The 57,671-nt window shown below is 32.5% G+C and carries 50 protein-coding genes, 1 rRNA gene and 2 other annotated features (1 of these 53 running past the window's edge); of the genes, 45 read left to right on the top strand and 6 right to left on the bottom strand.

The genetic code is table 11. The features are described from left to right. The first annotated feature begins 156 nt into the window (after positions 1-156). From rrf to dltD, 6 genes are all read left to right on the top strand, one after another. Positions 157-272 (top strand): 5S ribosomal RNA (gene rrf, locus CBF36_RS01195). Positions 273-705: 433 nt separating this feature from the next. Beyond that, a complete protein-coding gene (locus tag CBF36_RS01200; RefSeq protein ID WP_125955893.1) occupies positions 706-861 on the top strand; it encodes a teichoic acid D-Ala incorporation-associated protein DltX in 156 nt (51 codons plus the stop codon). 17 nt (positions 862-878) lie between these two features. Then, the gene (gene dltA / locus CBF36_RS01205; protein ID WP_125955894.1) at positions 879-2,390 is read left to right on the top strand and encodes a D-alanine--poly(phosphoribitol) ligase subunit DltA; all 1,512 of its coding nucleotides are present in this window, start codon (positions 879-881) and stop codon (positions 2,388-2,390) included. Continuing rightward, entirely contained in the window at positions 2,390-3,613 is a 1,224-nt protein-coding gene (gene dltB, locus CBF36_RS01210; protein WP_125955896.1) for a D-alanyl-lipoteichoic acid biosynthesis protein DltB, read from the top strand. Before dltA ends, dltB begins: the two co-directional genes overlap by 1 nt. Before the next feature lie 13 nt (positions 3,614-3,626). Continuing rightward, positions 3,627-3,863 carry a D-alanine--poly(phosphoribitol) ligase subunit DltC gene (dltC, locus tag CBF36_RS01215; protein WP_125955897.1) on the top strand — a complete coding sequence of 79 codons (237 nt, stop codon included), beginning with the start codon at positions 3,627-3,629 and terminating at the stop codon, positions 3,861-3,863. Next, positions 3,860-5,119, top strand: a complete 1,260-nt coding sequence (gene dltD, locus CBF36_RS01220; RefSeq protein ID WP_125955899.1) for a D-alanyl-lipoteichoic acid biosynthesis protein DltD — start codon at positions 3,860-3,862, stop codon at positions 5,117-5,119. Before dltC ends, dltD begins: the two co-directional genes overlap by 4 nt. 17 nt (positions 5,120-5,136) lie before the next feature. On the opposite strand, the gene CBF36_RS01225 is transcribed toward dltD, so the two are convergent. Next, positions 5,137-6,027, bottom strand: a complete 891-nt coding sequence (locus tag CBF36_RS01225) for a LysR family transcriptional regulator (protein ID WP_125955901.1) — start codon at positions 6,025-6,027, stop codon at positions 5,137-5,139. Between the two features lie 164 nt (positions 6,028-6,191). On the opposite strand from CBF36_RS01225, the gene CBF36_RS01230 reads away from it, so the two are divergent. The 6 genes from CBF36_RS01230 (at position 6,192) to CBF36_RS01255 (ending at position 12,619) form a co-directional block, all read left to right on the top strand. Next, complete coding sequence (locus CBF36_RS01230; protein ID WP_125955902.1) at positions 6,192-7,505, top strand: YeeE/YedE family protein; 1,314 nt, start codon at positions 6,192-6,194, stop codon at positions 7,503-7,505. A gap of 22 nt (positions 7,506-7,527) precedes the next feature. Beyond that, the gene (locus CBF36_RS01235; RefSeq protein WP_125955904.1) at positions 7,528-9,231 is read left to right on the top strand and encodes an FAD-dependent oxidoreductase; all 1,704 of its coding nucleotides are present in this window, start codon (positions 7,528-7,530) and stop codon (positions 9,229-9,231) included. A gap of 69 nt (positions 9,232-9,300) precedes the next feature. Continuing rightward, positions 9,301-10,086, top strand: a complete 786-nt coding sequence (locus CBF36_RS01240) for an ABC transporter permease (RefSeq protein WP_125955906.1) — start codon at positions 9,301-9,303, stop codon at positions 10,084-10,086. Next, on the top strand, positions 10,083-11,120 hold the full coding sequence (locus CBF36_RS01245; RefSeq protein WP_125955908.1) for a taurine ABC transporter substrate-binding protein: 1,038 nt from the start codon (positions 10,083-10,085) through the stop codon (positions 11,118-11,120). The genes CBF36_RS01240 and CBF36_RS01245 overlap by 4 nt, the downstream gene beginning before the upstream one ends. Positions 11,121-11,132: 12 nt before the next feature. Further along, a complete protein-coding gene (locus CBF36_RS01250; protein ID WP_125955910.1) occupies positions 11,133-11,909 on the top strand; it encodes an ABC transporter ATP-binding protein in 777 nt (258 codons plus the stop codon). Between the two features lie 98 nt (positions 11,910-12,007). Further along, positions 12,008-12,619 carry a lysozyme family protein gene (locus CBF36_RS01255; RefSeq protein ID WP_125955912.1) on the top strand — a complete coding sequence of 204 codons (612 nt, stop codon included), beginning with the start codon at positions 12,008-12,010 and terminating at the stop codon, positions 12,617-12,619. A gap of 25 nt (positions 12,620-12,644) precedes the next feature. Here the strand turns inward: CBF36_RS01255 and CBF36_RS01260 are convergent, their stop codons facing one another. Continuing rightward, the gene (locus CBF36_RS01260) at positions 12,645-13,310 is read right to left on the bottom strand and encodes a carbonic anhydrase family protein (protein WP_125955913.1); all 666 of its coding nucleotides are present in this window, start codon (positions 13,308-13,310) and stop codon (positions 12,645-12,647) included. Between the two features lie 232 nt (positions 13,311-13,542). Here CBF36_RS01260 and CBF36_RS01265 point away from each other — a divergent pair, with 232 nt between their 5' ends. From CBF36_RS01265 to nifJ, 5 genes are all read left to right on the top strand, one after another. Beyond that, positions 13,543-15,348 carry a glycerophosphoryl diester phosphodiesterase membrane domain-containing protein gene (locus tag CBF36_RS01265; protein WP_125955915.1) on the top strand — a complete coding sequence of 602 codons (1,806 nt, stop codon included), beginning with the start codon at positions 13,543-13,545 and terminating at the stop codon, positions 15,346-15,348. An 80-nt stretch (positions 15,349-15,428) separates the two neighbouring features. Then, positions 15,429-16,145: an HAD family hydrolase gene (locus CBF36_RS01270; protein WP_125955917.1), complete on the top strand. Its 717-nt coding sequence runs from the start codon at positions 15,429-15,431 to the stop codon at positions 16,143-16,145. Between the two features lie 4 nt (positions 16,146-16,149). Next, positions 16,150-16,734 carry a ribosome biogenesis GTP-binding protein YihA/YsxC gene (yihA, locus tag CBF36_RS01275; RefSeq protein WP_125955918.1) on the top strand — a complete coding sequence of 195 codons (585 nt, stop codon included), beginning with the start codon at positions 16,150-16,152 and terminating at the stop codon, positions 16,732-16,734. A 184-nt stretch (positions 16,735-16,918) separates the two neighbouring features. Then, complete coding sequence (locus CBF36_RS01280) at positions 16,919-17,365, top strand: flavodoxin (protein WP_125955920.1); 447 nt, start codon at positions 16,919-16,921, stop codon at positions 17,363-17,365. Positions 17,366-17,424: 59 nt separating this feature from the next. After that, on the top strand, positions 17,425-20,958 hold the full coding sequence (gene nifJ / locus CBF36_RS01285; protein ID WP_243637950.1) for a pyruvate:ferredoxin (flavodoxin) oxidoreductase: 3,534 nt from the start codon (positions 17,425-17,427) through the stop codon (positions 20,956-20,958). Between the two features lie 12 nt (positions 20,959-20,970). On the opposite strand, the gene CBF36_RS01290 is transcribed toward nifJ, so the two are convergent. Beyond that, positions 20,971-22,485: a helix-turn-helix domain-containing protein gene (locus tag CBF36_RS01290; RefSeq protein ID WP_125955922.1), complete on the bottom strand. Its 1,515-nt coding sequence runs from the start codon at positions 22,483-22,485 to the stop codon at positions 20,971-20,973. Between the two features lie 178 nt (positions 22,486-22,663). Between CBF36_RS01290 and CBF36_RS01295 the strand changes: the two genes are divergently transcribed. From CBF36_RS01295 to CBF36_RS01320, 6 genes are all read left to right on the top strand, one after another. After that, on the top strand, positions 22,664-25,504 hold the full coding sequence (locus CBF36_RS01295) for a MucBP domain-containing protein (RefSeq protein ID WP_125955924.1): 2,841 nt from the start codon (positions 22,664-22,666) through the stop codon (positions 25,502-25,504). Positions 25,505-25,603: 99 nt separating this feature from the next. Next, positions 25,604-26,287 carry a response regulator transcription factor gene (locus CBF36_RS01300; protein WP_125955925.1) on the top strand — a complete coding sequence of 228 codons (684 nt, stop codon included), beginning with the start codon at positions 25,604-25,606 and terminating at the stop codon, positions 26,285-26,287. Next, a complete protein-coding gene (locus CBF36_RS01305; protein ID WP_125955927.1) occupies positions 26,284-27,279 on the top strand; it encodes a sensor histidine kinase in 996 nt (331 codons plus the stop codon). The genes CBF36_RS01300 and CBF36_RS01305 overlap by 4 nt, the downstream gene beginning before the upstream one ends. A 108-nt stretch (positions 27,280-27,387) precedes the next feature. Next, a complete protein-coding gene (locus CBF36_RS01310) occupies positions 27,388-28,146 on the top strand; it encodes an ABC transporter ATP-binding protein (protein ID WP_125955929.1) in 759 nt (252 codons plus the stop codon). A 1-nt stretch (position 28,147) separates the two neighbouring features. Continuing rightward, a complete protein-coding gene (locus tag CBF36_RS01315) occupies positions 28,148-30,130 on the top strand; it encodes an FtsX-like permease family protein (protein ID WP_125955930.1) in 1,983 nt (660 codons plus the stop codon). Between the two features lie 164 nt (positions 30,131-30,294). Further along, complete coding sequence (locus CBF36_RS01320; protein WP_125955932.1) at positions 30,295-31,698, top strand: hypothetical protein; 1,404 nt, start codon at positions 30,295-30,297, stop codon at positions 31,696-31,698. A 42-nt stretch (positions 31,699-31,740) separates the two neighbouring features. Here the strand turns inward: CBF36_RS01320 and CBF36_RS01325 are convergent, their stop codons facing one another. Both CBF36_RS01325 and CBF36_RS01330 read right to left on the bottom strand, forming a co-directional pair. Further along, entirely contained in the window at positions 31,741-32,025 is a 285-nt protein-coding gene (locus CBF36_RS01325) for a hypothetical protein (RefSeq protein WP_125955934.1), read from the bottom strand. Between the two features lie 21 nt (positions 32,026-32,046). Next, positions 32,047-32,979, bottom strand: a complete 933-nt coding sequence (locus tag CBF36_RS01330) for a hypothetical protein (RefSeq protein ID WP_125955935.1) — start codon at positions 32,977-32,979, stop codon at positions 32,047-32,049. Between the two features lie 172 nt (positions 32,980-33,151). Between CBF36_RS01330 and CBF36_RS01335 the strand changes: the two genes are divergently transcribed. The 18 genes from CBF36_RS01335 (at position 33,152) to iolG (ending at position 54,128) form a co-directional block, all read left to right on the top strand. After that, entirely contained in the window at positions 33,152-33,715 is a 564-nt protein-coding gene (locus CBF36_RS01335; RefSeq protein ID WP_125955937.1) for a restriction endonuclease subunit S, read from the top strand. Between the two features lie 8 nt (positions 33,716-33,723). Further along, positions 33,724-35,313: a type I restriction-modification system subunit M gene (locus tag CBF36_RS01340; RefSeq protein ID WP_125955939.1), complete on the top strand. Its 1,590-nt coding sequence runs from the start codon at positions 33,724-33,726 to the stop codon at positions 35,311-35,313. A gap of 62 nt (positions 35,314-35,375) precedes the next feature. Next, positions 35,376-36,962 (top strand): hypothetical protein, encoded by a 1,587-nt coding sequence (locus CBF36_RS01345; RefSeq protein ID WP_125955940.1) that lies wholly within the window; start codon positions 35,376-35,378, stop codon positions 36,960-36,962. 19 nt (positions 36,963-36,981) lie between these two features. After that, positions 36,982-38,037 (top strand): DNA/RNA non-specific endonuclease, encoded by a 1,056-nt coding sequence (locus CBF36_RS01350; RefSeq protein WP_125955942.1) that lies wholly within the window; start codon positions 36,982-36,984, stop codon positions 38,035-38,037. Between the two features lie 117 nt (positions 38,038-38,154). Next, on the top strand, positions 38,155-39,453 hold the full coding sequence (locus tag CBF36_RS01355; RefSeq protein ID WP_125955944.1) for a hypothetical protein: 1,299 nt from the start codon (positions 38,155-38,157) through the stop codon (positions 39,451-39,453). Between the two features lie 242 nt (positions 39,454-39,695). Further along, positions 39,696-40,457, top strand: a complete 762-nt coding sequence (locus CBF36_RS01360) for a hypothetical protein (protein ID WP_125955946.1) — start codon at positions 39,696-39,698, stop codon at positions 40,455-40,457. A gap of 16 nt (positions 40,458-40,473) precedes the next feature. Continuing rightward, on the top strand, positions 40,474-41,376 hold the full coding sequence (locus CBF36_RS01365; RefSeq protein WP_125955947.1) for a zinc ribbon domain-containing protein: 903 nt from the start codon (positions 40,474-40,476) through the stop codon (positions 41,374-41,376). Beyond that, positions 41,376-42,281 (top strand): serine hydrolase, encoded by a 906-nt coding sequence (locus CBF36_RS01370; RefSeq protein ID WP_125955949.1) that lies wholly within the window; start codon positions 41,376-41,378, stop codon positions 42,279-42,281. Before CBF36_RS01365 ends, CBF36_RS01370 begins: the two co-directional genes overlap by 1 nt. A gap of 6 nt (positions 42,282-42,287) precedes the next feature. Next, positions 42,288-43,931 carry a zinc ribbon domain-containing protein gene (locus CBF36_RS01375; RefSeq protein WP_165865351.1) on the top strand — a complete coding sequence of 548 codons (1,644 nt, stop codon included), beginning with the start codon at positions 42,288-42,290 and terminating at the stop codon, positions 43,929-43,931. 68 nt (positions 43,932-43,999) lie between these two features. Continuing rightward, positions 44,000-44,695, top strand: coding sequence for a glucosamine-6-phosphate deaminase (locus tag CBF36_RS01380; protein ID WP_125955953.1), 696 nt, complete (start codon positions 44,000-44,002; stop codon positions 44,693-44,695). Between the two features lie 36 nt (positions 44,696-44,731). Next, positions 44,732-44,964: a binding site (T-box leader), on the top strand. Between the two features lie 378 nt (positions 44,965-45,342). Next, positions 45,343-45,984, top strand: coding sequence for an amino acid ABC transporter permease (locus CBF36_RS01385; protein ID WP_125955955.1), 642 nt, complete (start codon positions 45,343-45,345; stop codon positions 45,982-45,984). Positions 45,985-45,996: 12 nt separating this feature from the next. After that, complete coding sequence (locus tag CBF36_RS01390; protein WP_125955957.1) at positions 45,997-46,632, top strand: amino acid ABC transporter ATP-binding protein; 636 nt, start codon at positions 45,997-45,999, stop codon at positions 46,630-46,632. 15 nt (positions 46,633-46,647) lie between these two features. Then, positions 46,648-47,484 carry an amino acid ABC transporter substrate-binding protein gene (locus tag CBF36_RS01395; RefSeq protein ID WP_125955959.1) on the top strand — a complete coding sequence of 279 codons (837 nt, stop codon included), beginning with the start codon at positions 46,648-46,650 and terminating at the stop codon, positions 47,482-47,484. 315 nt (positions 47,485-47,799) lie between these two features. Beyond that, positions 47,800-48,053: a binding site (T-box leader), on the top strand. Positions 48,054-48,112: 59 nt separating this feature from the next. Continuing rightward, complete coding sequence (locus tag CBF36_RS01400; RefSeq protein WP_125955960.1) at positions 48,113-49,225, top strand: 5-methyltetrahydropteroyltriglutamate--homocysteine S-methyltransferase; 1,113 nt, start codon at positions 48,113-48,115, stop codon at positions 49,223-49,225. Positions 49,226-49,264: 39 nt separating this feature from the next. Continuing rightward, entirely contained in the window at positions 49,265-50,536 is a 1,272-nt protein-coding gene (locus tag CBF36_RS01405) for an O-acetylhomoserine aminocarboxypropyltransferase/cysteine synthase family protein (RefSeq protein ID WP_125955962.1), read from the top strand. A 17-nt stretch (positions 50,537-50,553) separates the two neighbouring features. Beyond that, on the top strand, positions 50,554-51,453 hold the full coding sequence (locus CBF36_RS01410) for a homoserine O-succinyltransferase (protein WP_125955964.1): 900 nt from the start codon (positions 50,554-50,556) through the stop codon (positions 51,451-51,453). A gap of 152 nt (positions 51,454-51,605) precedes the next feature. Next, positions 51,606-52,958, top strand: coding sequence for an APC family permease (locus CBF36_RS01415; protein ID WP_125955965.1), 1,353 nt, complete (start codon positions 51,606-51,608; stop codon positions 52,956-52,958). A gap of 150 nt (positions 52,959-53,108) precedes the next feature. Then, entirely contained in the window at positions 53,109-54,128 is a 1,020-nt protein-coding gene (gene iolG / locus CBF36_RS01420) for an inositol 2-dehydrogenase (RefSeq protein ID WP_125955967.1), read from the top strand. 57 nt (positions 54,129-54,185) lie between these two features. Here iolG and CBF36_RS01425 read toward each other — a convergent pair whose 3' ends face one another. Beyond that, positions 54,186-54,575 carry a tautomerase family protein gene (locus tag CBF36_RS01425; RefSeq protein WP_125955969.1) on the bottom strand — a complete coding sequence of 130 codons (390 nt, stop codon included), beginning with the start codon at positions 54,573-54,575 and terminating at the stop codon, positions 54,186-54,188. A gap of 262 nt (positions 54,576-54,837) precedes the next feature. Here CBF36_RS01425 and CBF36_RS01430 point away from each other — a divergent pair, with 262 nt between their 5' ends. The 4 genes in view from CBF36_RS01430 to CBF36_RS01445 are tightly spaced (at most 18 nt apart) and all read left to right on the top strand, a layout consistent with a single transcriptional unit that may run on beyond the window. Next, a complete protein-coding gene (locus tag CBF36_RS01430) occupies positions 54,838-55,704 on the top strand; it encodes a helix-turn-helix domain-containing protein (protein ID WP_125955970.1) in 867 nt (288 codons plus the stop codon). A 3-nt stretch (positions 55,705-55,707) separates the two neighbouring features. Beyond that, a complete protein-coding gene (locus CBF36_RS01435; RefSeq protein WP_125955972.1) occupies positions 55,708-56,637 on the top strand; it encodes an FAD:protein FMN transferase in 930 nt (309 codons plus the stop codon). An 18-nt stretch (positions 56,638-56,655) separates the two neighbouring features. Then, on the top strand, positions 56,656-57,264 hold the full coding sequence (locus CBF36_RS01440; RefSeq protein ID WP_125955974.1) for an NADPH-dependent FMN reductase: 609 nt from the start codon (positions 56,656-56,658) through the stop codon (positions 57,262-57,264). A gap of 13 nt (positions 57,265-57,277) precedes the next feature. Beyond that, on the top strand, positions 57,278-57,671 hold the start of the coding sequence (locus tag CBF36_RS01445; protein ID WP_125955975.1) for an NAD(P)H-dependent oxidoreductase. 806 nt of this gene lie beyond the right edge of the window; 394 of the gene's 1,200 nt are visible here — the first part of the coding sequence; the start codon lies at positions 57,278-57,280; its stop codon lies beyond the right edge, outside the window.

Genomic DNA, 57,671 nt, shown 5'->3' on the forward strand with positions numbered 1-57,671 from the left:
GTAGATAGGCTAGGAGTGGAAGTACAGTGATGTATGGAGCGGACTAGTACTAATCGGTCGAGGACTTAACCAAGATAGCGGTGGACAATTATATTGATACTAACTTAACATCCAGTTTTGAGTGAATCATCACTCTTTAATATAAATGCACTTATGTGCGGTGACGATGGCAAGAAGGATACACCTGTAACCATGCCGAACACAGAAGTTAAGCTTCTTAGCGCCGAGGGTAGTGAAGGGTTTCCCTTTGTGAGAGTAGGACGTTGCCGTGCTAAGTGTTTTTTATTTTTTAATATATGAATGTTATTATTTTGTTATATTATCAAGATAAGTTATATATTCTATTTTAAAGACTATTATAAGAGCTGTATAAATAATAAATAATCATTAATGGAAAAGGAGATGCATTTAAATATGTAATCTCCTTTTTTTTGTTATAAAATACATGCTTTATAATAATAATGTGAGAATAAAGTATGAAATCACACAAATTGTTATAAAATAGAATGAAAATATGATAAACTCATATATGAGGATTTTTTGAAGATTGAATTGTTGATATTGACGTATGGTACTAATTAACATAAACTAATCAAAGATTTATCAAAAAATAGGTCTTAAGACCTAGCTTAAATTCAATCATATGCTTGATATAGTTCAACTTAAATGATTGTAAAATAAGTTGAAGGTAAAGGAGTGCTATGTATGGAATTAAAAAAAATTAAAGTACCGGAAAACACAAAAAGATGGATGAGTTTTATCGGAAGAACACTTTTTTATGCAGCCGTAATACTTGTATTAATTTATTTGTATCAATATAGCCATGTGGGCGGGGGCTCTTTCATATATAATCAATTTTAAAAAGGAGCTAGTAAATAATGTTAAATGAAATTGTAGCAAAAATTAAAGATATTTCATTAAATAGTGAAGAAACTATCTTTTTTGAAGAAAGTGATCGTCAATATACCTATAAAGAGTTAGACGAGTTATCAGATTCTCTTGCTGGATTTTTAGAAGAAACTTATCCAGAAAAGACACCAATAATTGTATATGGTGCACAAGAAGCATTGATGGTTATTTCATTCTTAGCGTGTACAAAATCAGGACATTCATATGTTCCGATTGATGATCATACACCTAAAGAACGTGTCGCAATGATTGTTGAAGAAGCAAATGCGTCTTGTGTCCTAGCGTTGTCTGAATGGCCATTGCAAACACAAGAAGTATATAATAGAAAAGAAATTCTTTCTTTAATGAATGATAAAAAAGAATACTTAGCTAAACAAGTCGTATGTGAAGATGATGTGTATTATATTATTTTTACGTCTGGAACAACTGGTAAACCTAAAGGAGTACAAATCACTTATAACAATTTAATTAGTTTTACTAGTTGGATGTTAAGTGATTTTCATTTGAAAGAAAATCAACGATTCTTATGCCAAGCACCGTTTTCTTTTGATTTATCAGTGATGGATTTATATCCAGCATTATTAACTGCTGGCACACTTATCCCAATGCCAAAAACAATGATAGAAAACTTCCCATTATTATTTAAATCAATTCCGGAAATGGACTTGAATGTGTGGGTATCAACTCCTTCATTAATTGAAATGGTATTATTAAATCCAGAATTTACTTCAGAACACTTGCCAACATTAGAAAATTTTGAGTTTTGTGGTGAAGAATTGCCAAAAAATACGGCTCAAAAATTACTTGATCGTTTTCCACAAGCTAAAATTTATAATACTTATGGTCCAACAGAAACGACTGTTGCGATTACGAATATTATGATTACACAAGATATTTTGGATAAATATGAACGTGTACCGCTTGGAAAAGTGAAGAGTGATACAAAGATTTATATTTTAAATGATAAAGGTGAAAAATTGCCTGATGGAGAGATTGGTGAAATTGTTATTTCTGGTCCAAGTGTATCAGTAGGGTATTTCAATAATCCTGACAAAACAAATGAAGTATTTTTTGAGTTTGAAGGGGAAACTTCTTATCGAACAGGTGATGCTGGTTTAATTGAAGATGATTTATTGTTTTATAAAGGACGAATGGATTTTCAAATTAAGCTAAATGGTTATCGCATGGAGTTAGGTGATATTGACCATCATTTAATTACTCTTTCAGAAGTTCGTGCAGCATGCTCTGTGCCTAAATACAATAAGGCTGGTAAAGTCCAACAATTATTAGCATATGTTGTTTTAGAGTCAGCTGTTGAATCATCAGATGAAAAAGAATTGACTCAAAAATTAAAAGAAGATTTGAACAAAACTGTAATGGACTATATGGTCCCACATCGTTTTATCTTTGTTGAGAGTCTTCCCATGACACAAAACGGAAAAATTGACCGTAAACAATTAATAAATGAGGTGAATAGTTAATGAATCAGCTAACACAGTTGATCCCATACTTGACTCCTTATGAAAAACCTTTTTACTTTGTTATATTAGGTGTGCTGTTTATCCCATCGATTCTTTTATCACTAAATGGTAAAAGAATGATGTGGTATCAAAACTTTTTAACCATTTTCTTTTTATGGATTAGTTTTGGTGGCCCAAATTCAAAACAAGGATTAGCGTTAATTGCTTATATCATTTGGCAAACGTTACTAACGTCTATATACTTTAAGTATCGACAAAAGGATAATAAAAGTGGTGTATTTTATCTAGCTGTTCTATTGAACTTATTACCAATGTTTATTATTAAACTCTCACCATTTTTAGGCTCTCAGTCTATTTTAGCCTTTTTAGGTTATTCTTATTTAACGTTTAAATCAGTTCAAGTAGTGATGGAAATACGTGATGGTATACTAAAAGAATTTAATATTAAGTATTATATTCAGTTCTTAATATTCTTTCCAACGATTTCATCAGGACCGATTGATCGTTACCGTCGATTTTTAAAAGATTATTTAAATCCGCCAGACAAAGAAAAATATGTAGAGTTACTACAAAAAGGAATTCACTACATATTCTTAGGTTTATTGTATAAATTTATTATAGGATATGTTTTAGGTAGTCATTTATTACCAGCTGTTCAGGGATTTGCCTTAGGAGGAACGGCTCCTATTCTTGGAACAATTGGGTATATGTATGTGTATAGTTTTTATCTATTCTTTGATTTTGCAGGCTATAGTTTGTTTGCAGTTGGAACAAGTTATTTACTTGGTTATGAAACACCAATGAACTTTAACAAACCGTTTATTAGTCCAAATATTAAAGAATTCTGGAATAGATGGCATATGACGTTATCATTTTGGTTTAGAGATTATGTATACATGAGATTAATGTTTACATTACTAAAGAAAAAAGTGTTTAAGAGTCGTATTGTGGCATCAAACGTTGGTTATTTCGGTCTGTTCCTATTAATGGGATTATGGCACGGTTTAACCTGGTATTACATTGTATATGGTATTTATCATGCTTTATTAATTTGTGTTAATGATGCATGGTTGAGATATAAAAAGAAACATAAAGACAAATTACCAAGTAATCGTTGGACACATGCTTTAGCAATTTTTATCACGTTTAATGCAGTATGTTTTAGTTTCTTAATTTTCTCAGGATTTTTGGATACATTAATTAAACAATTTATCTTAGTATAGGAGATGGCTAAAAATGAACGTAAAAGACACAGTATTAAGTATTTTAGAAGATTTAACAGGAACAGATTATGCAGATCAAATGACTGTTGATTTATATGAAGAAGGTATTTTAGATTCAATGGCGACAGTTCAAATGTTAGTAGAAATAGATGGACAATTAGGTATCACAGTGCCAGTTTCTGAATATGAAAGAAGCGAATGGGCGACTCCAGAACAAATTATTGCACAGGTTGAAGCTTTACAATCATGACATTAAAGAAAAAAATATTTTTCGCCGTTGGACCGTTTGCAATAGCAGCATTGTTCATTGTAGGCTTATTGTATTCGCCAATTGATTTTATTAAAGATCCTTCTGAAAAAAAAGTTCATGAAGCAGCTTCGTCGATGTCTGTAAATGTCTTAAAGGGATCTGAAATAAAACGACAAGCAATGGAGTCAGGTGAGTATTTACCGTTCTTTGGTTCATCTGAATTAAGTCGTGTAAATCCATTCCATCCATCTGTATTGGCAAAAAAATATGATAGATCTTATGAACCGTTTCTTTTAGGAGCGCCAGGAACGCAATCTTTAACTCACTTTTTTATGTTAAACTCTGTTAAAAAGCCGTTAGAGAATAAAAAAGTTGTGTTTATTATTTCACCACAGTGGTTTGTAAAAAAAGGTGTATCTGATCCAATGTATTCACTATTTTATTCACCGATTGAAACGTATGAATGGTTAGTAGATTTAGATGAAACAGATAAAACGGATCAATATGTTGCAGGTCGCTTACTTGAGTTTGAAAGTGTGAAAACAGATACGCAGTTAAAGAAAATGTTGTTAAAAGTTAAAAATGGCGAAGAACTGTCAAAAGCTGATAGAAGAAAAGCCTATTACAAATATAAACGACTTAGAAATGAAGACTTGTTATTTGGTCAAATCGGGATTGTATCTAAAAATAAACGAATTGATAAGCAAGTTAATAAATTACCAGATCAATATAATTTTAATGAACTCGACTCATTAGCCTATAAAATTGGACAAGAAAAAACGAATAATAATCCATTTGAAATTTCAAATGGCTTTTACTCAAATAGAATTATGCCAATGAAAGGGAAGTTAAAAGACTCTCAAAAGAAATTTAATTATATTTCTTCACCAGAATATGCTGATTTTGAAGCTTTCTTAGAATTACTTGATAAAAATAATATTGATGCGATGTTTGTTATTCCACCAGTGAATAAGTTATGGTCTGATTATACTGGATTATCAACTGAGATGTTGGATGATTTTTCTAAAAAGATTAATTATCAATTAACGTCACAAGGCTTTAATAATGTTGTAGATTTTACTGATAAACGTGGTGAAAAATACTTCATGGAAGACACGATTCATATCGGTTGGCGCGGATGGTTAGAAATGGATACTCATTTACAAGAGTTTCTAAAGTCTAATAAAAAGCCTGATTATAAAATGAATCCAGAATTATTCTTCAGTAAAGAGTGGCAGACAGAACAATATAAATAAGCAAAAACTCCATTTACCTAAACAATAAGTGGAGTTTTTTTATGCGCTTTTAGAGAATCTAAAAAGAATCGTGTGGAGGCGTTGATTGGTTGATTTTGGTTCATCACAACATAAAAATCTTGATGTAAATCAATGTCTGTCAGATGAATTTGGCTAACTGATTGATTCATTAGTTCTAAATTGATAGAGGATTCATAGATAAAGCTAATTCCTCTATTGTGTAAAATCATTTGCTTGATTAAATTAATATTGCCGACATATTGTTTATGAGAAAAGTAATCGAGTGATAGATTTTGGTTATCTAATAATTGCATCATAGCATCACTAATACCTGACCCTTTTTCTCTAAAAATAACGGTTTCATTTTCTAAATCTTTTAGAGAAATTTCTTGATTTGCTAGTGGATGGGAATTTGAGCAAATACAAATAATATTATCTTTAAAAAAAATTTCTTTTGCTAGTGATTTATCTTCAATCGGACCTGAGATGAGGGCTAAATCAATTTTGTGAGCATGTATCAATTCAAGTAGTCCTTTTGTATTATCAACCATTAGAGAGATAGATGATTTTGGATAGTGGTTTGAATACTCGGTAATATATTGTGGAATCCAATACTCACCGATAGTTTTACTAGCACCTATGCGAAGAGAGACAGTGTTTGTCAAATGAGAATTAATTTGTAATATCTCACTTTTTAGATTTTTTATTTTTTTATAGAGATAAAGACCTTCAGGGGTAATTGTTAAGGTTTTATCCTGATACTTAACAAGGGAAACCCCTAACTCTTTTTCTATATATTGTATATGCTTTGTCACAGCCGGTTGAGTAAAGTTTAAAATTTGGGCTGTTTTTGTATAATTTTTTGTTTCTACTAAAACCAAAAACGTATCGTAACGATAATCCAACATTCCTTTAACCTCCTTATACCTACCCCCCTATTATACATTATTTTTCCATAAAAAGAATTAACTATGACAATTTAGCATAGCACTATAACAAAGTGTTATTTTATTTTTGTGATAATTTGCACTAATATAGATTGTGTAATAAGTAACAAGAAGGAGGAAATAAAATGGAAAATGTCAACATCGATGAAAGGGAATCGTTTAAAAGATTTCAGCCACTCATAGCTATTATTATTGTGATTTTATTATTAATATTTGGTAATTATCTAGGAAATCAGAAAGCGGTTTTACCCATTCAATTATTTTCGGGTGTTTTATTAGGGGCAACATTAACAAGAGCGCGTTTTGGGTTTGCCGGTGGTATCAAACGTATTTATGTTAGAGGAGAAGGCAGTTTAACGAAAGCGCTATTAATTATGTTGTTTGTAACCATGTTCTTATTTATGGGAATACAATGGTATGCAGCACAAAATGGAGCTGTTCCAGCATTTTTAGCTACTGAAGGTGAAGCTATTATTCCTGGTACACAAAATGTATACATGGCCAATTTAGCAACCATACTTGGTGGAATATTATTTGGAATGGGAATGATATTTGCCGGAGGGTGTGCTTCAGGGACGTTGACTGATATGGGTGAAGGAGAAGGACGTGCGATGTTTGTCTTTTTATTCTTTATATTAGGATCAGCACCTGGAGAGTTAGCTAGATACAAATTTGACCAATCATCATTAGGTAAAGTAGGAGTACAAAGTTATTTACCTGATACATTTGGTTACATTGGAGCATTAGCCGTATCTGGTTTAATTTTATTATTTATTTATTGGTTAGTTTTAAAATACGAGAAAAAACGTAAGGAAGAAAATACTTATATGGATCCATTAGGTGATTGGGAAGACTTTGAGAAACCTTTAGCCATTGAATCATCTGAAGAAACATCATTGTTTAGTTATAAAACATATCATAAGTTATTTATTGAACGTTGGACTTTTAAAACAGGTGCCGTTGTAATCGCTGTTATTTGTACGTTTATATTGTTAACAACGAATAAAGCTTGGGGTGTGACAAGTGCTTTTTCAAAATTAGAAATCGCTTTATTACAACCATTAGGAGTGGAGTTTGCCTCTCCAGCATTTGATAAGTTAAATACGTCTGTCAGTGAAGGTTTATTAACAGATGGTGGAACAATTCGAAATTTAGGGATTGTACTTGGAGCGGCTTTATCATTCTTAATGGCTGGAAGATTTAAATTTGCGATGAAATTAAATAAACGAGATATTCCTTACTTTGTTGTGGGGGGATTGTTAATGGGATTTGGTGCAAGACTTGCTAAAGGATGTAATGCTGGGGCAATGTATTCAGCCATCTCGACATTCTCAGTATCTGGTTGGGTCTTTACAGTTGCTATGGTCATAGGTGGATTAATTAGTTTAAAACTTTTTGCCGGTAAGATGTCTTTAATACCTGCAAGCAGAAAAAAATAAAAATTATTGGAGGAGTTTTATCATGAGTAAACGCGTATTAATTATCGGTGGAGTTGCAGGTGGCGCTTCAACTGCTGCACGAGTAAGAAGAATTGATGAGTTTGCAGAAATTATTATGTTTGAAAAAGGACCTTTCGTTTCATTCTCAAATTGTGCCTTACCATTTCATTTAAGTGGTGTGGTAGCTGAAGCAGATGATTTAGTACTGATGTCTCCAGAAGTCTTCCATAAACAATATAACATTACAGCAAAAGTGAATCATGAAGTGATTGCCATTCATCCAGAAGAAAAGAAAATCACCGTTAAAAATGTGTTAACAGGTGAAACAATGGATGAAGAATACGATGAGTTAGTCTTATCTCCAGGTGCAAATCCTATTTTACCAAAAAGTATTAAAGGAATTGGCTCAGACCATGTCTTTACTGTCAGAAATGTGCCAGACATTGATGCGATTAAGCATTATATTGATGACAATCATATTAAAGATGTTGCAGTTGTTGGTGCTGGATTTATTGGGATTGAAGTGGCAGAAAACTTACAAATGGCTGGAAAACATGTCACCATTATTGAAGCAGCAAATCAAGTCATGGCACCGTTTGACTATGATATGGCTCAGATTTTACATAGAGAAATCATTGATAATGAGGTTGACTTGGTATTAGAAGACGGCGTGAAAGAAATCTTCTCAGATAAAGTGGTGTTGGAATCTGGTAAAGAAATACCTGCAAAAGCGGTGATTATGGCAATTGGGGTAACACCAGAACTAACATTAGCTAAATCAGCTGGATTGGAAATAGGAGAAACTGGCGGAATTAAAGTCAACCATCATTATTTAACATCTAAACCACATATTTATGCAGTTGGTGATGTGATTGAAACAACTCACTTTATCACTCAAAAACCAACACGCTTAACTTTAGCAGGACCAGCTCAACGTCAAGCAAGAGCAGCTGCAGATCATATGTACGGTAAAACCTATCGTAATACAGGCGTTATCGGTTCATCAGTGATTCAATGCTTTGGTATGAATGCTGCTTCGACAGGTTTAAACGAAAAAGATTGTCAACGTGAGGGAATTGCTTATCAAACAGCATATGTGATCCCTAAAGATCGTGTCGGACTTATGCCAAATGCGAAACCATTATTCTTTAAATTAATCTTTGCTGATCCTTCTGGACAAATTTTAGGAGCTCAAGCAATGGGACAAGGAAATGTGGACAAACGTATTGACGTGATTGCCGCGATGATTATGAATCATGCGAATATCGAAGACTTAAAAGAATTAGAATTATCTTATTCACCAATGTTTGGTACAGCCAAAGATGTGGTTAATATGGCAGCACTTGTTGCAATGAACGTTTTAAATGGCGAATACAAACAAGTTCCTGTAACAGAAATTAGAGAGTTAGTGGAAAAAGATGCCTTTATTATTGATGCACGTGAACCACATGAATATGCTGAAGGACACATTGTGAATGCAGTAAGTATTCCATTTAGTGAATTCCGTCAACGTTTGGATGAAATCCCAAAAGATCGACCAGTTTACGTACATTGTCTGTCTAGTCAACGTAGTTACAACATGGTAAAAGCATTACAAGCACATGGTTTTGATAATGTCTTTAATTTAATGGGATCATTCTTAGGTATTTGTATGTATGAATACTTTAATGATCAACAAACAGGTCGCAAACCAATTGTGACAAATTATCGTTTCGACTTATTATAAAATTTATTGGGGCAAAACAGTAAGGGATTTTGCCCCAATCTTTTTAAATTAAAAAAGGTTGGTGAAGATATGAAAAAGAAACAAACCAAGAATTATAAAGGATATACCTATGCTACATGGTTCATTATTTTAGTTGCATGGCTGGTTGTGACAGAAACAAACTTGGTCTCTTCACGACTAATTCCTTCACCAATTCAAGTGATAAAAACAGCAGGTGATATATTTATTAATGGGTATAATGGCATGTCTTTTTGGCAACATATAGGAATTAGTTTGTACCGTTTAATCATATCTAGTTTTCTAGCAATGCTAACAGCTATTCCGTTGGGATTAATGAGTGGGTATTTTCCAAGATTTAGAGCAGTGGTTGATTCCCTTGTTCAATTTTATCGCCCTTTACCACCACTTGCCTATTATACGTTATTAATTTTATGGTTAGGGATTGATGAGTCACCAAAGATTATGTTACTATTTTTAGCTGCTTTTGCCCCAATATATCTATCATGTGTTTCAGCAGTGGGGAAAATTCCAATTGATTACATCAATAATGCTGAGTCATTGGGTGCAAGTAAGAAAGATATTTTCTTTACCGTCATTTTACCAGGGAGTTTACCTGATATATTTACTGGGTTAAGAACAGCTGTCGGTGTAGCCTATACAACACTTGTCTCAGCAGAGATGGTGGCTGCAACGAGTGGTATTGGTTGGATGGTGATTGATGCATCAAAATATTTAAAGAGTGATGTCATGTTTGTCGGCATTATTTTTATGGGACTAACAGGTATATTCATTGATATGGGACTACGTTTCATAGAAAAACGTGTGGTCTTTTGGAAAGGAAGAGATGAAGGATGATAAGAAGGAAAACAAGGCGTTTGTTATGGTTAGTTAGTATCATTATCCTCGTGTTAACTGGGTGTTCATCTAAGTCAACCAAAGATGAAGAAGCTCTACCAAAAGAAGTAAAAATTGGGATTATTCGTGTGCCAAATGATAAACAAGTAGCGATTTCTCAACGCTATTTTGATGAGTATTTTAAAGATAAAGGAATCAAGACTAAATTTATGTTTTTTGATTCAGGTGTAGCGGCAAACAAAGCTCTCTCATCAAACAGCATTGATTTTGCAGAGATGGGATATACTAATGGGGTTGTCGCTTTGGCGACAGAGATCCCTGCCGAATTGATTTGGATTCATGAAGTATTGGGAACCAATGAAGCATTAGTGACGCCAAAAGACTCAAAAATAACAGATGTGAAACAACTTAAAGGGAAGAAAATAGCAACACCATTTAGTTCAACCTCACATTTTAGCCTCTTACAAGCACTAAAATTAGCTGGTATTGAAAAAGATGTGACACTACTTGATATGGAAACGAATGATATTGTGGCGGCATGGGAACGTGGTGATTTAGATGCTACCTATACGTGGGAACCGACACTATCTACTTTAAAAGAGACTGGAAATGTCTTGATTGATAGTGAAATATTAGCAAAAAAAGGATTTATGACGGTTAATATTGATTTAGTTAATACAGAATTTAGTAAAAAATACCCTGAATTAGTTCAAGATTATGTGAGAGCTTTAAATAAAGGGGTAGAGTATTACAAAGAAAATCTTAATGAAGCAGCAAAAGGAGCGGCGAAAGAATTAGGGATTGAAACCAACGATGCTTTAACACAAATGCAAGGAACCACTTGGTTAACGATGAGTGAACAACTCTCTCCAAACTATTTAGGAACCAATGAAAAACCAGGGAAATTTCATGACGTTTTTAAGGACACCGCCATATTTTTGAATAAGCAGAAGTCTATATCAGATATACCAAGTGATGAAGCGATACATGATTTTATTAATAGTTCATACATCGAAGAAGCAATAAAGAAATAAGGAGGGTATCATATGCCACTAAATAAAGAGCCGTTAATTAAATTGACACAAGTCACACAACAATTTACTTCAAATGAATCAGAGGTTACCATCTTAAATCAGCTCGATTTATCAATGTATGACGGTGAATTTGTGAGCGTGGTAGGACCTTCTGGTTGTGGTAAAAGTACCTTGCTTAATTTAATTGCTGGTTTTCTCATGCCAACAAGTGGAAGTATTAAGATGAGACATCAACTTATTACAAGTCCAGATAAAACAAGGGGCGTTGTTTTTCAATCACCAACCCTTTATCCTTGGCTTTCAGTTGAGCAAAATATTGCTTATGGTCCAAAACGACAAAAACTACCTATTAATGAAATCAATGAAAAAGTTAAACTATTAGTCGAGCAAGTCGGACTAATTGGATCAGAAAAAAAATACCCTTTTGAATTATCAGGAGGGATGAAACAGCGTGTATCTATCGCTAGAGCGATGGTTAATGAACCAGAATTGTTACTCATGGATGAACCCTTTAGTGCCTTAGACGCGATTACAAGGCGAAATATGCAAGGTTTATTACGAAGTCTATGGAAAGAAAATCATCAAAGTATTTTTATGATTACCCACGACATAGAAGAAGCACTCAAACTAAGTACAAGAGTGTTAGTTTTTCCGAAAAATAAACCTGGTGAGTTAAAGGAATATCCATTTAATTTTACCGAAAAAATAGCACAAGATTCGACTTATGAGCCTGATACAGACGAGGTATTTCAACAAAATAAATTATTGTTATTAAATGATATTATGTAATTTGTTAAAATAAAAGTAAACAGTCTAACTATGACTTGATTATTAAATCAGAATATGACAAAATAAATGCTACCTTGATTATAAGGAGCAATGCATGAGTGAGTAAAAAAATAATAAAACGATGTATTTTATTTTTGATATTAGTGTTTTTGATTGCATGTAGTTGGTATGTTTGGCAGTTAAAAAAACATGTCACCCAAACATTAAAATGGGAACCTTTAGTGAAGACTGTTTTAGAAGAAGAAAACATGGATCAATATGAAGACCTTGTATTAGCTATTATATTTACGGAAACAAAAGGCAACAGTGTAGACGTTATGCAGAGTAGTGAAAGTAAGTATGGTGAACAAAATAAAATAACATCAGAAAAAGAAAGTATCACAAGTGGTGTGACACATTTAGCAGAGGCAATCAAGTATGCACTTGATAATGGGTGTGATATTTGGACAGGAGTTCAAGCATATAATTTTGGTACAAGCTATGTGGATTATGTTGTCACTCATGGTGAGAAAAATTCTTTAGAATTAGCTCAAACTTATTCTAAAGAAGTGTTGGCGCCTATGTTAGGAAATGAAACAGGCGCAACATATCATTATTATGAACCGATTGCATTATTTCATAATGGTGGTAAATTATATCAAAATGGCGGGAATTTCTTTTATGCTGAGCTTGTTAAACGAAACATGAAGATTATTAATATATTATCATAGAAAACTCCTAATGGTTTGAATGCCATTAGGAGTTTTTATTGAATGATTTAAATAAGACTTTTCGTCCATTTAATGGTTGAGTATGACGAGCATTATTAGCATGGAAATGTTTTAAAGTTTGAATTTGTTTGGCAGAAATCTCCACAGTTTCTTTAAAGAGATACCATTCGACATTTTCAGTAAGTGGAGGTGTTGTTAAAGAGCCTAGATAGTGATAATAATCAGAGATTTTAGGTAATAAATCATACAGATACACATTGTGAATGGATTTATTCGTGTTCACAGCATCGAGTAATGTTTGAAGTGTCTCATTATGAGCTCCCTCAATTAAAAACACCCCTAAAACAGCTAAACGACCATTTTGTGCTTCATGAACAAAATGAAGTTCAGCATCAGATAGTTTACCATCAATTTTATGTTCGCTATGAGTATGAAAATGGAATTGTTGTAGGTTGAAAAAACGATTGTTAATATTAGCGGTTCCTGTAGCTAATCCTTGAATAGCTGAACCAGTATCAAAAATAGTATCCACTGTACGAGAATAGGTTAGTTGTAACTTCCCCATATCCATCATTGGTTCCAAGGTACTTGTATCTATATCAATAGGTGATTGCGACATTGAGTGTTCACAACACCAGTCATGTTGATTAGCGTAGTTCCAGTCAAGTATTGGTGCATCAAAATGTTTCATCCAAAAACTCCTTTTCAATCATTCATCTTTATTGTTATCAAAATTTTATCTGAAATGAATTCTTTTCGCCAAGTCAGACGTCTTGAAAAATAGTATTGTAAAGAATGTTTATTATTTAATGATATATAAATGAACAAGAAGGTGATATAACAAAAATGTCACAGAATAAATAAACTATTGACACTCATTTATGACATATCTTAGTATATAATACTAAGAGTGAGGTGATATAATGTACAAAATAAAAAATAGTATAAAAAAATCACTCGAATTCATAAAAGATGGGGTACGTTCGTCTAAAAGTGTTATATTAGCCAACGTCATCATATTATTTATCATGGCACCCTTGATGGTCACAGTAACTCGTTTTATTTTAAAAATGGGAGATATCCCTTATTTATCTTATGATACTGTGGGGTTGATTGTTTTCCATCATCCGGTTGTTCTATGTTTACTTATTATGATGTTGTTCTTATTAGTGTTTACAATATATTTTGAGTACACTTTTTTACTGCTGACAATGTATTTTGTAAAAAATAAAGTGGCGATATCTTTAAGGCAACTAGCTAAAGAAACTATTTTTCAGATGAAAAAATTAAAAATTAGTAACTTTTTATTTTTTTTATGTTACTTTATCTTGTTAAGTCCAATAGGAGCAATAAGATTTCATTCAGACTTGTTATCAAAATTTAAAATACCTATTTTTATTGTTGATTTCATTTTTGAAAATCGGGTTATCTTTGTTGTGCTATTTATTTTGGCTTATGTGAGTTTAATTGTGGTAGCGATACGTTTGATGTTTACATTACCACTAATGATTTTTAAGGATTATACATTCAAGCAAGCGAGTCAAACGAGTTGGCGTTTGACGAAAAAGCATTTTAAATCGATTAGTACTCAGTTTATTTTAGTTATGAGTTCGATTGCCATAATTGCTTTAGTGATTAATGGGTTATTGATTGGATTACAAGAAATGGTAGACACTTATTATCAATCATCCAGTTTTTATGTGGCGATTATGTTATTAACGTTGCTCCAATTTAATTGGGTATTTAATTTAGTGTTAACTACGATTGGGATTTTCTTTATTACGATTTCATATTTAGATAAATTAGGTTATCTACCAAATACCAATGATATGTTTCCATTGATTAATAGAACAACGTTTAAAAAAGTAACATGGCCACAAAGAATCATCTTTACACTTGGTGGAATCTGGTTAATCATCAGTGTCTTATCATACAATTATTTATTTTTAACCCAACCAAGTATTCATCGACCGTTAACAATCTCCCACCGAGGAGTTGATAATGGGAACCATGTACAAAACTCAATCGAGGCATTAGAGATGACAAGTAAAAAAACACGACCTAATTTTATTGAAATGGATGTGCAAGAAACAAAAGATAAAGAATTTATTGTCATGCATGACTTTAAATTAAACCATTTAGTTCAACAAAAGGGTCGACCAAATGAGTTTACACTAAAAGAATTACAACACATGACAGCCAAAGAGAATGGTCAACAAGCACATTTAGTGTCTTTTGATGATTACTTAAAACGAGCGAAAGAATTAGATCAAAAATTATTGATTGAAATCAAAGCAACAAAACAAGATAGTCCTGATATGGTCGAGCGGTTTATCAAAAAATATTACGATACCATAAAAGAAGAAGGGCATGAAATTCAGTCATTGTCTTTTGATGTGGTAAAAGAATTAAAAGAAAAAAAACCTGATTTATATGTGGGATATATTATGCCGTTTACATTAGCTGGGCCACCTGAGGGAGATATGGACTTTTATTCGGTTGAATACACAACGCTCACAAAAAACTTAGTTCAATCGATGCATAATCAAGAGAAAAAAGTTTACGTGTGGACATTGAATGACACAGATACCATTAATCGTATGATTTTTTATGGAGTAGATGGTGTGATTACGGATAATATGACATTATTAAATAGTGTGCTTTCTAGAAATATTAAGGAAACAACGTATGCTGATAAACTATTGTATTTCTTGGTAGGGATTGGCTAAACTCATTTGTTTCAAATAAAAATGGCGTAATAGCCATTTTTTTTATATAATGAGAAGAGAATTGATTGGAGATGGAATGAATGACTGTTGTTGTGTTTGATGTGGATGATACGTTATATGACCAATTTAGTCCGTTTGAATTGGCTATGATTAAGAATTTTGGTGAAAAAAAGTGGCTAAGTGAGATTTCTTTACGAAAGTTATACCAATTATTTCGTTATCATAGTGATTTAGCTTTTCCTGATACAGTATCAGGCGCATTGTCGCTAAAAGATATGCGAGTTTATCGGATTCAGGCAGCATTAAATGATTTAGGGATAGGGGAATCTAAAGAAGCGTGTCAGGCGTTTCAAGATTGTTATTTCTATGAACAAAATCAACTTGTTCTTCATCCAGAGATGGTACGATTACTTACTATCTTAGATGAAAAAAAAGTGCTAACAGGACTTTTGACTAACGGACCGACAGAACATCAACAGTTAAAAATCGAGCAATTAGGAGTGTCGAAATGGATTAGTGAAGACACCCATCATATTTCAGAAAGTATTGGCTATAGTAAACCAGATGTATCGGCATTTAAAGTAGTCGAAACCATTTATCCTGATAATAGTCAGTTTTTATATGTTGGAGATTCATATGAAAATGATGTCATCGGGGCTAAAAAGGCTGGATGGCAAATCGTTTGGTTAAACAAAAATAATAAAAGACTAACACAAGAAATGATAAAACCAGATGTGGTGTTATCATCTTATGACAACATTGTGGAAACAGTGTTAGGCTTATTACAAGAGGAGTAAACACATGAATGTAAATCATGCAGATATCGTGATTAGTGCGGTACAACCAGAGCAATACCCTAAAACAAATTTACCAGAAATAGCATTAGCAGGACGTTCGAACGTTGGAAAATCATCATTTATTAATACGCTAGTCAATCGTAAAAATTTAGCGAGAACATCAGGGAAACCTGGAAAAACACAAACTCTAAATTTTTACATTATTGAAGATAGTTTACATTTTGTTGACGTACCAGGATATGGTTATGCCAAAGTATCTAAAACTGAGCGTGCTAAATGGGGAAAAATGATTGAAACCTATTTAACAGAAAGAGAACAATTAAGAGCAGTAGTGTCACTTGTTGACATGCGTCATGCTCCTTCGACTGAAGATATTCAAATGTATGAATTCTTGAAGTATTACAATATACCAGTTATCGTTGTTGCAACGAAATGTGATAAAATCCCTCGGGGCAAATGGAATAAACATGAATCCATGATTAAGAAAAAATTGAATTTTGATCCATCAGATGATTTTATTATCTTTTCTTCTGAAACAAAAGAAGGAAAAGATAAAGCGTGGAAAGCCATTGAAAGTTATATGGATTAAATAAAATAAGTAGTCAAAATGAAGTATGCTCAACATGCTTCATTTTTTTATGAAAAAAGTAACAAATTGCTAAGTATTTTCATTAATTTTAGGTTTAGAATATTCATAAAATGTTTTATCTATGGTAAAATTTAGGAGACAAGGTTTGTGAAATAATTAAGATAATGTTAAGTGAGGGAGAATAATGGCTTTAGTAAAAATCGTATATGCAAGTATGACAGGAAATACAGAAGGTATTTCTGAAATTATAGAAGATCAGTTTATAGATGCAGGCTTAGAAGTGGAACGTGAAGAGTGTACAGATGTTGATCCAGACTTTTTTGAAGATGCAGATATTTGTATTGTAGCCACTTATACATATGGAGATGGTGAATTACCATTTGAGATAGAAGACTTCTTTGCTGATTTAGAAGATGAAGATTTAGAAGACAAATTATTCGGCGTTGTTGGATCTGGTGATACAGAATACGGGGAATATTTCTGTCAATCAGCTAGAGATTTTGTGGAACAATTCAAAAAAACAGGTGCCACAGAAGGTGCTGAAATGGTTGAAATAGAAAACGAGGCAGATGGTGAAGATACTGAACGTCTTCAAGCATTTGTTGATAAATTAGTTAGTAAAGTAGAGTAGACAATTAGCAAGGGTCACACCTTGCTTTTATTTTTAGTATAGAAAAGGATGTAACGACAATGACAGAAAAAATTACCATGGATGGCAATACAGCAGCTGCTTATATATCTTATGCGTTTACTGAATTAGTGGCAGTTTATCCGATAACACCAAGTTCTACAATGGCAGAAGTGGTAGAAAATTGGTCAGTGAAACATCGTAAAAATATTTTTGGCGAACCAGTCAAGGTTGTAAATATGCAATCAGAAGCAGGTGCAGCAGGAGCAGTACATGGGTCACTAAAAGCTGGAACATTAACATCAACGTATACAGCGTCACAAGGTCTATTGTTGATGATACCAAATATGTATAAAATTGCGGGAGAGTTACTTCCGACTGTTTTTCATGTGGCTTCTCGCGCTGTCACAACGAACGCATTAAGTATTTTTGGGGACCATGGAGATGTGATGGCAGCAAGACAAACAGGATTTTGTATGTTAGCTGAAAGCTCTGTTCAAGAAGTGATGGATTTATCTGCAGTAGCTCACTTAGCATCAATTGAAGCAAGTTTACCTTTTATGAACTTTTTTGATGGTTTTAGGACAAGTCATGAAATTCAAAAGATTGATGTGATTCCATATGACATGTTAGGAAATTTGGTGAACCAGGAAGCACTAGATGCTTTTAGAAAGCGAGCGATGAATCCGAATCACCCAAGTGTATCAGGAACAGCACAAAATCCAGATATTCATTTTCAACAAAGAGAAACAATTAACCAATACTATGAAAAAGTTCCTAGTATTGTTCAAAAATATATGCAAGATATTAATGACATACGTGGGACGAATTATGATTTGAGTACTTATTATGGTCATGAAGAAGCAACAGAAGTCATTATTTCGATGGGGTCTGTTGCACCAACAGTTAGACAAACAGTAGATTATCTAAATAAACAAGGTAGAAAAGTTGGACATTTAAATATTCATTTATATCGCCCATTCCCAACTGACAATATTTTACAGAATTTACCAAAGACTGTTGAAAGAATTGCTGTTTTAGATCGAACTAAAGAGCCTGGTGCAGATGGCGAGCCCTTATTACTTGATATTCAAAGTGCAATGTATCGTCATAAAAATCGTCCAATCGTTATTGGAGGACGTTATGGGTTAGGTTCTAAAGATGTCCCACCTAATCAAATCAAAGCGATTTTTGATCATTTAAGTGGGCCAGTTGATAAGCTATTGTATCGTTTTACTGTTGGAATCAATGATGATGTAACACATTTATCATTACCAGTAGGGCCGTTACTTGATTTGACACCAAAAGACACCTATCAAGCAAAATTTTGGGGCTTTGGGTCTGATGGAACAGTTGGAGCAAACAAACAAGCGATTAAGATTATTGGAAATCACACTGATCTTTATGCTCAAGGGTATTTTTCTTATGATTCAAAAAAATCAGGTGGGTTAACAACGTCTTATTTACGTTTTGGAAAAGAACCAATTAATTCGCCTTATTTAATTGAATCAGCAGATTTTATTGGATGCCATAATGGGTCTTATATTCACCAGTATGATTTGCTAAAAGGGTTAAAAAAAGGTGGCACGTTCCTTTTAAACACCACTTGGGATATGGAAAGAGTCAAACGTTTATTACCCAAACGATTAAAAAAAGAACTGGCACAAAAAGAGGCAAATTTTTATATTATTGACGCCATGTCAATTGCGCAACAAGTTGGTTTAGGTCGACGAATTAATCAAGTTATGTCGACAGCCTTTTTCGAGTTAAATCATTTAATGCCAAAAGATGAATACATTAACTATTTAAAAGAAGAAGTTGTCGCAAGTTACGGTAAAAAATCTCAAGCGATTGTGGATAAAAATCATGAAGCCATTGATTTAACGCTGTCAGATTTGGTAAAAGTAGATATACCAGATGACTGGTTAGACATTGAACTTGATAATACCATTGTTGACATGTCGAAACCAAAATATGTCCGAGAAATATTGGAACCGATAAATGCACAAAATGGGGATTCGCTTAGTGTGAAAACCTTGATAGATAACAATATGACAGACGGTAGTATTCCAATGGGAACAGCTGCATTTGAAAAGCGAGGCATCGCTTTAGAAGTCCCCGAATGGATACCAGATGCTTGTACAATGTGTAATGAGTGTGCATTTGTCTGTCCTCATGCAGCCATTCGACCATTTTTAGCCGATGATGACGAGATGGAAGAAGCACCAGAAGGATTTATTGTTCGTGAGATGAAAGGTGCAGATGGCTTGAAATACCGTATTCAAGTGTCATTGGAAGATTGTACGGGTTGTGGATTATGTGTGGATGTGTGTCCGGCAAAAGAAAAAGCTCTTGTGATGAAGCCTTACGAGGAACAAAAAGAAGAAGCCGTTAATTGGGCATTTGCTATGACATTAAAACAAAAAGCTAATCCAGTGAAGAAAAAAGAATCAATCAAAGGCTCTCAGTTTGAGCAACCATTAATGGAATTTTCAGGTGCGTGTTCAGGTTGTGGGGAGACAACCTACATTAAATTATTAACACAACTATATGGTGACCGTATGTTAATGGCAAATGCAACAGGTTGTTCATCGATTTGGGGAGCCTCATCACCTGCGACACCTTATACAACCAATTCAGAAGGGCAAGGTCCTGCTTGGAGTAATTCATTATTTGAAGATAATGCCGAATTTGGGTTAGGTATGTACCTAGCCAACAAAACACAACGAGATAGTGTGAAACATTTACTTGAACAAGCCATTAAAGAAAAAGTTGGTTCTGAGTCGTTAAGAGAATTAATGGCCGACTGGATTGAACATAAAGATGAAGGAAATGGTTCAAGACAACGTTCAACAAAATTAGAGGCAGCATTAGTAGAAGAGATGAATGGTGTCACATTATTAGAACAAATTTATCGTAAGAAAGATTTATTTGTTAAACCAAGCCAATGGATTATTGGTGGTGATGGATGGGCCTATGATATTGGGTTTGGTGGAATAGATCACTGTTTAGCCAGTGGAGAAGATGTCAATATTTTTATCATGGATAATGAAGTGTACTCTAATACTGGAGGTCAAACATCAAAAGCAACACCAACTGGAGCAATTGCGAAATTCTCATCAGAAGGCAAGAGAACTCCTAAAAAAGATTTAGGATTAATTGCCATGACATATGGTGGTGTGTATGTGGCACAAGTTGCGATAAATGCTAATCCGACACAAGCGATTAAAGCAATAGCGGAAGCCGAAAGTTATCCTGGGCCATCTCTTATTATAGGGTATGTTCCATGTATTAATCATGGAATACAAGGTGGGATGAGTCATGCTGTTGAAGTGACAAAACGAGCAGTTGAATCAGGCTATTGGTCATTGTATCGTTATAATCCTGAATTAGTGGATAAAGGAAAAGAACCACTAAAAATAGATTATAAAAAAGCTAATTTTGATAATTTAACAGAGTTCTTTAATTATCAAACACGTTTTTCTGCTTTAGAAAATGTGTTAGAAGACGAAGCAGAAGTGGCAACATTACTCGAAAAATCAGTCGATGATGCGATTGAAAAAGCACAAACTTATAAGAGATTATCTGGAAAATAAAAAAGAAGTTGACTAATCAAGTGTTGATTTGTCAACTTCTTTTTTGTTAATTAAATTAAAAATATTGTCAGCTTCTTTTTCTTTTAGTAAGGCAGTTAATGAAGAAAATGAAGTATCAATACAATTTAGTGGAAGTATGATTACATTTTCTTTTTTTAATTCTTCATGAAAATTGAACGATTTTGTAAACACCAAGATATTATTTTCGTGGTTTTTGAGCGTACTGATTGGCTCTGCACCTAATAGAAATTCTTTTATCATAAATTTATTGAAAGATAGGTTATTATAGAGCAAATGTTTCATTAACTTATGATCAGCAATGGACTCGCTGACGATAGTTAGTGTCAAGTTAGGCATGAGAAATCGTAATAAATTCGTTAACAACATGGTGAAGTAATTTAGTTCACTATAGGAAACAGCTTCTATAATATTAAGTTCCTTTTCACAGTTGATTTTTACTTGAACTAATCGGTTGTATATTTCCTGGTCTAGGTCAGACTTCAGAACATTGCAATCATAATTATTTATTTTTATTAAGTGATGTAAATTAAATAAATAGCGTTTATATAAATAAAAAATACCTGTTCTAAAATCTGGTAGTTTGACAATATCAGAGCCAAAATAGTGTTCAATTAAATTAACTAAATAGCTAACCCTATCTTGACGATAGACTATTTCTTTAACTTGTATTTTATCTTGTTCAGACCATTTATTTGAAAAAAGTGGGTTTTTTGTGGAACAGTAGACTAAAAAAATATAATCATAATCAGACTTTGACCAGTTATGTGGTCCAAATAATTGGTCGAGATATGATGGTAACATTTTATAAATAAAAATAGTTTTTAATTCTTCAAATTCTTCATTATAAGGTAACGAATAATCTGGGTTATATCGAATCCATGAAAGCATAATTAGATGTTCGAAAAAACCATATTCTTCTTGTGAATGTTCAAGAAAATCGAAAGAAATGAAAGAATTAGTCTCGCAAATAAATTGACGTACTTTATAAGTATCTTTGGGAGTGATCTCGTAACAATGTATCCCATAGTTAAAGGCTAATGTTGAAATAAGATAACGTATTCTGTATTCGTCACCTTTTATTTTATAGTTATGGGTGTCTAGTCCAATATAGTGTAAAAAGGATTTACAAGAATTAATGACTCTATAGGCATTTGCTTTTGAAATATAGATGGAATCAATAAAGTCATTCAACGTTTGGTCAGTATTTGTCACTAAAAATTTCAAAGCAAGTAAAACATTAGATTGTTGATAAATAATATGTTGTATCTGTCGGCAAGATAAATCGCATAATGAAGTTAGTGAGTAAACATTGGGTTTTATTTCATTAATGGAAATGTATGTATCTAGCAGTCGCTCCAGTTCTTTTATAGTATTTAATATTTTTACTTTTGAGAATTGAGTGACTTCAATTAAATCATTCATATGACTGTATTTCTTATTAAATAAAATTTTAAATATTAAAATCTCATCTTTTACTCTGTTTTCAATATGATTATCTAACAGCATAAATGCGCCCCTTCCCTAAATAGCTATAATCTATTATATTCTAATTTGTTTAAAAAAGAGAAGACTCGTTATTATATTTTTCTCAAAAAAATTTTATTTTAAAAAAAATAATGAGAAAAAATTGAAAAATAATTTGTTATTCTTTAGATTGAAATAAGTTTGGAAGGGAAATAAAGGTATGAAAATAAAGAAAATAAGCCATTTTTTAATGGCAGTTATGGTGTTACCTTATTTTAGTGGATTAAGCGTTTTAGCTGAGAAAAAGCCGATTAATGATGCTTATGATAAGCAAGAAGAGGTTGTCAAAGAAACAAAACGGTATAAGGAAAAGAAAATAACGTTAAAAGCAAAAAAAAGTCAGGAATTTGTAGAACCAACACCAATTGATTATGAAATTTTAATTGATGGTTCAGGCTCTATGCGTGATACTGGTAGTTTGGAAACAACAAAATCTGTCTTAAAAGACTTTATTAACACGAGAAATAAAAAGACAGATAGAGTAGGATTGTCAGTATTTAGAGGACCTGGTTATGATATGGTAAATAATACGATGTTATATGATGTTATAACAGATACTATTAGTGATTATGATAATAATTTTGATGAATTAAATCAAAAAATTGATGGATTAAAATCAGGAGGATTAACACCTTTACTTGATGGACTTAATCATTCGTTAAACAAAATGAATGCTACAAATCGAAAAGACGCGAGAAAAGTGTTAATCGTTTTTTCTGATGGACACCCTAATATTGGTCCTAAGAGAGATTATGTTGTTACTAAAAACGCTTTGAGAGGTGCTGAGCAATATATAAATCCTGAAGTGAATTATCCAGGAAATAAAGCAATCGAGTTAAGAAAAGAGATTGATGAATTTTATGAAAAGGGAGATATTGAGTCAGATTTATATTTACAAAAGGAAAAAGAATTAAATGAATTAGATAATAAGTTTCCATTGGGATACAAAAATGTAAATTTTGATAACCCTTCAGATAGAGTTAATAAAGATTTTGAAGGAAGACGTTATGAAAATCATATACAAGAGTTTTATGATTTAGCAGACATGATCACGAAAAAAGCAACAGATATAAAAAAACAAGGTTATGAAGTGTATACCGTTTATTTAGATAACTCGAAAAGTGATTCTTACTCAAAAATTATTAATAAAAATGGTGAAGTAGAATCATTATTTAAGAATATGGCACAAGATTCTAATCATTATTTTTCTGCAAGCAATGTTAATTTATTAAGCCAATCTTTTAAAGAGTTGGATAATACCATTAAAAAATATACTTATGAAATTCATGATGACATCGAACAAGGATATACATTAATGCCAGAGACGATTAAATCAGATAAGGATAATGTGTTAGTTAATCATGATGATAAACACATACAATGGACATCATCAGGAGTTGACTATGAAGAATTAACTGTTTCATATCATATATACAAGGAAATTTCTGAGGGAACTGTCGTGGTGAAACACGTAGATGAATCAGGCAAAGAATTAGTGGAATCTGAAACAAAAACCAATACAGTTGGCGAAAAATACGAGACTGAATCAAAAGAAATTCCAGGTTATGAACTAATAACAACGCCAACTAACGCTAAAGGTGACTTCAAAGAGGGCACACAAGAAGTGATCTATGTGTACAAACCAACAACAGAAGTACCGTCTGTTGTTGAAGGCACTGTGATTGTGAAACATGTGGATGAAAGTGGCAAAGTAATCGCGAAATCTGAAACAAAAACCGATACAGTTGGCGAAAAATACGAGACAACATCAAAAGAAATACCAGGATATGAGTTGGTGACAACACCAACCAATGCAACTGGTGAGTTTAAAGAAGGTACACAAGAAGTTATTTATGTGTACAAGCCAAAAACAGAAGCACCCTCTATTGTTGAAGGCACAGTGATTGTGAAACATGTGGACGAAAGTGGCAAAGCAGTCGCAAACCCTGAAACAAAAACGAATACAGTTGGCGAAAAATACGAGACTGAATCAAAAGAAATCCCAGGTTATGAGTTAGTGACAACACCAACTAATGCAACTGGTGAGTTTAAAGAAGGTAAGCAAGAAGTTATTTATGTGTACAAACCAAAAGAAGAAGCACCTTCTATTATCGAAGGCACTGTGGTTGTGAAACATGTGGATGAAAGAGGCAAAGCAGTCGCAAACCCTGAAACAAAAACGAATACAGTTGGCGAAAAATACGAGACTGAATCAAAAGAAATCCCAGGTTATGAGTTAGTGACAACCCCAACCAACGCCAATGGTGAGTTTAAAGAAGGTACACAAGAAGTTATTTATGTGTACAAACCAAAAGAAGAAGTACCCTCTATTGTTGAAGGCACAGTGATTGTGAAACATGTGGATGAAAGCGGCAAAGCAATCGCAAAACCTGAAACAAAAACTGATACAGTTGGCGAAAAATATGAGACTGAATCAAAAGACATTCCAGGTTATGAATTAGTGACAACGCCAACTAACGCAACGGGTGAGTTTAAAGAAGGTACGCAAGAAGTTATTTATGTGTACAAACCAAAAGAAGAAGTACCCTCTGTTATAGAAGGCACAGTGATTGTGAAACATGTGGACGAAAGTGGTAAAGCAATCGCAAAACCTGAAACAAAAACTAATGAAGTTGGCGAAAAATACGAGACTGAATCAAAAGAAATCCCAGGTTATGAGTTAGTGACAACACCAACCAACGCCAATGGAGACTTCAAAGAGGGCACACAAGAAGTTATCTATGTGTACAAGCCAGCTAAACAAATCATTACTAATGAGGCTAATACTAATGAAACTAATACGATAGAAAAACCATCGAGTAAGCCGGTATCAAAAAATGTAATAAAATATGATAAGAAGAATAATAATATTATTTTAAAAAATGAATTAGCGAAAACATTACCTAAGACAGGTGACATAGAAAATAGAACATATCTGTTAATGGGAATCATATCAATAGTTAGTTCTTTTGGAATATTAGTTTTAAGAAGAATAAAATAATTGCTATAAAATCATAGCAAAACAATTCAAATCCATTTATATTATGTATAGAGCATAATATAGATGGATTTTTTATTATCACAAAAAGGAGTCTTAAGTATGAATCATAAATTATTTATTGTAGAAGACGACCCTGTCATTTGTCAGGGGTTAAAAACCCATCTATCTCAGTGGGGATATAATTGTTTTAGTGTAGAAAACTTTGAAAAAGTATTAGATGAGATTCAAGAAACTCAAGCTGATATGGTATTAATGGATATTTCGTTGCCTTATTATAATGGGTTTTACTGGTGTGAAAAATTGCGTCAAGTGTCAGAGATACCTATTATTTTTCTTTCGTCAGCGGATGATAATATGAACATGGTTATGGCAATGAATATGGGAGCAGATGATTTCGTAGCAAAACCATTTGATTTTTCTGTTTTGGTAGCAAAAATTCAGGCTCTACTTAGAAGAAGTTACCAGTTTGGAAATGTAACGTCGTATCAAAATGGTGATTATCAATTACTCTTCCAAGATAATCGTGTGAAATATCATGATGAGAGCATTGATGTTTCACCAACTGAGTGTAAAATTTTGTCGCTATTATTTCAATATAAAAATCAAATCGTGACAAAGGACATGATGATGGAAAAATTATGGGAAGGTGATGACTTTATTGACAATAATACCTTGTCAGTGAATATGGCTCGACTACGAAAAAAACTATCTCCTATTAAGTTAGATGACCATATCCAAACAGTTAAAGGTAAAGGCTATTTATTAGATGGGTTAGACGGATGAAAAAATTTCTTTACCAATATTTAAAAGACCGTATGGGTTATTATTTATTTGTGATACTAATTAGTATGATGTTTTTGGTGACGTTTTTTTTATATGATTTACCTATAATGGCATTTAAAGATGGATTACTTTTTGTTGTCTTTATATTATTGATTTGGGAAGTGATTGATATGCGACAAACATATAAAAAACATCAAGCCTTACACCAGCTTATCAATCAGGAAACAATCGATAATCAGTTGTATCAGAATGTAACAGTAGGAAATGGATTAATTGAAGAAGATTATCAAACACTACTAAAAAAAATAAGTGATGACAATCAACGCTTGGAGCATGAACTTTCTTCTGAACAACGGAAATTACTAGACTATTATGGTATGTGGAGCCATCAAATTAAAACACCACTAGCTGCTTTACAAGTATTAATTGAAACTGATCCTACCGCTACGACAAAGATAAAAAATGAGATATCAACTATTGATGGTTATTTATCGATGATGCTACATTATTTAAAAATGACGAATTTACAAGATGATTTGGTTTTAAAAAGTGTTGCATTAGAAGATGTGGTAAAGAAAGTTATTAAAAAATACCGTATGTTTTTTATTCAAAAAGAGTTAAGTGTTACATTGGAATCCTTTCAAAAAGAGATTGTGACGGATGAAAAATGGTTAGTATTTATTTTAGAACAAATTGTGTTTAATAGCATTAAATACACTAAAACTGGTGGCATCAGTATTTATTTGTCTGGTGAAACATTAATAATTCAAGATAGTGGAATAGGAATTCTTCCACAAGATTTGCCACGGATTTTTGAGTCAGGTTACACAGGTTTTAATGGCAGACAGCATCAAAAAGCGACAGGTCTAGGACTTCATATGAGTCAAAATGTTGCCAATCAATTAGGGATTAATTTAGAGATAGAATCTGAGGTAGGAAAAGGAACAAGTGTCTTTATTACGTTTTCTCAATATGAATCAACCTATGATTAGCCAAACTTACTAAGTTGTAAGTTTGGTTTTTTATCTGTAAGTATGAATTAGTACCAATTTTTTGTATGATTAATTTATCAAGAAGAACAGATAAAAAGGAGAAACAATATGACTTTATTAGACGTAAAAAATGTAAAGAAAACCTATCATACAAGATTAGGCGGAGCAAAAGTAGAAGCTCTAAAACAAATTAATTTTTCAGTAGAATCAGGCGAATATGTGGCGATTATGGGGGAATCTGGTTCTGGGAAAAGTACCTTATTAAATCTATTAGCAACGTTAGATAAACCAACAGCAGGTGATATTTTTTTAAATGGTCAAAACATGAATGACATCAAAGAAAAAGAATCTGCAGCATTTAGACGAGAACATTTAGGGTTTGTGTTTCAACAATTTAACCTCTTAGATACTTTTTCAGTTCAAGATAATATTTTATTGCCACTCGTTTTAGCAAAAATACCACTTAAAGATATGATGACACGATTAGATAACTTAGCTCCAAAGCTAGGGTTACATAAACTATTAGAAAAATATCCTTATGAATTATCCGGTGGGCAACAACAACGAGTGGCAGCAGCAAGAGCACTCATTACGCAACCAGACATTTTATTAGCTGACGAGCCAACTGGTGCGTTGGATTCAAAAACCTCAACACAGTTATTATCTTTGTTTCAAGAGGTTAACCAAGAAGGGCAAACAATTGTTATGGTCACACACAGTGTTGTTGCGGCAAGTCATGCTAAGCGAGTGTTATTTATCAAAGATGGACAAGTCTTTAATCAAATTTACCGTGGAACACAAAATAATGATGATTTTTTAAATCAAATTTCTGAAACGATGACGGTTTTATTAACAGGGGAGGCGTAATATGTTTTATTCAAAATTAGCCTTAACCAATTTGAAGAACAATAAAAAAGCTTATGCTCCATTCATTTTATCTATGATATTCTTAGTTGATGTGAATGTGATTATGCAAATTCTGTTAAACAATGATGGGATGAATACGTTACCTGGAGCAGATTCAGCAAAATCATTGTTTGGATTTGGTTCGATTGTGATTATGATTTTTACCGTAATATTTTCTCTTTATACCAACAGTTTTTTACTCAAACAACGTAAAAAAGAATTGGGTCTTTACAATATACTGGGAATGGGAAAACGAGAGTTAGGAAAGATTCTGTTTATCGAATCTATCATGGTTTCTTTATTTTCTATAGTAATGGGGATATTTACTGGAATTATTTTTTCAAAACTATCCTTTCTAATATTGAAGAAAATGACAGGATTTGGAGATGGATTTACTTATAGTTTAAATATAATGAGTTTGGGCTATATCATCTTATTCTTTGTTGGCATCTTTTTATTACTGTATGTCATCAATATGATTCAACTAAAATTAGTGAATCCTCTTGAATTATTAAAAGGAACTCAAACAGGTGAAAAAGAACCGAAAGTAAAATGGCTGACAGGTATATTAGGAATTATCTGTATTGGTGCAGGGTACTATATGTCAGTCACTATTGAATCTCCTTTAAAAGCGATTAGTTTATTTTTTATTGCGATTTTACTCGTGATTTTTGGGACGTATGCACTATTTATGGCAAGTAGCATCATGATTTTAAAATTATTAAAACGTCGAAAATCATATTATTACCAACCCACTCATTTTATTGCCATCTCTAACATGATGTATCGTATGAAGCAAAATGCTGTGGGACTAGCAAGTATTAGCATTTTAAGTACTATGGTGTTGGTGACACTTAGTACAACAGGAAGTTTGTTTTTTGGGATGGATAATGTGATAAAAAATCGCAATCCATATGATATCAGTCTTATTGTGCCTCAAGATAAAGTAAAAGAGGTCGAAACCTTATTTAAGACAGAAGCTAAGAAATATGATCTTTCATTAAAAGAAGTCGATCATGCAAATCTATCTGATGGGTTAATGGTAATTAAAGATAAAAATCACTATAATTTACTATCTAAAGAAACTAAGAATTTAAATGACTTTAGCAAATCAGAGTCTTTAAATTTTATGACACAAGACGAGTACAACCGTTTAGAAAAAGCTGGATTAAAGCTTAAAGATGATGAGATTGCCTTATATAGTATGAATGGAAAATTTGAAGGAGAGTTAGCGTCATTTGGCGACAAAGATTTTAAAGTAAAAAAAGTGATAGATAGCATCACGTTTATCCCTACAATCAGTGGAATTTCAAATATGCTGTTTGTTGTAGTAGCTAATCCAAAAGTGATGGAAGAAACAATTAAGGCTCTTGCACCCAATGATTATGCTGACTATTTAGAAATCGAACCAACAGTCTATGCGAATGTTACGGGAGAAAATGCGAATGAATTAACTTATGCAAAAGCTATGAAGAACCAACTAAAAGAAATGGGGCTCACGAACAGCTTTTCATCTGCTGCTATTGATAGAGAAGAATTACAAGCATTTACAGGTGGATTTTTATTTTTAGGGATGATTTTAGGACTTAGTTTTACATTGGCAACAGGGCTAATCATTTACTACAAACAAATCTCTGAAGGAATGCAAGATGAGCACCGTTATGACATTATGCAAAAAGTTGGAATGAGTCATCAAGAAGTGAAACAGAGTATTAGAGGTCAAATCATTATGGTATTCTTTTTCCCAATTTTACTTGCGACACTTCATTTAGCTTTTGCGTTTCCTTTGATGAGTAATTTACTTATGTTGTTTGGTTTAAGTGACAAAAAGCTATTCATGATTATCTGTGTCATTATGGTAGGCATATTCTTACTGATTTATCTAGTAATGTATGCTCAAACATCAAAAGTATATTATCGTTTAGTTGAAAGAAAAGCGATATAAATTAGTGACTACTGTATAGATTATCTATATGGTAGTTTTTTAATCATTAAAAATTATCTATCATAACGTTTTTTCAAAAGTAAAATAATCATACTATTGACTTATTATTGTAAAATAGGTATATTTTATGTTATAGAAAACGTTTAAAAAAGGTGGTTTTAAAATTGAAAAAGTGGTTAGGAGTTAGTGTGTTACTAATTATGTTAAGTGGGTGTGGGAGTTCAAGTGAAAAAACGAACAAAGAAACGGATAAAGAAGTAACAGCAAATACAGCATCTGTTATTGATAAGGATTCTGACAAAGTGGTTATGAACGGTCACGAGTTTGAGTATGATACATTATCAGGAGCTACAGTGGTTTCATCTAGAAAAGATGCTGTTGAGATGGATCCTGAAGAAAAAGCAGAAAAAATGTTTTGGACTGTACAACCACCACAAGGATTAATTGCTGGTGAATATTATTATGATGAGAAAGAATTTAATGACGGGTTTATTGCAACAGCTGATTTAGTGTTAAGTGGTAATGATATTGTACACATGGAATTAGATGAGATAGCACCTGATGATTATTATTCTAAAGACTGGGCTGGAGAAGGAAAACGTCGATCTGGATATGCTGATTTCCAAGCTTCTAAAGATCGAACAAGTAAAACTCTTGTAACGTGGGTTAATGGCGTGACGTTCCTTGAATGGCAAGCTCTTAAGAAAAATGGACTAGACATTAATTATGATACTATTTTTGGTGCATCAAACAGTGCTAGAGATGCGTTCATTCCGTTATTAAAAGACATGTCTAAAGAGGTTAATACACCTTCTGGTGAGTATTATATTGGATATGCTGAAAAACCCAAAGATGGTATAACAAGTCGATTGGAATTAGTATTTGAAGGCGATAAAATTGTGAAAGTAAAATATGATGAAATCTTTGCAGATAATAAAGATGAAATTAAAGATGAATCATTGCAAAAATATGTGAGACAAAGTAAGTATGATTCGATGACTTATAATAAAGATACAAAAGATGCATTTAGAAAAATATCAGATGATGTATCAAAACAAATATTGGATAAGCAAAATCTAAAAATTGATACATCAAGTTATGACAAGGAGTATCAAGATAGTTTATCTGCTTTATTTAAAGACATTCAACCAGCTATTGATGAGTATATGAAGAGTGATAAAAAATCAACTGCTTCTGAAAGAAAACTTTATAGTGAAAAAGCAAAAGAAAATGACTATTTCAAAGACAAAATAGTTATGACACGTTTAGATAGCAAGTACGACAAAGAAACAGAAAATTATTGGATTAATTTAGAAGTTGAAAATAAATCCGATAAAGAATATGCTTTTTCAACAAATAAATTTTATTTATATGTTCATAATAAGGACAATGCTTATGATACATTGACCGATGAAGATGTACGTGATATTACATTGAAACCAGGAGAGAAAACAACTCTAGAATTAAATATTAATCCAGTTTATACAACTGATACAGATGTATCATTAGTATATGATGGAACTGAAAATGTATATCTTAGAGTAGAAGTTCCACAGGTATCTGAATAATAAAAGCACCTACGCCTTAGTAAATACTTCGGCGTAGGTGCTTTATTTTTTCTTTTTTTCAATTTGTTTAGTTAGTTTTTCTATTTTTTTCTTTTTTTGTTCAATTGATTTTTTTTGTTGCTGTTTTTTTAGTTGCTGTATTCCTTTTCCTGTTTTATTCAAAACAGAAGAGGAGGTCTCAACAGTTTTATTAATCGCTGTTGTAGATAATTTTTTTGTTTGCTTTAACACTTTTCCAGCAGTAATAGGAATGATTCTTGATTTACAGTAGCTACATCTTTTTTGATTTGGGTTTATCTCTCTACCACATTCTTTACAAGTAATCATTGTGTTAGTTCCTTTCTGAAGTTAATGAGGTTGTTTTAAAACAAGTGTTTCATTCATTGAAAGAAAGTCATTTGTTTGACTAACGCTTTCTAAAACATCTGTGACTGCATGACTAAACGGATTTGTGGCTTCTTTGAAATACCCATCGACAGCTAATTGTACATCTTTAGTCAAAACAGTATCCATTTCTTTATTGTACATATCAAGAGCGTGGCTTAGGGCATAATGTTCTTCAAGTTCAGTATAACACTGAATTTGAATTTTAAAGCACTCATTGAATAAATACAAGTTTTGAAGTGACTGATTAGCCAATTCAATTGTTAATTTATCTTTAAAACGGGTTTTAGTATTGATTAATTTGTCGACTTTATCTGTGAGCTGTTTATATAGCATGTGTTTTGTGTTTGTGACATCACTTAGTATAGCGAGTAAGAATTCTTGTTTAAGTTTTTTATCTGAGAAAAGTAAGGCTTGTTCCAACTTCTCCTTTGCAGCAAAAGCTCTTGCATATCGATCGTTTTCAAAGTTTTGCAAAATATCACTAATTCCTTGATTAAGCTCCTCAATTCCTTTTTCAATTTTTTGAAGTTTAACAAACAATCCAGCTGCTAACATAGCAGGCCCTAACATTGGAGTAACTATATCAGCTTTTATTGGTAGCTGTTTTACCATTTTTTTTGTTTTAGGATCTCTTACAATTGCTAAAGCATCACCATTAGCTTTTTGAAGAAACTCTAGTGAGCCTTCTGTAAGTTTTTTACCAATATCGGTAGATATATCGACTACATATTTTGTATCTGTTTGTAGACTTTCAACTAAACCAGGAATCATTAAAGAGATTTCTGCTAAATAATTCAATCCTTGTTTGCCTTTTGAAGGAGATGTCTTTTTGAAAAGAGGGCTTTTATTAATATCTAAATCTTTCGTAATTGTGTCTACTTCTTTTATTTCCATCAAATCACCTCAATTAAATAATTTACCTATATTTTATCACTTATGTTAAATGAAACATACAAAATAAATCGATAGTAATTTAACTAAAAAACTATTGACTTATCTTTTTTATAGCGGTATATTATGTATGTGATTTGTTACAATTTAAGTTAATTACTGAAAAGGAGAGGCTATGAAGTTAAAAAAAGTATTAAGTATGAAGTTGGGATTAAATTTATCAAGACAAAAGGATAAAGAAGATATCCCAATATATACAAACAAGGATATGTTAGATGATTTAGAACAAATAGAAGTAGATAAACCAGAAGAAGCGATTATACCATTTGAGGATGGAACACATACTGTTCATAGTGGGGATGTTGTTTATAATTTCATTAATTCAATGTGTGGCATTGTTAGCCAAAAACATGATGGAAAAAGTATTAATCAAAATTTTGCTAAAATTATTTTTGATGATAAACACATAGATTCTAAATTTATATGTTATTTATTAAATGAGTCATCAGAGATAGAAAAACAAAAATTTATTTCTCTTCAGGGGTCTATTATAAAAAAATTATCGCCTAGTGTGATTTATGAGTTTGATGTTAGACTTCCTGATTTGGAACAACAACAACTAATTGGAAATTTATACTTTGATTGGTTGAAACGTCAGGCACTAATAAAAAAAGAGCAAGAGTTAGAAGACAAGATGATGAAAGAAATGTTAAATAAATTAACAATAATGGAAAAGTGAGAGAAATAATGGAGAAAAATTTAACAAAGCAATTTATAAGTACAACTGAAACACTACGTACAAAGATGGATGCATCTGAATATAAAAATTATATTTTGGGATTGATTGTTTATAAATATTTATCAGACAAATTATTGTTGGAAGTGGTGGAACAATCAGGAGAAGAACTGACAGATTATTCAACAAAAGATAAGCAAACAACTCTTTATAAAAAGTTGTTAGAAGATAATGAAATCAAAGAAGATCTATTACAGGAGTTGTTAAATGAACTAAGTTATGTCATTGAACCTAATTATTTATTTAATGTATTGGCAGAACAAGCAAGAACTGAAACATTAAAATTAGATGATTTAAGAGAAGCTTTAATCAATATATCAAATAGCAATCCATTTTTTTTTGGACTTTTTGATGATGTAGATTTATCTTCAAGAAAACTTGGAAATGATGAAGAACAGCAATTATTAATTATTAGCGACATACTTATAAAATTAAATGAAATTGATATGATGAATCATGATATCAAAAGTATAGGTCTAGCTTTTGATTCGTTAATTGATAAATTCTCTTTAGACTCGGGTAAACGAGTTGAAGATTTTTTCACACCAATCAGTATATCAGGCATATTAGCTCGGATTGTCACAATGGGGCATACGAACAAGCAGGAATTTAGTATATATGACCCGGTGATGGGATCCGGTTCATTGTTATTGAAAGTGGGAAACTCTATCCATCCATCGACAAGGGTCAAATACTACGGACAAGAATTAAATGCGACTACTTTTAATTTAGCAAGAATGAATTTTATTATGCATGGTATCGATATGAAACAGGCTGTTTTGAATAATGGTGATACATTGAATAAAGATTGGCCAATTACTGAACCAAAAACATTTGATTCAGTGGTTATGAATCCTCCTTATTCAGCTAAATGGTCAGCAGATAAGTCATTTTTATCAGATTCTAGGTTTAGTGAATTTGATAAACTTGCCCCAAAATCAAAAGCTGATTTCGCCTTTTTATTACATGGGTTATATCATTTGAAAGACAATGGAACCATGGCAATCATCTTACCTCATGGCGTTTTATTTCGTGGAGCGGCAGAGGGAGATATTCGTAAAAAGTTATTAGAAGATGGAAATATCGAAGCAGTGATTGGTATGCCATCTAACTTGTTTTATGGGACTTCTATTCCCACAACGATTATTGTGTTGAAAAAAAATCGGTTAGAAAAAGATGTTTTGTTTATTGATGCTAGTCGCGAATTTGAAAAAGAAAAATTACAAAATAAGTTAACAAAAGAAAATGTGGATAAAATCATTGATACTTATCGTGAAAAAAAAATCATTGACAGATATTCTTATATTGCTTCTTTTGATGAGATTAAGGGAAATGACTATAACTTAAATATTCCACGATATGTTGATACATTTGAAGAAGTTGCACCACTAGATATCAAGGCGGTCAGTAACGAATTAAAAGAGATTAACGCGAAGAAACAAGAGTTAAATCAAAAAATGTCAGCAATGATTCATTCTTTAGATGATCGGTATTTAGTAGATTCAAATGTAAAAGCTATCATTGAGTTGTTAAATAAATAAAATTAAAAAAAGTTGGTTAAAAAGGGATAAAGGGACAAGATATAAAAAAGGGGTTGTAGGTGTTGGGAAGTAGCATTATATTTATTGGAAATTCACATCCGGTGTATTTACCGTATTGGCAAAATAAGAGAAAGGTAAAATATATTGACACAGAAGAGTTTTATCACGATTTATTAACCTATTGTCAAACAGACATAAACTCAAAATCTAGTACGATTATAAAAAAATTAGAAACTAAGTACAAGACAAAAAGGTTGAAAGATGAAACTATCAAACGTATTCATATGTCTTATCGTGAAGTATTATCCGGTCGAAAACTAAATAAGCGTTCTATTAAGTTGATATTAAATAATGAACTTGTAGCAAGTTTGGAGAAACACGAAGTTGATGCCCGTGTTATCAAAAGCATCTGTCAGTATCAATTATTAAAAAAATATAATCCTAAGAATAAAAATAGTGCTCATGATAAAAGTAGTAAAGAAAAATATCTGAAAAAGGAAGAAATAAATAATCAATTTTATTTTGATTTGAGTTTACTTGGGAAAGAACAAATAGAATTATTAAAACTAGATATTGATACACGGATACTTTATTTTAATAAACGGGTGAAACGATTTATGCAAAAATACCCTAATCAGTTGTCGGAAAAAGAGATACGTAGCATTTTAAGAGCATATCGTTTAAATTTAAGGAAAGCCAATTATCAACATGAACCATTACTATTTTTAAACATGTTTGAAAAAGAATTAGCAGATTGTGGTGTAAATAAAGGGTTGAGAGCAGCTATATTGGCTAATGAGGAAAAAATGATTCAAAATGGTAAGAAAATTAAAAAGGTGGAAAAACCTTCTAGCAAAATAGAGAGACCTAAGCCAGATGAAAAGTTACAAAAGAGATGTGATACAAAATCTTCACATAAAAAATCATTCATGACAAAAGAATGTTTTTCAGAGATAACTGATATGGCACGGCAAGAAGGGACAAAAGCGTTGGAAGACACGCATATTATAAATCATAGTTGGATAGTGAAAGAACTATCAAAAAAGTATAAGACAAGTGGATTAGAAAAAGATTTGATATTTATTATTGTAGCTTATCAGTTCTATGTTTATGAATTAGAAAAAAAATCAGATAAAACGATTGAAGAGTTATTATATACTCTTGAAACAAACTTAATGGATTGTGGTGTGCCAATAAAGTTGCATCGCTTTATTTTAGATGCAGAAGAATGTTATTTGCAAAAAAAAGCGAATGATGAAATGAAAGAGTATCGCCAAAAAAAGAAAAATGTTAGACAAAGTGATGTTAAGGAAGAGCAAACATCACAATTGATTGAAATAGAAGAGTCTATTTTGAAAAGCTATTATAGAGATCTTTGTGCTTTATTAATCAAAATAGAGTGTTATGAAGAACAAGATATTATTCAAGCATTATACCGTAAATACAATCAAACTATTTTAAGAGATAGTGACATAAAATTATTGATTGATGCTTATGAGTATATGGTAATGCCCCTGGCTAATATTAGGGAAAACAATAAACGATTACAAATAATCAAAACAGGATTTAAACAGTGTTTAGAAGCCTTCGAGGTGAAACCTGAAATTATTGAAAAAGTTTGGGAAAATGAGTACGGAAAAGAAGTATAGGGAAAATTGGAGGAGACAAATGAAAAATCAAATGAAAAAGTGGGCGTTATCCGCTCTGTTGCTGACAGGGATAATAACTTTTGGAGGATGTGCTGCTGATAAAGCAGTGGAAACAAGTGATACATCAGTTTCATCAAGTGTTATAAAAGAAGGTACAGTAGACACATCAAGTAAAGAAAAAGAAGAATTAGCTAAAAAAGAAGCAGAAGAAAAAGTAAAACAAGCTGAACTGGAAAAAAAGAAAAAAGAGGAACAAGCCTCACAATTAAAAAATCAAGTTAATGATTTGGCAAACTTAGAATACGAAGGAACTCAAACGATAAATGTAAACGATGGTGTACCAAGTTTTAGCAATGAAGAGCTATCTTTTAGTAATGGAGCTTGGGAAGTTTATGGGGATTTAGATGGGTTAAATAGAGCAACAAGTGCGAATGCCATGTTAAATCAATCGTTAATGCCAACCGGAAAAAGAGAAAGTATTTCGTCTGTTACACCAACAGGTTGGAAAAATAAAAAGATTGAAGGTGGGTATTTATTTAATCGCTCACATTTAATTGGTTGGGCATTAGCAGGAGAAAATGCCAATTGGAAAAATTTAATTACAGGAACAAGACAATTAAACAGTCCAGAGATGTTACGTCATGAGATGGACGTCAAACATTTTCTGGAACAAAGTCCTGATAACTATGTTCGTTACCGTGTCACACCCATTTTTAGAGGAGATGAGTTACTTGCTCGTGGTGTTCAAATGGAAGCACAATCTATTGGAAGTGATGCTATAAAATTTAATGTTTATATTTTTAATATTCAAGATGGGATTGACTTGAATTATGCAGATGGTAGCAGTTCAGTAGGAGAAAGTGTTCAAGCCAAAGAACTATCAGAACAAGCTAATACAAATCAGGAGTCTGTTTCTAATCAGAACGCACCATCCTCGGATGATGCGACCCAAGTATTTATAACGCCAACGGGAGAGAAATATCATACTCATGCTCATGGACGAGGGAATTTCACACCGTCTACGTTAGGCGAAGCTAAAAAGAAAGGCTTAGAACCATGTAACGTTTGTTATTAATTAGAATAAAAAGAAACGGCTCGTCTGTCAGTTTCTTTTTTTTGTGATCAATAGCGATAGTGTGAAATATTGTGATGATTATGTTGATTGACAGGGTAGAAATAAGAAGGAACAAATATGGAAATTAAATGGTGTATAGATGAATACTTGAGAGAGTTAGGATACTGGATTGAATCGGTAGAGTTTTTAAGTTCAATTCCGACAAAGATGACAAAAGATATAGCTGATAGGTTATTAGAAAAAGATGAAGAATTAAGTAATCTAGATAAACGAGTGAATTTTTATGATGAATATGGGCAAACATATATTGAAAATCTTCCACAAAATAATAGCGCTGAGATGCTAAAACAATTTATGAAGCAAGAATTGCCAGTAGAAACATTTAGTTCATTCTGTTACCTTGATGCGATTTCTGACATGATTCAACAATTACAACCGACTTACCGAGTGTATGGTTACTATCATTTTATTATGGATAAGATGACTGTACTTGATAAAAAAGTATTTTTAGAAGAATTAGTACATTACCATAAAAAAGGTTACACAAATTTTGAAATAGGAGAATTTTGTCACGGAGCACCGCTACCATCTAGTGAAATTGATTTGATAAGTCATTTAGGCCGACCGTTACTCCACATACCTTACTTAAAAAGTTTTGAATATGAAGAAAAGTACCGTTACTTTGACATCGTGCAAGTTGATGGAACCAAAGTTTTTGAAAAAGTAACAATGGAAAACTTAGCGTTAAGTTTGTTTAGTCTAATAAAAAAAATGCCCCCATCAGACATTAAGCAACATTTTCTAGATTTTCAAGCGGAATATGAAAAACCTACTAATATGACGGAATTAACTTATTACCGTTATGACACATCTGAGAGATTACTTTTAACAAGTAAACAGGACATTTGTTCTATTTCTGAATTGGAAGAATCAAATGAGCCAGGGTTTGAAGGTGAATACCGATTTTCTGATTCTCTAGATTTTAGAGAGTCATCTCGTGTCATTTTGACACAAGACATTTTAAATGTGTTGATGGATGAGTTTTTAGGAAACAAACCCAAAGACATAACAGAAACATTGCATGACTTTTCAAAAATAATTGTTGAATTAGCTGACACTCTGGGAGTTTTCATTACGAAAAAAACACGTTGGTTACGTGGTAAGTGGTTTATGTTTAATGTTGAATTAGATGGTCATGGAAACATTAGTAAATTTACCCGTAAAAGAAAAAATATGATGTCTTATGATGCTCAAAATGAACATGATACAGAAGCCAATCCTACCTACCCGATTGAGGTCGTGTACGATTTAACAACAAAAAAGGAGGACCAAGTCTTACTAAGAGAAGGAGATATAGCAAAATTAGTAACAGTGTTGATTGATTACTACTATAAAATGTTTAGAAATGGAAAATAATAATATTAAACTGAATTTATTATAAACATAAATTGTTATAATAACCATTTTAAAGACATTAATCATGATAAAATAATGAACATGAAGAAATGAATCGTTTTTCTGGTTTAAACTGGGAAAACGATTTTAAGGAAAGAAGGAGATAATTATCAGAAAAAAAACTAAAACAAGGAGAGTGATTAAGTACAAACCTGAGAAAAAACATAAAAGAACAATTAGGCTGTTTGGAGGGGACAGAAACTATGACAACATTCACAACAGAAACATACAAACAATTGGAAAATGCTAATTTATTGAAATATGGAAGCTTTGCAGTTTATGAGTTATTAAGAGGGGATTTTAATCAAGAATATACCAGAAAAGAAACAGCGACACGAACAACACCAGCTGTCTTTGAGGACTTATTAAATCCAGTTGATGAACAATCAAAACAAGCATTTATTGAGCAATTAAATTCAAATTATATTATTTATGGACTCAACTGGGCAGATGCAGGGTCAACAGAGTATGGTGAACTAAGTGATTTTCATTATGTAAAAGAGCGAGATGTGACAACAGGGAAGTCACCAAGAGCGAATACTAAAATTGTTGGGTTAGCAAAATCGGTGTTTAAAACACCAATTACAAACAGTTTTATTTCTGATATTGTCAAAGGGTTTCCACAGACAGATAGTTCTAAAATTACCCGAAAAAGTATCTCTCAAAATAAAGAGGTATTAAATGTTTCATTGGAAAAAATGCAACAAGAACTGGATATCATCAAACCTAAAGGATTAATTTTTTTACATAGTCGTTGTGAAGTGATTTTTAATTTATTTAAGAAAAATGGACTAGTCGTGCCAGAAAAATTAAAAACTACTACTATTTATCATTACTCTGGCTACACAAAAAATTTTATGTCACTAAATAGAAAAAAGATTTTTTGCTTCACAGATGAAATCGAGCAACATCGTTTACTAGATCCATTTGATAGCTTGTATAGTGTGATGGATAAATCAAGATAATACTGGAGGAATAAACATGAAAAAATGTAGTAATTGTGGAAAAGAAATAAAGGATCATGTGAGATTTTGTAACTTTTGCGGCCAAGAACAACAGGATACGGTTACAGAGATTGTAGAAGAAACAATTATCAGTCATGACGATACACCATCAACTCAAGGAGAGGATATCCGTCATACGAATCAATCAAACCAACACCAACAATTTCATCAACAAACACAAAATAATCAACAACAACCATACAATCAAGGGCCTATTATCAATCAACAAGCTGTAAATCAATTCACTAATCGCAGTAAAAATTATTTTTCATATATCAATAAAAACATTAAACAACCCATCATTGGAAAAGCAAATCAAGACGGCTATTTTGGGTTAATTAATTATGCCTTAATATGCGTGTTTACAGGATTAGCTATTAGTCATGCTATTGGGAAAGTAATTGGGATAACAGGATATTCTGAATCAAGTTTTCCAATGTTTTTACAAATTACTTTGCTATTATTATGTTCACAATTAGTTAATGTGGTCACTGTTTATTTATTATCAGGAAAAATTTTTAATAATAACATGTCATTTATGGACACATTTGACAGAATGTATGCACCTATTGGTTTAGCTATTTATGTTAGTTTTGCTGCCCTTCTCTTATCATTTATTTCAGCGATTGGGATAGGTTTATTATTCTTTATTTGTTTGATTTTGACATTCTTTTTAACAAGTGTGACTTATGTAGCAAATCTTTGGGTAACTAATAATCAATCACCAAAACGAAACACATTTTATTGGACGATTGGGGCAATTATTTTTGGTGGAGTCATGCAATTATTAGTATCTATTGTCCTAAGTGATATTTTAGGAACTAGTATGATGAACATTATTCAACAAATGATTGACTCATCTGTTAGCAAATTCTTTTAATGAAATACTGGAAAAGCTTTGTCGTTGTTTTAGTCATGTGTCAATTAAGTGCCTGTGGTAAAACTAACGAGTATGAAGAGGCTAGACCAAAGTTAACGTCCTCCTATCAGTCAACTAGTCCTATCACACAAACCATACGAAATTCATCCAAAGAGGATATGCAAACAACTGAAACCATTCAAAAGCAAGAGGCATTAGAGCATTATTTACAGCAGTTTAAAAATCAACAAATTGCGATATATATTGAAGAGTTAACTTCAGGTAGAACGTATGGCATCAATGAAAATAACTTAATGTATGGTGCCAGTATTGCTAAACTACCGATTATTTACTATACGCAGCTGCAGTTATTAAAAGGAGCCTTATCTATGGAAGCGACATTTCCTTATATTGAGGCGGTCAATGATATACCAGGAGCGATGGTTCGAGGTGGGACAGGAATAATGCAACAAATGATACAGGAAAACAATGATTATTCCATATCACAACTACTGCAATGGACGATTCGTTATTCTGATAATTTAGCAAGTAACATGCTAGGTTATTATGTGGCGGATAAAAATTCAGGTAAATTTTTAGAAACCATCTCTTCATTTTACCCTCAACCTCTGCCAGTTTATTCTAAAGAAATATCAGCCAAAACAGCTGGGTTATTTATGAAAGAAATTTATCAGAACAAAATAGGATTATCTGATTTTTTACAGACAGAATGGCAAAAGGAAAAAATAGGTCATCTAGATGTGGATGTTTACCATAAAATTGGCACAAATGGTGAGTTTAATCATGACGTTGGGATTGTGATGACAGATAAACCCTACGTGATCAGTATCATGACAGAGGGGTTTAGTAATTCAGAAATTGAAACAATCGTAACAGAAATAGATGTATTAATGAAAAAGGAGTGAGTATTGTTGAATAATTGTTCAAATTGTGGGCATGAAAATGCCAAAGATTCACTATTTTGTGAGTCTTGCGGGCAAAAATTAGTAGGAGAAAAAACATCAAAAGAGTGTCACAAATGCCATCATTTAAATGAAGAAGATGCATTATTTTGTGAGTCATGTGGTTGTCGATTAGATGAAGAGATAGTTGAAGAAACAAGTTATTGTCCTTATTGTCATCAAATAAACGATAGTGAGGCTCAATTTTGTGAACATTGTGGTCAGCCATTAACGATTAATCCAGAAATTGAAAAACAAGGCATTTATGATGAACCACTTAATCATGTTATACCTGAAACAGTGATTGAAACGCAAGAAGTTACTGCACCAAGAAAACCGATGTCGAAGAAGAAAAAAATAAGCATTGCGATATTAGGTGTGATTGTGATTGCACTAGGAGGAACTTATGCATTTCTAGATAAAAAATACAGTAAAGAAAATCAAATAGAGGCAATTATTGTAGCAATTAAAGATGAGGACAGTGAATTTATTGCTAAAAATATAGTTTCGGATGATCCTAGTTTATCAACAACCGCATCAGATGTTAAACCAATGCTAAAACTGTTTGATGACAATAAAGAAAATGTCACAAATTTAAAATCAGCACTGGAAGCTAATAGTGAATATTTAGGTTTGTCATTGGAACAAACAGGAAAAACAGCGTTATTTTTCCCTCACTATGAATTAAAAGTGACACCAGTTTATACCAATGTTGTGTCAAATATGGCGGATAGTACCATTAAAATGAATGGGAAAAAGATTATTGAAACAGATAGTGATAATTATTCAAAAAAAATCGGCCCATTACTAATTGGAAAATATACGTTTGATGCATCAATTAAAGGAAAAGACGAAACAATCAAAGAATCTTATACGTTGTTACCAGGAGATACCACACAAGTTGATATGGGGTTTGTGACAGTGACCATCCCGATTCGTTCCAATGTTGAGGATGCCACCGTGTTGATGGATGACAAAGAAGTTGGAAAATTAACAGATGGAAAACTTGAAGTTGGTCCAATACTTTGGAGCGGTCATGCCTCTTTCCAATTAGTAAAAAAATCAAAAGATGGTGAGTTAAAAAGTGAAGTCAAAGAGTTGAATAATGAAGACGTCAACAGAGATGGCGGAACAACTAATACGATTGAATTAAATTTTCAAACAGCTGATAAATATGAAGTGAGTGAAGGGTTAAAATCATTTTATAATCGTTTTGAGCAGTCAGTGGTATCAAGTAATAACTACAACGCAGATGATTTTGCCAAAGCTTTTTATATAGATGGCAGTAAAAATCCTGCTTTTAAAGGAATTAATGATTATATTTCATGGTGCCGGGATCGCTCAGCTAGTGATGAATACAGCGGTGTCGATTTTAGTATTGTGGTAAAGAGTGTTGAGCCTATGACAAATAATCGATATAAAGTCAATTACACTGTGACCTATCACACCACCTACCCATCTAAAACCAATAAATCAAAACGAGTTGAAGGCTTTGATTACTCTAATGTGGTGGTTCAATTGGAAATGAATGATAAAAAAGACATCACCGATTTTAAATTTGTTGATATGGGCGATGGTGGACAAAAAGTTTCTGATAATCATGCTAACGAATAATTATGCTTGACATGGGAACGTTCCCACGATTTATAGTTTTTATATAAATTAATAAAGGGGCGTTTTAAATGAAAGTAATTGTAAAAAAAGATTTTGATGCAATGAGTGAAGCAGCAAAAGAGATTTTATTAGGTATCATGAGTCAGGATAAACGAGTAAATGTCTCAATTACAGCAGGAAAAACACCTGTAAAAGTATATGAAAAAATGATTCCAGTTGTGAAAGATTCACCTGATTTTAGTAACGTTCATTATTATAACTTTGATGAAATACCAGTTGATGGGCAAGAAGAAGGAATTACTATCTCGGAAATTCGTCAATTATATTTAACGCCAGCTAATGTATCTGAGGATAATATCCATAAATTAACAGTTGAAAACTATGCCACACAAGATGAACGCATAGCGTTGGACGGTGGATTAGATGCAATGCTGATTGGTCTAGGTGGAGACGGTCATTTTTGTGGGAATATGCCAACAACCACACAATTTGAAAATGAGACTTATAAAATTAAAGTAAGTGGAGAAGAACCTTGGTTTGATTCAGCTATGATGGAAAAAGGACTTGAGTTTGTGACCATGGGGGCAAAAAGTGTCTTTAAAGTAAAACATCTTATTTTAATCGTTAATGGAAAAAATAAAGCAGAGATGGTAAAAAAAGTTCTTCAAGGACCAGTAGATTTAGCTTATCCAGCCTCTATTTTACAACTACATCCAAACTTTACAGTTATTTTAGATGAAGAAGCTGCACACTATTTAGATTAATTTTGTTGACAAGATTAAAACCTGATGATAAAGTTATTAAAAACAAAGAACAGAAAAAGTAACTTAAATGACGTTTTATAGAGAGCCTTTGGTTGGTGGAAAAAGGTAAACGAGTTAAGTGAATCACATCTGGGAGTTAACTTTTTGAAATCATCAGTAGAAAAGTTCGTTTGAGTAACGTTATGAGCTCGAAGTTATAAACTTCATGAGGTTATTGTTGTGAGACAATAACAAATAAAGGTGGAACCGCGAAAATTTTCGTCCTTTGGCTTCTATAAGCCAAGGGACTTTTTTTATATCAAACAATCAATGACTAGACAAGTAATGTATTAAGTTCATTTTGACAGAGAATTTTTCAATAAGCTGAGAGAAAAATCAAAATGCTTTTACATGAACACAACTAGAAAGATGTATTTCTGAACAACAAAGTAGGAAATAACGTTTTATCCGCGTTAAGGATGAGTGTTTAAAAAATTATTTTAAACATCATGAGATTGTTATTGTGAAATAGCAATAAATTGAGGTGGAATCACGGTTTATCGTCCTCTTGGGTTATACCAAGGGGATTTTTTGTACCAACAATTAAAAATAAACGATAGGTAAATAGAAATTATCTTGTTTAATGATTGAAAATGGAGGGATTTACTATGGAATACATAATGAAAGTTTTACCATCACTTATTGATGGAGCAGGCATGACGTTAAAAGTTTTTTTCTTTACACTATTAGGATCAATACCATTAGGCATATTGGTCGCATTTGGTTTAAGAGTAAAATTTAAACCATTGACCTTTATATTAAATATTTATATTTGGTTAATGCGAGGGACACCGTTATTATTACAACTCATCTTTATCTTTTTTGGTTTACCAGCAATAGGTATTGTCTTTGAACGATATGATGCTGTGATGATTGCCTTTATTTTGAATTACGGAGCTTACTTTGCTGAGATATTTAGAGGAGGGTTACAAGCTATACCAAAAGGTCAAATTGAAAGTGCACAAGTGCTTGGTTTAACACCGTTTCAAACGGCCTATAAAATCGTCTTACCACAAGTAATAAAAATTATTTTACCATCCATTGGTAATGAGGTCATTAACTTAGTAAAAGACACTTCGTTGATGTATGTGTTGGGATTAGGTGACTTGTTACGAGCAGGTAAAATCGCGACAAATCGTGATGTAACACTTGTACCACTTGTTATGGTTGGTGTGATTTATCTCTTTTTCACCGCCGTTTTAACTGGTTTAATGAAATACCTTGAAAAACGATTTAGCTATTATAAATAAGGAGTGATGAGAATGCTTGAGATAAAAAATGTATCCAAAAGTTTCGGAGAAAAGAAAATTTTAGATGAGGTATCTTACACGTTTCCAATGGGAGAAATTACTGTTATCCTGGGTCCTTCAGGTGGAGGAAAAACAACTTTATTGAGATGTATTAGTGGGTTAGAAACATTCGATAGTGGCACACTACTACTTGATGAGGAAGATTTAACAAAAAAATCTCATCAAGCCATTAATGGAAAGATTGGTGTTGTATTTCAAGATTTTCAGTTGTTTCCTCATTTAAATGTATTAGAAAATATTGTATTGGCTCCGACAATGGTCTTAAAACAATCAAAAGAAGATGCTGAAAAAACCGCTAGAACATTATTAGTAACGTTAGGATTAGAGGATAAAGAAAAAGCTTATCCTTTTGAATTATCTGGTGGGCAAAAACAACGTGTGGCAATTGCACGGGCATTAGCTATGAAGCCACGTGTATTATGTTATGATGAGCCAACAAGTGCTTTAGATCCAGGTCTTAGTGGTGATGTAGCAGAAGTCATTTTAAATTTAAAATCGCCAGATGTGACACAAATTGTGGTCACACATGATCCAACTTTTGCAGAACGTATTGCCGATAACACTATTAGAGTAGAACCAATAAAATAAAAGGATGGGATGAGAATGAAAAAAAGAAATGTATTAATCGTGATGTTAGGAATTATGTTATTAGTCGTATCAGCTTGTGGGAGTAAAAAAAGTAGCAATGACTCAAGTGATACCAACAAAGACAAGTGGAGTGAAATCGAAAAAAACAAAAAAGTTGTGATAGGGTTGGATGATACGTTTGTGCCAATGGGATTTCGAGATGAATCAGATAATATTGTGGGATTTGATATTGATTTGGCTAAAGCTGTATTTGCAGAATATGGAATTGAGCCTGAATTTCAATCAATAGATTGGTCAATGAAAGAAAATGAGCTAAATAATGGGACGATTGATTTGATTTGGAATGGATACAATATCACGGATGAAAGAAAAGAAAAAGTCGCCTTTAGTGAACCTTATATTAATAGTAATCAACAGCTTGTGGTTATGAAAGATAGTGGTATAACATCGTATAAAGACATGAAAGGAAAAGTCTTAGGAGCTCAAAATGCTTCAACAGGACAAGATATGATTGATAAAAATCCTGAAGTATTTACAGATGTGATTGCTGATAATGAACCCGTTTTGTTTGATACTTTTAATGAAGCTTTTATTGACTTAAAAGCCAAACGAATTGATGGATTAATTGTAGATAATGTGTATGCTAATTATTATATAGCGCAACAAAAAAATTCAGATGATTATGCCATTGTTGAAACACCATTTGAAAGTGCAGATTTTGCTGTAGGTATTCGTAAAAGTGATAAAGAATTAAAAATAAAAATAGATGAAGCTTTTAAAAAATTAAAAGATGAAGGAAAAATGAAGGAAATTAGTGAAAAATGGTTTGGAAATGACCAAACGATTCAATAAAAAAGAGCCTATAATTGTAGTGAACCCTAAAAGTTAGATTTTTGGGGTGCACTACATAATCGGGCTCTTTTTGTTTATTTAGTGGACAGATAACTTGTATCGATTTAATGAGAAGAGTTCTGTTGTATCATGTAGAGAGGATAAATCAATGCTAATCCAGTGTTCTTTATTTATGCGATATGTTTTATAAAATCTCCTTTTATTATTGATAGTATACTCTCTATAAGTATAACTAACGAATGAATATCATTTTGATAATACGAGTTGACAATAAGATAAAAAAAGATTATGATTAAAAAAATTAAAATAAAATGATAAAACGCAGTGAAAAAGAAAGTAAAATTATGTCGACTTTCTAACAGAGAGCCTTGGTAGCTGAAAAAAGGTGAAAGACAAATGATTTGAAAATGGCTTTTGAGCGGGTGTCTTGATGTAGTTAGGGGCACACGGATATTTCCGTTACCATAAATCCCGATATCACAGATATTTCCTGTCGTATTGGCGTCGAGTTAAAAGTAGCAATGCTTTTATAAATTAAGGTGGTACCATGTTGAAATAACATCCTTAGAAGAGAATACTCTTCTGAGGATTTTTTTATTGTATTTTTACTAAAAAAGGAGGAGTTAATATGTGTGAGATAGTCAATCATTATGAAATTGTCGGAAGTTTTTTAAGACCTGAAACATTGAAAAAAGCTAGAGCAGAGTTTGATTTGGGAAATATTTCTATTGAAGAGTTAAAACAAGTAGAGGATGAAGCAATTAAACGGCTTGTTTTAAAACAACAAGAATTAGGAATTAAATATATAAGTGATGGTGAATATCGTCGTAGTTATTGGCATTTAGATTTTTTCTGGGGTTTTAGAGGCATAAAAAGATCGCTAGCTAAACAAGGTTATGTTTTTCACGGAGAAGAAACTAAACCAGATTCGGCTGTTTTAATTGGGAAGATTAGATACAATCCTAACCATCCAGTTTTTAATGAATTTGTTTACTTAACTAAGTTAGTTTCACCAAATCAAATTCGACAAAGTATACCAGCGCCAGCACAATTGTACGCGGAGTTGACTCGTGAGGGAAATGAAGCAGCTATTGGTAAATATTATCACTCCAATGATGAATTGATTGATGACATTGCCAAAGCTTACAGATTAACGATTTTAGAGTTATATCGTTTAGGTTGTCGGCATTTAAAACTAGATGATTGCACCTGGGGATTGTTTGTGGATAAAGAATTTTGGGAAAATATTACTGGAAGTGACTATGATACAAAAGAAATACAAGAGCTATATCTCGATTTAAATAATCGTGCGATAGAAGATTTACCTGAAGACTTGGTTATCACAACACATGTTTGTCGAGGAAATTTCCACTCAACTTGGGCATCTTCTGGTGGCTATGAGCCAGTTGGAGAAACGTTATTTGGTAAAGAAACCACAGATGCCTTTTTCTTAGAATTTGATGATGAGCGATCTGGGGATTTTTCTCCACTTCGCTTTGTGCCAGATGGTAAACACGTTGTATTAGGATTAGTCACTAGTAAAGATGGAAATTTAGAAGATAAAGATACGATTATTAATCGAATTAAGGAAGCCAGTCAATATGTGCCATTAGAACGATTAAGTTTAAGCCCACAATGTGGATTTGCTTCGACAGAAGATGGGAATATTTTAACAGAAGAAAATCAATGGGAAAAAATTCAATTGATTAAAGACATTACAAAAGAAGTTTGGGGTTCATAAAATACCTCAATCAAATAAATAAAAAATGGAGGAAGAAAAATGACAGAACATTTTGAAACAATTCAATTACATGGTGGACAACAAGTGGACAAAGAAACAGGTAGCCGTGCTGTACCAATTTATCAAACAACATCTTATGTGTTTGATGACGCAGATCATGCAGCAGCAAGGTTTGGCTTAACCGATCCGGGAAATATTTATACAAGAATAACTAATCCTACTACTGCAGTTTTAGAAGAACGACTGGCTTTATTAGAAGGTGGAGTTGGGGCTTTAGCTACGGCATCAGGTTCTGCTGCTGTGACGTATGCTATTCAAAATATTGCAAGTTCTGGGGATCATATTGTATCAGCTGGAGCAATTTATGGAGGAACGTATAACTTATTCGCCCATACGTTACCAGAATTTGGAATTAGTACAACATTTGTCGATGCGGATAATCCAGATAATTTTGCAACGGCTATTCAAGACAATACAAAAGCCATTTTTGTGGAATCTTTAGGTAATCCAGATATTCAAATTGTCGAACTAGAAAAAATTTCGGCAATTGCTCATGAAGCAGGCATCCCAGTTATTGTCGATAATACATTTGCGACGGCTTATTTATTCAAACCATTTGATTATGGAGCAGATATTGTTGTGTACTCAACAACAAAATTTATTGGAGGGCATGGAGTAGCACTTGGAGGAGCGATTATTGATTCAGGTAAGTTTGATTGGACAAATGGAAAATTTCCAAAATTAGTTGAACCAGATGAAAGTTATCATGGACTTTCTTGGGTAGAAGCAGGTGGTGAAGCAGCTTATATTACACGTGCTCGTACAATCGTATTACGAGATACCGGAGCAGCACCGTCACCATTTAATTCATGGTTAACGTTATTAGGCTTAGAAACATTATCTCTTAGACTAGAAAGACATGTAGAAAACGCCCAAAAAGTCGCAGAATATTTAGAGAAACATCCTAAAATATCCTGGGTTAACTATCCAGGTTTAGGTAGCAGTCCATACCACGAATTAGCAACTAAGTATTTTCCAAAAGGCGTTGGTTCAATTTTTACAGTTGGACTTGTTGGAGGAGCAGCGGCTGGTAAAGCAGTCATTAATGAAACAAAACTATTTTCGTTATTAGCTAACGTTGGAGATGCTAAGTCATTGATTATTCATCCAGCTTCAACGACTCATTCGCAACTGAGTGAAGAACAGTTAGAAGAAATTGGGGTTAAACCAGAAACAGTTCGTTTATCTATTGGAATTGAAAATGTAGAAGATTTGATTCAAGATTTAGAACAAGCATTAGACAAAGTTTAAAGAGAAAGAGGATTATTATGCCGATAAAAATTTTGGATGGACTCCCTGTAAAAAAACTATTGGAAGAAGAAGGTATTTTTTCAATGGATGAAAAACGGGCAGTTAAACAAGATATTCGTCCGTTAAAATTATTAATTCTTAATTTAATGCCTAAAAAAGTGGAAACAGAGCTACAATTACTGAGACTTATCTCGCAAAGTCCTTTACAGATTGATATTGATTTTTTACAAACGCAAACTCATGAAGCAAAACATACAAGTCAGACATATTTACAAACCTTTTATAAAACGTTCGATGATATAAGCCATCATAAATATGATGGCTTAGTTGTAACAGGTGCCCCTGTTGAACAACTACCATTTGAAGAAGTAGATTATTGGCAAGAGATGACCAAAATATTGGATTGGGCACAAGAAAACGTTACGAGTATTGTTCATATCTGTTGGGGAGCACAGGCTGGTTTGTATCATTATTATGGTATCCAAAAGGTATCTTATCAAAAAAAATTGTTTGGTGTTTATGAAAACACTGTTGTTGAAAGACATTCTCTTTTAAGAGGATTTAGTGATTGTTTTTATAGTCCACAATCTCGTTATACAGGAATAAATAATGCCCAACTGACTGGTAATGATTTTTTAAACGTTATCTCATCTAATCCTGATTTAGGAGCATTAATGTTAGTATCAGAAGATAATAAAAATATCTTTATTTTTGGGCACTTGGAATATGATGCCAATACATTATATGAAGAATATTTGCGTGATAAAGAAAAAGGATTAAACACTGATTTTCCTGAAAATTATGCTCATTTTGATGATAAAAGATTTAAGCAAATATGGCGTTCGGAAGCAAGTTTGTTTTTTCAAAATTGGATCAATGATGTTTATCAACAAACCCCATATGATTGGGTTTTATAATATAAGATTTTTTCTGAAAATAGTAAGTAAATTAACATGTAAAGTTGTTTGCTTTCCTATAAGTATGATAAAATATGCTATGTTTTAAATTTATCATACGTTAGTTCATAATGATTTTTTGCTAAAGATGAATTAACTTAAAGGAGAGCAATATGTCAAACAAAGAGGAAATGGTGATTGAAGACAGCAATCAGTTAAATCGAACGATGACTTTCTTTCCTGCTTTATCTACCGTTATGGGGACTGTTATAGGTGGGGGAGTGTTCTTTAAAACAGCAAGTGTGACACAATCGACAGGTTCAGCCAGTCTAACGCTACTTTCTTGGTTTTTAGGTGGTGTGATTAGTATCTGTGCAGGATTAACAGCAGCAGAACTCTCGGCTGCTATCCCAGAAACAGGTGGGATGGTTCGTTATATTGAACGAGCATATGGAAAATTATGGAGCTTTTTACTGGGTTGGGCATTGATTATTATTTATTTTCCAGCAAACGTTGCAGCATTATCTATCGTTTTTGGTACACAATTTAAAAATTTATTTGGACTATCTAATTCAGTTGTGGTACCTATAGCTATTTTAGTTGGAGCGTCCATCATGTTAATTAACTTTTTAGGAGCCAGAGCTAGTGGGATATTTCAATCGATTACACTAGTCTGTAAATTAATACCTTTGGCGTTGATTGTGATTTTTGGATTACTGAGACAAGGTGACGTAAGTGTCAGTTTATTTCCAGTAACTGCAGGGGCGCAAACATCTGGATTTTTCCCAGCATTAGGTGCCGGCCTCCTTGCTACAATGTTTGCGTATGATGGCTGGATTCATGTAGGAAATATTTCGGGTGAATTAAAAAATCCAGAAAGAGACTTACCCCGTTCAATTGCGGGTGGCTTATTCGGTGTGATGCTAATTTATTTATTGGTCAATTTTGTTTACTTAAAAACGTTACCGATTGATTTATTATCAGGAAATGACAATGCCGCAATGGATGTATCAAAAAGAATTTTTGGTAATTTAGGTGGTAAATTGGTAACCATTGGTATTTTAATCTCTGTATATGGTTCAATTAATGGTTATACAATGACTGGTATGCGTATCCCTTATACAATGGGATTAGATAAACAACTGCCTTATTCTAGTCAGCTAGCAAAATTAAATCGCAATAAAGTCCCATTTATTGCTGGTTTTTTTGAATTAGCGGTTGCAATCGTTATGATGTTACTAGGTGGATTCGATATTTTAACGGATATGTTAGTATTTGTTATTTGGATTTTTTACACATTGGTTTTTTTTGCTGTGATAAAACTTCGTAAGAAAGAACCTGATTTACCAAGGCCGTATAAAGTTCCGTTATATCCATTTATCCCCATTATTTCCATCATTGGGGGAGTATTTATTCTATCCATGACTTTGATTAATCAATTATCTCTTGTCATAACAGGTTTAGGACTAACAGCTTTAGGTATTCCATTTTATTTATATGCGAATAGAAAAAAAACTAGAAAGTGAGTGCTTTCTATTTTTTTTTGATTAAAAAGAGTAACTTATAGTAGGTTTCTATTTTCAAAACTAGATATTTGGTTATGTTGTAGATAACTTGATTATTTTGTGATAAACTATTTTTAGGTAACGGTTTCATAAAAATTGGAGGTATGATAGATGGAAAAAATAAAAGTAGGTATCGTTGGATTAGGGAGATTAGGAAAGGTACACGCTCACAATTTAAAAGATAAAGTAGCTAATGCCACATTGTATGCTGCATGTAGTCCAGTTTTAGAAGAGTTAGAGTATGCTAAAAATGATTTAGGTGTACAAGTTACTTATACTGATTATGAAGAGATGGTTAAAGATGAACAACTTGATGCGATTTTTATTGTGTCACCATCAGGGTTACATTGTTCTCAAATACAACTTGGATTAAAACATGGAAAACATGTTTTTTCTGAAAAACCAATCGGACTTAATATTGAAGAAATTAATGAAACGATTCAAGTTATTAATCAATACCCAAATCAAAAATTTATGCTTGGATTTATGCGACGCTTTGATACGGATTATATGTATGCGAAAGAACTTGTTGATAATGGTGAACTGGGTGAATTAACGTTAGTTCGTTGTTATGGAATTGATCCAAGTGAAGGGTTAGAAAGTTTTGTTAAATTTGCTGGAGCAAGTAATAGTGGTGGCTTGTTTGCTGATATGTCAATTCATGATATTGATTTAGTTCGTTGGTTTACAGGCCAAGAAGTAAGTAAAGTTTGGGCAATAGGGAAAAATGCTGCTTATAAAGAACTCGATGAAGTGGGAGAACTTGAAACAGGGGCTGCTATGCTTCAGTTAGCTGATAATACTATGGGAATATTAGTAGCTGGTAGAAATTGTCATCATGGGTATCATGTTGAAACAGAATTAATTGGAACAAAAGGTATGCTTCGTATAGCTCAAGTACCAGAAAAAAATCTAGTCACTATTATGAATGAACATGGCGTTGTTCGACCAACCTCACAAAATTTCCCAGAACGTTTTTCTCAAGCTTTTATTAATGAAGCAAATGAGTTTATTGATTGCATTTTAACTGATAGACAACCTAGTATTAATGCGATTGACGGATTAGAATCGACAAAAGTAGCACTTGCTTGTAAAGAATCATACGAAAAAAATCAACTAGTTACAATATAAATACAATAAAACAACTCCCTTGGACCATAGTGTTTCAAGGGAGTTGTTTTATTGTATTTATAATTCTCCTGTTAAAAATTGTGCTTTACCAAATGCAAAGCTCCAATCCTCATCGTCATTAACAACTAAGTTAATCATAACATCTTCTTTACGTATTCCTAACTCGTTATTCAACGTGTCAACTAAGTTATGATAAAACAATTGTTTTTGTTCAGTTGTTCTTGGTCGAGTAACTAGACTAAAAACAATCACATCTTTCGTTCTTTCAAATCCGAGACCTGTATCTAATATTTGCATCTCATATGGTTCATGTTGATTGACTATTTGGTATCTATCGCCTACAGGTGCATCAAAGGCATCTAACATTACTTTATACGAAATATCTAAAATGGCTTGAATATCTTCTGGGGTACGACCTTTAATCATATCTATTTTCATTAATGGCATAATCTTCATTCTCCTCTTAACTTAATAAGAAAAGTATCTCAAAATTTAACAATTAAATCAATTAAAACACCTTAAGTTAACTAAGATATGATAAGAAAGTAACTATTATTAATAGGTAACATAAAAATGAGTTTATTTTTATATAAAAAATTATATAAATGTGTTTGACACTAATATAAAATAATAGTATGATTTTTATACAAAAATAAATTAGTAAACAAGTTAAGCAATATAATTTAAAAATAAAGGAGGGGTGAACAAAATGAATGTGGAACGTTTTATAGAGGCTAGACGACAAAAAGGATTATCACAGAGTGAGCTAGCAGCAGACATCTGTACCCAAGCAACCTTGAGTCGATTTGAAAATAATGCACAAGTCCCTAATTTAAAAATTCTCATTAAATTATGTGAGCGTTTGGATTTACCACTTGGGGAACTCTTTCCAAAAGTTGGAATAAAATATACTGATGTGATTGAAACGCTAAATCAAGCAGAGTTTTTACTTATAACTAGCGAGTATGAACAATCAAAACAATTAATCGAGACAATTGATATTTCGTTAATTGAAGAGTGTGATATTGTCTTAAGATATCGATATTTAACTGGTTTTTTAATGGTATTTCAACATGATTCCATTACAGAAATTTTGTTTAATTTCGATCAAATATTATTAGATAATCAAGAAGAAACATCTATGATTTATCATTTATTAGCTTATACAGGGATAGGAATGGTATTTGCCAGAGAAAAAGAAGAAGAGAAGGCAGAATTTTATTTCAATAAAGTATTAGAAAAAATATACTATTACCCAATAAAAAGTGTAGAAGATACTTGGCGTGTTTTAAATATTCTATATCAATGTGGTGAGTTTTATGCAAGTATTGGTGAGATAGAAGCAAGTAACGTGTTATTACGTTATGCCATTACTATTTGTTCAGATAATCATGTCACCTATTATTTGGCTAGAGCAGCAGCACAATTAGCTCAAAATGCTGTTGAAGAAAAGCAGCCAATAGATGAAATATTGGAATTGATTTACGATGCTAGAGCATATGCTAAAATTAATCGTAATGAAATTAAATTAAAAGAACTAAACGAATTAGAGCAAACTATAAAGAATGGATTGTGAAAGATGGTAAAAACACATGCAACACAAATAAGGTTAATGGGGACAGTGATTGATATCAAAGTCTCAGCAGTTAATGCGAAAAAGATTGTTCGAAAAACTGTGGATAAATTGGTGTATTATGAAAAAATGTTTAGTGCTAATCGAGAGGATTCAGAGCTAATGGCAATTAACCTTGCTGCAGGAGAGCATCCTGTTGTGGTTTCTAATGAGTTGTTTGAGTTGATTCGTATTGGAAAATATCATAGCTGCCAAAAAAATAGTTTTTTAAATATTGCGATTGGACCACTAGTTAAAAGTTGGAAAATTGGCTTTTCAGGGGCAAAAGTCCCATTGAAAACAGATATCGAGTCTTTATTAGCCATAACGAATCCAGAGAAAATTAAATTGAATGACGAAAAAAAATCTGTTTATTTAGAACAAAAAGGAATGTTCATTGATTTAGGTGCTCTAGCTAAAGGATACATATCAGATAGGATTGTTGATTATTATAAACGTCAACAAATAGAATCAGCTATTTTAAATTTAGGGGGCAATGTAATTGTATATGGAGAAGCGCCTCATAAAGATGGTTATTTTAGGGTGGGAATTCAAAATCCTAGAGAGCCTAGATCAAAATGTTTAGCAGGAGTGAAAGCTAAAAATCAATCCGTGGTCACATCAGGAATTTATGAACGAGTATTAAAAGTCGGTGATGAGACGTATCATCATATTATTAATCCTAAGACGGGCTATCCTGTTGAAACGGATGTAGCAAGTTTAACCATCATTTCCCATTTGTCTGTAGATGGTGAGATATGGACAACTCGTTTGTTTGGGAAAAATAGTCAAGAAATAGTAGATGAGGTCAATCAATTACCAGAGATTGAGTGTATTGTCATAGATAAAGAAAACCAGTTGTATTATTCAATAGGGATTCAATCAAATTTAATATAAAAGAGAGGGCGAGTTTTAATGGAGAAATATGTAGCAATTGTTGGAACGAATTCAGAAGAATCAACAAATAGAAAATTATTACACTTTATGAAAGATTATTTTGGTCGAGAGGTTGACATAGACATCATCGAAATTAAAGATTTTCCTGTGTTCAATAAACCGGATAATAGTGAGTTGCCGATCATTGTTAAAGAAGTTGCAGAAAAAATTGAATCAGCAGATGGTGTGATTATCAGTACACCTGAGTACAATCATGCTGTACCGGCTGCCTTGATGAATGCATTAAATTGGTTGTCTTATCATACCTATCCTTTTGTTGATAAACCAGTGATGGTAACAGGGGCATCATATGGGACACTAGGCTCTTCAAGAGCTCAATTACATTTGAAGCAAATGCTAGACTCACCGGAATTGAAGGCGAGAATTATGCCAAGTTCAGACTTTTTATTGAGTCATTCACTTCAAGCTTTTGATGAAGAAGGACAATTAATCGATGAAGAACAAATTCAAAAATTACATGCTTTATTTAATGATTTTAGACATTTTGTGGCTATGACGAATCAGTTAATGAGTGCACATAAACAAAATAAACAAGAAGCAAAAGATTTTTCTTGGGAAACGATTTAAGGAGGATATGAAAATGAAATTAGTCGGAATCGTCGGATCAAACGCTGAACAATCTTATAACCGATTATTATTACAATATATTCAAAAACAATTTTCAAATCAATTTGATTTAGAATTAATTGAAATTAAGGATGTTCCATTATTTAATCAAAGTGATGATCAAACAAACACGCCAATTATTCAATCAATTAATCGAAAAATAAAGCAAGCAGATGGCGTGATTATTGCAACACCTGAACACAATCACACGATTCCAGCCAGTCTTAAAAGTGTATTGGAGTGGTTATCGTTTAAGATTCATCCTTTAGAAAATAAACCAGTTATGATTATTGGTGCCTCTTATTATGATCAAGGTTCTTCAAGAGCGCAACTTCATTTACGTCAAATACTAGATGCACCTGGCGTTC

This window comes from Vagococcus bubulae (assembly GCF_003950315.1).
In the GTDB taxonomy this organism is placed as follows: domain Bacteria; phylum Bacillota; class Bacilli; order Lactobacillales; family Vagococcaceae; genus Vagococcus; species Vagococcus bubulae.

What these genes read in the sequence shown, in the direction of transcription:
- dltD (WP_125955899.1), top strand. Translation starts at nt 3,860, where the DNA reads ATGACATTAAAGAAAAAAATATTTTTCGCCGTTGGACCGTTTGCAATA.
- CBF36_RS01270 (WP_125955917.1), top strand. Translation starts at nt 15,429, where the DNA reads ATGACTGTTGTTGTGTTTGATGTGGATGATACGTTATATGACCAATTT.
- CBF36_RS01310 (WP_125955929.1), top strand. Translation starts at nt 27,388, where the DNA reads ATGACTTTATTAGACGTAAAAAATGTAAAGAAAACCTATCATACAAGA.
- CBF36_RS01260 (WP_125955913.1), bottom strand. Translation starts at nt 13,310, where the DNA reads ATGAAACATTTTGATGCACCAATACTTGACTGGAACTACGCTAATCAA.
- CBF36_RS01305 (WP_125955927.1), top strand. Translation starts at nt 26,284, where the DNA reads ATGAAAAAATTTCTTTACCAATATTTAAAAGACCGTATGGGTTATTAT.
- CBF36_RS01365 (WP_125955947.1), top strand. Translation starts at nt 40,474, where the DNA reads ATGAAAAAATGTAGTAATTGTGGAAAAGAAATAAAGGATCATGTGAGA.
- CBF36_RS01325 (WP_125955934.1), bottom strand. Translation starts at nt 32,025, where the DNA reads ATGATTACTTGTAAAGAATGTGGTAGAGAGATAAACCCAAATCAAAAA.
- CBF36_RS01390 (WP_125955957.1), top strand. Translation starts at nt 45,997, where the DNA reads ATGCTTGAGATAAAAAATGTATCCAAAAGTTTCGGAGAAAAGAAAATT.
- CBF36_RS01395 (WP_125955959.1), top strand. Translation starts at nt 46,648, where the DNA reads ATGAAAAAAAGAAATGTATTAATCGTGATGTTAGGAATTATGTTATTA.
- CBF36_RS01410 (WP_125955964.1), top strand. Translation starts at nt 50,554, where the DNA reads ATGCCGATAAAAATTTTGGATGGACTCCCTGTAAAAAAACTATTGGAA.
- CBF36_RS01425 (WP_125955969.1), bottom strand. Translation starts at nt 54,575, where the DNA reads ATGCCATTAATGAAAATAGATATGATTAAAGGTCGTACCCCAGAAGAT.
- CBF36_RS01355 (WP_125955944.1), top strand. Translation starts at nt 38,155, where the DNA reads ATGGAAATTAAATGGTGTATAGATGAATACTTGAGAGAGTTAGGATAC.
- CBF36_RS01440 (WP_125955974.1), top strand. Translation starts at nt 56,656, where the DNA reads ATGGAGAAATATGTAGCAATTGTTGGAACGAATTCAGAAGAATCAACA.
- CBF36_RS01315 (WP_125955930.1), top strand. Translation starts at nt 28,148, where the DNA reads ATGTTTTATTCAAAATTAGCCTTAACCAATTTGAAGAACAATAAAAAA.
- CBF36_RS01245 (WP_125955908.1), top strand. Translation starts at nt 10,083, where the DNA reads ATGATAAGAAGGAAAACAAGGCGTTTGTTATGGTTAGTTAGTATCATT.
- CBF36_RS01200 (WP_125955893.1), top strand. Translation starts at nt 706, where the DNA reads ATGGAATTAAAAAAAATTAAAGTACCGGAAAACACAAAAAGATGGATG.
- nifJ (WP_243637950.1), top strand. Translation starts at nt 17,425, where the DNA reads ATGACAGAAAAAATTACCATGGATGGCAATACAGCAGCTGCTTATATA.
- CBF36_RS01300 (WP_125955925.1), top strand. Translation starts at nt 25,604, where the DNA reads ATGAATCATAAATTATTTATTGTAGAAGACGACCCTGTCATTTGTCAG.
- dltB (WP_125955896.1), top strand. Translation starts at nt 2,390, where the DNA reads ATGAATCAGCTAACACAGTTGATCCCATACTTGACTCCTTATGAAAAA.
- CBF36_RS01235 (WP_125955904.1), top strand. Translation starts at nt 7,528, where the DNA reads ATGAGTAAACGCGTATTAATTATCGGTGGAGTTGCAGGTGGCGCTTCA.
- dltC (WP_125955897.1), top strand. Translation starts at nt 3,627, where the DNA reads ATGAACGTAAAAGACACAGTATTAAGTATTTTAGAAGATTTAACAGGA.
- CBF36_RS01385 (WP_125955955.1), top strand. Translation starts at nt 45,343, where the DNA reads ATGGAATACATAATGAAAGTTTTACCATCACTTATTGATGGAGCAGGC.
- CBF36_RS01350 (WP_125955942.1), top strand. Translation starts at nt 36,982, where the DNA reads ATGAAAAATCAAATGAAAAAGTGGGCGTTATCCGCTCTGTTGCTGACA.
- yihA (WP_125955918.1), top strand. Translation starts at nt 16,150, where the DNA reads ATGAATGTAAATCATGCAGATATCGTGATTAGTGCGGTACAACCAGAG.
- CBF36_RS01240 (WP_125955906.1), top strand. Translation starts at nt 9,301, where the DNA reads ATGAAAAAGAAACAAACCAAGAATTATAAAGGATATACCTATGCTACA.
- CBF36_RS01360 (WP_125955946.1), top strand. Translation starts at nt 39,696, where the DNA reads ATGACAACATTCACAACAGAAACATACAAACAATTGGAAAATGCTAAT.
- iolG (WP_125955967.1), top strand. Translation starts at nt 53,109, where the DNA reads ATGGAAAAAATAAAAGTAGGTATCGTTGGATTAGGGAGATTAGGAAAG.
- CBF36_RS01370 (WP_125955949.1), top strand. Translation starts at nt 41,376, where the DNA reads ATGAAATACTGGAAAAGCTTTGTCGTTGTTTTAGTCATGTGTCAATTA.
- dltA (WP_125955894.1), top strand. Translation starts at nt 879, where the DNA reads ATGTTAAATGAAATTGTAGCAAAAATTAAAGATATTTCATTAAATAGT.
- CBF36_RS01415 (WP_125955965.1), top strand. Translation starts at nt 51,606, where the DNA reads ATGTCAAACAAAGAGGAAATGGTGATTGAAGACAGCAATCAGTTAAAT.
- CBF36_RS01435 (WP_125955972.1), top strand. Translation starts at nt 55,708, where the DNA reads ATGGTAAAAACACATGCAACACAAATAAGGTTAATGGGGACAGTGATT.
- CBF36_RS01330 (WP_125955935.1), bottom strand. Translation starts at nt 32,979, where the DNA reads ATGGAAATAAAAGAAGTAGACACAATTACGAAAGATTTAGATATTAAT.
- CBF36_RS01405 (WP_125955962.1), top strand. Translation starts at nt 49,265, where the DNA reads ATGACAGAACATTTTGAAACAATTCAATTACATGGTGGACAACAAGTG.
- CBF36_RS01225 (WP_125955901.1), bottom strand. Translation starts at nt 6,027, where the DNA reads ATGTTGGATTATCGTTACGATACGTTTTTGGTTTTAGTAGAAACAAAA.
- CBF36_RS01290 (WP_125955922.1), bottom strand. Translation starts at nt 22,485, where the DNA reads ATGCTGTTAGATAATCATATTGAAAACAGAGTAAAAGATGAGATTTTA.
- CBF36_RS01400 (WP_125955960.1), top strand. Translation starts at nt 48,113, where the DNA reads ATGTGTGAGATAGTCAATCATTATGAAATTGTCGGAAGTTTTTTAAGA.
- CBF36_RS01250 (WP_125955910.1), top strand. Translation starts at nt 11,133, where the DNA reads ATGCCACTAAATAAAGAGCCGTTAATTAAATTGACACAAGTCACACAA.
- CBF36_RS01335 (WP_125955937.1), top strand. Translation starts at nt 33,152, where the DNA reads ATGAAGTTAAAAAAAGTATTAAGTATGAAGTTGGGATTAAATTTATCA.
- CBF36_RS01295 (WP_125955924.1), top strand. Translation starts at nt 22,664, where the DNA reads ATGAAAATAAAGAAAATAAGCCATTTTTTAATGGCAGTTATGGTGTTA.
- CBF36_RS01230 (WP_125955902.1), top strand. Translation starts at nt 6,192, where the DNA reads ATGGAAAATGTCAACATCGATGAAAGGGAATCGTTTAAAAGATTTCAG.
- CBF36_RS01340 (WP_125955939.1), top strand. Translation starts at nt 33,724, where the DNA reads ATGGAGAAAAATTTAACAAAGCAATTTATAAGTACAACTGAAACACTA.
- CBF36_RS01280 (WP_125955920.1), top strand. Translation starts at nt 16,919, where the DNA reads ATGGCTTTAGTAAAAATCGTATATGCAAGTATGACAGGAAATACAGAA.
- CBF36_RS01265 (WP_125955915.1), top strand. Translation starts at nt 13,543, where the DNA reads ATGTACAAAATAAAAAATAGTATAAAAAAATCACTCGAATTCATAAAA.
- CBF36_RS01430 (WP_125955970.1), top strand. Translation starts at nt 54,838, where the DNA reads ATGAATGTGGAACGTTTTATAGAGGCTAGACGACAAAAAGGATTATCA.
- CBF36_RS01380 (WP_125955953.1), top strand. Translation starts at nt 44,000, where the DNA reads ATGAAAGTAATTGTAAAAAAAGATTTTGATGCAATGAGTGAAGCAGCA.